The sequence below is a fragment of the Embleya sp. AB8 genome (assembly GCF_049739465.1).
In the GTDB taxonomy this organism is placed as follows: domain Bacteria; phylum Actinomycetota; class Actinomycetes; order Streptomycetales; family Streptomycetaceae; genus Embleya.
This window is the reverse complement of sequence record NZ_JBMHHY010000030.1, coordinates 57672-115342: the sequence shown is the minus strand read 5'-3', so window position 1 is coordinate 115342 and position 57671 is coordinate 57672. Positions and strand designations below refer to the sequence as shown.

At 71.6% G+C, this 57671-nt stretch carries 43 protein-coding genes and 1 pseudogene (1 of these 44 only partly in view); 22 read left to right on the top strand and 22 right to left on the bottom strand.

Going from position 1 to position 57671, the window contains the following annotated elements:
* Positions 1 to 1134, top strand: the 3' portion of a protein-coding gene (locus ABIA38_RS36105) for a protein kinase domain-containing protein (protein WP_424643181.1). Its footprint begins 1131 nt before the window's first position; only the last 1134 of its 2265 coding nucleotides appear in the window; the start codon falls outside the window, past its left edge; it ends in the stop codon at positions 1132 to 1134.
* Between the two features lie 113 nt (positions 1135 to 1247).
* On the top strand, positions 1248 to 3629 hold the full coding sequence (locus ABIA38_RS36100) for a protein kinase domain-containing protein (protein WP_424643180.1): 2382 nt from the start codon (positions 1248 to 1250) through the stop codon (positions 3627 to 3629).
* An 87-nt stretch (positions 3630 to 3716) separates the two neighbouring features.
* Here ABIA38_RS36100 and ABIA38_RS36095 read toward each other — a convergent pair whose 3' ends face one another.
* Together ABIA38_RS36095 and ABIA38_RS36090 are read right to left on the bottom strand one after the other, a co-directional pair.
* Positions 3717 to 5063 (bottom strand): MFS transporter, encoded by a 1347-nt coding sequence (locus ABIA38_RS36095; RefSeq protein ID WP_424643179.1) that lies wholly within the window; start codon positions 5061 to 5063, stop codon positions 3717 to 3719.
* Positions 5060 to 5245: a hypothetical protein gene (locus tag ABIA38_RS36090; protein WP_424643178.1), complete on the bottom strand. Its 186-nt coding sequence runs from the start codon at positions 5243 to 5245 to the stop codon at positions 5060 to 5062. Before ABIA38_RS36090 ends, ABIA38_RS36095 begins: the two co-directional genes overlap by 4 nt.
* 611 nt (positions 5246 to 5856) lie before the next feature.
* Between ABIA38_RS36090 and ABIA38_RS36085 the strand changes: the two genes are divergently transcribed.
* The 6 genes from ABIA38_RS36085 to htpG all read left to right on the top strand — a co-directional run bounded on the left by ABIA38_RS36085 (position 5857) and on the right by htpG (position 19768).
* Entirely contained in the window at positions 5857 to 11904 is a 6048-nt protein-coding gene (locus ABIA38_RS36085; protein WP_424643177.1) for an acyltransferase domain-containing protein, read from the top strand.
* Positions 11901 to 13727, top strand: coding sequence for a non-ribosomal peptide synthetase (locus ABIA38_RS36080; RefSeq protein WP_424643176.1), 1827 nt, complete (start codon positions 11901 to 11903; stop codon positions 13725 to 13727). The genes ABIA38_RS36085 and ABIA38_RS36080 overlap by 4 nt, the downstream gene beginning before the upstream one ends.
* 36 nt (positions 13728 to 13763) lie before the next feature.
* Positions 13764 to 15548: a beta-ketoacyl synthase N-terminal-like domain-containing protein gene (locus ABIA38_RS36075; RefSeq protein WP_424643175.1), complete on the top strand. Its 1785-nt coding sequence runs from the start codon at positions 13764 to 13766 to the stop codon at positions 15546 to 15548.
* Complete coding sequence (locus tag ABIA38_RS36070) at positions 15545 to 16864, top strand: cytochrome P450 (protein ID WP_424643174.1); 1320 nt, start codon at positions 15545 to 15547, stop codon at positions 16862 to 16864. Before ABIA38_RS36075 ends, ABIA38_RS36070 begins: the two co-directional genes overlap by 4 nt.
* Positions 16861 to 17577, top strand: a complete 717-nt coding sequence (locus tag ABIA38_RS36065) for a formyltransferase family protein (protein ID WP_424643173.1) — start codon at positions 16861 to 16863, stop codon at positions 17575 to 17577. The genes ABIA38_RS36070 and ABIA38_RS36065 overlap by 4 nt, the downstream gene beginning before the upstream one ends.
* A 268-nt stretch (positions 17578 to 17845) precedes the next feature.
* Entirely contained in the window at positions 17846 to 19768 is a 1923-nt protein-coding gene (gene htpG, locus ABIA38_RS36060) for a molecular chaperone HtpG (RefSeq protein WP_424643172.1), read from the top strand.
* 113 nt (positions 19769 to 19881) lie between these two features.
* Here the strand turns inward: htpG and ABIA38_RS36055 are convergent, their stop codons facing one another.
* From ABIA38_RS36055 to ABIA38_RS36020, 8 genes and pseudogenes are all read right to left on the bottom strand, one after another.
* Positions 19882 to 20691 (bottom strand): hypothetical protein, encoded by an 810-nt coding sequence (locus ABIA38_RS36055; protein WP_424643171.1) that lies wholly within the window; start codon positions 20689 to 20691, stop codon positions 19882 to 19884.
* A 92-nt stretch (positions 20692 to 20783) separates the two neighbouring features.
* The gene (locus ABIA38_RS36050) at positions 20784 to 21290 is read right to left on the bottom strand and encodes a SigE family RNA polymerase sigma factor (protein ID WP_424643170.1); all 507 of its coding nucleotides are present in this window, start codon (positions 21288 to 21290) and stop codon (positions 20784 to 20786) included.
* Positions 21291 to 21458: 168 nt separating this feature from the next.
* Positions 21459 to 22076 carry a TOPRIM nucleotidyl transferase/hydrolase domain-containing protein gene (locus ABIA38_RS36045; RefSeq protein ID WP_424643169.1) on the bottom strand — a complete coding sequence of 206 codons (618 nt, stop codon included), beginning with the start codon at positions 22074 to 22076 and terminating at the stop codon, positions 21459 to 21461.
* A gap of 41 nt (positions 22077 to 22117) precedes the next feature.
* A complete protein-coding gene (locus tag ABIA38_RS36040; protein WP_424643168.1) occupies positions 22118 to 23101 on the bottom strand; it encodes an NAD-dependent epimerase/dehydratase family protein in 984 nt (327 codons plus the stop codon).
* Positions 23102 to 23244: 143 nt separating this feature from the next.
* Positions 23245 to 24309 (bottom strand): hypothetical protein, encoded by a 1065-nt coding sequence (locus tag ABIA38_RS36035; RefSeq protein WP_424643167.1) that lies wholly within the window; start codon positions 24307 to 24309, stop codon positions 23245 to 23247.
* A gap of 276 nt (positions 24310 to 24585) precedes the next feature.
* A pseudogene (locus ABIA38_RS36030) lies at positions 24586 to 24717 on the bottom strand (capsule biosynthesis protein CapD); the annotation flags it as partial.
* Between the two features lie 81 nt (positions 24718 to 24798).
* Entirely contained in the window at positions 24799 to 25965 is a 1167-nt protein-coding gene (locus tag ABIA38_RS36025; protein WP_424643166.1) for a PLP-dependent cysteine synthase family protein, read from the bottom strand.
* A gap of 270 nt (positions 25966 to 26235) precedes the next feature.
* Positions 26236 to 26931 (bottom strand): nitroreductase, encoded by a 696-nt coding sequence (locus ABIA38_RS36020; RefSeq protein WP_424643165.1) that lies wholly within the window; start codon positions 26929 to 26931, stop codon positions 26236 to 26238.
* Positions 26932 to 27026: 95 nt separating this feature from the next.
* Here ABIA38_RS36020 and ABIA38_RS36015 point away from each other — a divergent pair, with 95 nt between their 5' ends.
* The gene (locus ABIA38_RS36015) at positions 27027 to 27968 is read left to right on the top strand and encodes a sigma-70 family RNA polymerase sigma factor (protein WP_424643164.1); all 942 of its coding nucleotides are present in this window, start codon (positions 27027 to 27029) and stop codon (positions 27966 to 27968) included.
* 81 nt (positions 27969 to 28049) lie between these two features.
* Here ABIA38_RS36015 and ABIA38_RS36010 read toward each other — a convergent pair whose 3' ends face one another.
* The 4 genes from ABIA38_RS36010 to ABIA38_RS35995 form a co-directional block, all read right to left on the bottom strand.
* Positions 28050 to 28484, bottom strand: a complete 435-nt coding sequence (locus tag ABIA38_RS36010) for a hypothetical protein (RefSeq protein WP_424643163.1) — start codon at positions 28482 to 28484, stop codon at positions 28050 to 28052.
* 336 nt (positions 28485 to 28820) lie between these two features.
* Positions 28821 to 30299: a sodium:solute symporter family protein gene (locus ABIA38_RS36005; protein WP_424643162.1), complete on the bottom strand. Its 1479-nt coding sequence runs from the start codon at positions 30297 to 30299 to the stop codon at positions 28821 to 28823.
* Positions 30296 to 30640: a hypothetical protein gene (locus tag ABIA38_RS36000; protein WP_424643161.1), complete on the bottom strand. Its 345-nt coding sequence runs from the start codon at positions 30638 to 30640 to the stop codon at positions 30296 to 30298. Before ABIA38_RS36000 ends, ABIA38_RS36005 begins: the two co-directional genes overlap by 4 nt.
* A gap of 65 nt (positions 30641 to 30705) precedes the next feature.
* Entirely contained in the window at positions 30706 to 32124 is a 1419-nt protein-coding gene (locus ABIA38_RS35995) for an amidase (protein WP_424643160.1), read from the bottom strand.
* Positions 32125 to 32470: 346 nt separating this feature from the next.
* Here ABIA38_RS35995 and ABIA38_RS35990 point away from each other — a divergent pair, with 346 nt between their 5' ends.
* Together ABIA38_RS35990 and ABIA38_RS35985 are read left to right on the top strand one after the other, a co-directional pair.
* A complete protein-coding gene (locus tag ABIA38_RS35990) occupies positions 32471 to 33775 on the top strand; it encodes a CaiB/BaiF CoA transferase family protein (protein WP_424643159.1) in 1305 nt (434 codons plus the stop codon).
* Between the two features lie 11 nt (positions 33776 to 33786).
* The gene (locus ABIA38_RS35985; RefSeq protein WP_424643158.1) at positions 33787 to 35349 is read left to right on the top strand and encodes a carboxyl transferase domain-containing protein; all 1563 of its coding nucleotides are present in this window, start codon (positions 33787 to 33789) and stop codon (positions 35347 to 35349) included.
* Between the two features lie 132 nt (positions 35350 to 35481).
* Here ABIA38_RS35985 and ABIA38_RS35980 read toward each other — a convergent pair whose 3' ends face one another.
* Positions 35482 to 36492 carry an Lrp/AsnC family transcriptional regulator gene (locus tag ABIA38_RS35980; RefSeq protein WP_424643157.1) on the bottom strand — a complete coding sequence of 337 codons (1011 nt, stop codon included), beginning with the start codon at positions 36490 to 36492 and terminating at the stop codon, positions 35482 to 35484.
* 303 nt (positions 36493 to 36795) lie between these two features.
* Between ABIA38_RS35980 and ABIA38_RS35975 the strand changes: the two genes are divergently transcribed.
* Complete coding sequence (locus ABIA38_RS35975) at positions 36796 to 38136, top strand: TolB family protein (RefSeq protein ID WP_424643156.1); 1341 nt, start codon at positions 36796 to 36798, stop codon at positions 38134 to 38136.
* 273 nt (positions 38137 to 38409) lie between these two features.
* Positions 38410 to 38907 carry an SRPBCC family protein gene (locus ABIA38_RS35970; RefSeq protein WP_424643155.1) on the top strand — a complete coding sequence of 166 codons (498 nt, stop codon included), beginning with the start codon at positions 38410 to 38412 and terminating at the stop codon, positions 38905 to 38907.
* A 74-nt stretch (positions 38908 to 38981) separates the two neighbouring features.
* Here ABIA38_RS35970 and mdlC read toward each other — a convergent pair whose 3' ends face one another.
* The 5 genes from mdlC to ABIA38_RS35945 form a co-directional block, all read right to left on the bottom strand.
* On the bottom strand, positions 38982 to 40610 hold the full coding sequence (gene mdlC / locus ABIA38_RS35965; protein WP_424643154.1) for a benzoylformate decarboxylase: 1629 nt from the start codon (positions 40608 to 40610) through the stop codon (positions 38982 to 38984).
* Between the two features lie 64 nt (positions 40611 to 40674).
* Positions 40675 to 41205: a hypothetical protein gene (locus tag ABIA38_RS35960; RefSeq protein ID WP_424643153.1), complete on the bottom strand. Its 531-nt coding sequence runs from the start codon at positions 41203 to 41205 to the stop codon at positions 40675 to 40677.
* Between the two features lie 329 nt (positions 41206 to 41534).
* Positions 41535 to 42074 (bottom strand): GNAT family N-acetyltransferase, encoded by a 540-nt coding sequence (locus tag ABIA38_RS35955; RefSeq protein WP_424643152.1) that lies wholly within the window; start codon positions 42072 to 42074, stop codon positions 41535 to 41537.
* An 82-nt stretch (positions 42075 to 42156) separates the two neighbouring features.
* Positions 42157 to 42951 carry an ABC transporter permease gene (locus ABIA38_RS35950; RefSeq protein ID WP_424643151.1) on the bottom strand — a complete coding sequence of 265 codons (795 nt, stop codon included), beginning with the start codon at positions 42949 to 42951 and terminating at the stop codon, positions 42157 to 42159.
* Complete coding sequence (locus ABIA38_RS35945; protein ID WP_424643150.1) at positions 42948 to 43949, bottom strand: ATP-binding cassette domain-containing protein; 1002 nt, start codon at positions 43947 to 43949, stop codon at positions 42948 to 42950. Before ABIA38_RS35945 ends, ABIA38_RS35950 begins: the two co-directional genes overlap by 4 nt.
* Positions 43950 to 44228: 279 nt before the next feature.
* Here ABIA38_RS35945 and ABIA38_RS35940 point away from each other — a divergent pair, with 279 nt between their 5' ends.
* Entirely contained in the window at positions 44229 to 45008 is a 780-nt protein-coding gene (locus ABIA38_RS35940) for a TetR/AcrR family transcriptional regulator (RefSeq protein ID WP_424643149.1), read from the top strand.
* 106 nt (positions 45009 to 45114) lie between these two features.
* On the opposite strand, the gene ABIA38_RS35935 is transcribed toward ABIA38_RS35940, so the two are convergent.
* On the bottom strand, positions 45115 to 46293 hold the full coding sequence (locus ABIA38_RS35935; protein ID WP_424643148.1) for an agmatine deiminase family protein: 1179 nt from the start codon (positions 46291 to 46293) through the stop codon (positions 45115 to 45117).
* A 388-nt stretch (positions 46294 to 46681) separates the two neighbouring features.
* Here ABIA38_RS35935 and ABIA38_RS35930 point away from each other — a divergent pair, with 388 nt between their 5' ends.
* The 3 genes from ABIA38_RS35930 to ABIA38_RS35920 all read left to right on the top strand — a co-directional run bounded on the left by ABIA38_RS35930 (position 46682) and on the right by ABIA38_RS35920 (position 49597).
* The gene (locus tag ABIA38_RS35930; RefSeq protein WP_424643201.1) at positions 46682 to 47143 is read left to right on the top strand and encodes a hypothetical protein; all 462 of its coding nucleotides are present in this window, start codon (positions 46682 to 46684) and stop codon (positions 47141 to 47143) included.
* Positions 47144 to 47213: 70 nt separating this feature from the next.
* Entirely contained in the window at positions 47214 to 47972 is a 759-nt protein-coding gene (locus tag ABIA38_RS35925; protein WP_424643147.1) for an SDR family NAD(P)-dependent oxidoreductase, read from the top strand.
* Between the two features lie 104 nt (positions 47973 to 48076).
* Positions 48077 to 49597, top strand: coding sequence for an MFS transporter (locus tag ABIA38_RS35920; protein ID WP_424643146.1), 1521 nt, complete (start codon positions 48077 to 48079; stop codon positions 49595 to 49597).
* Positions 49598 to 49974: 377 nt separating this feature from the next.
* Here the strand turns inward: ABIA38_RS35920 and ABIA38_RS35915 are convergent, their stop codons facing one another.
* The gene (locus ABIA38_RS35915) at positions 49975 to 50832 is read right to left on the bottom strand and encodes a MerR family transcriptional regulator (RefSeq protein WP_424643145.1); all 858 of its coding nucleotides are present in this window, start codon (positions 50830 to 50832) and stop codon (positions 49975 to 49977) included.
* Positions 50833 to 51051: 219 nt separating this feature from the next.
* On the opposite strand from ABIA38_RS35915, the gene ABIA38_RS35910 reads away from it, so the two are divergent.
* The 5 genes from ABIA38_RS35910 (at position 51052) to ABIA38_RS35890 (ending at position 57092) form a co-directional block, all read left to right on the top strand.
* Positions 51052 to 53295, top strand: coding sequence for an alpha/beta fold hydrolase (locus ABIA38_RS35910; protein WP_424643144.1), 2244 nt, complete (start codon positions 51052 to 51054; stop codon positions 53293 to 53295).
* A complete protein-coding gene (locus ABIA38_RS35905) occupies positions 53292 to 54527 on the top strand; it encodes an amidohydrolase family protein (RefSeq protein WP_424643143.1) in 1236 nt (411 codons plus the stop codon). The genes ABIA38_RS35910 and ABIA38_RS35905 overlap by 4 nt, the downstream gene beginning before the upstream one ends.
* 134 nt (positions 54528 to 54661) lie before the next feature.
* Entirely contained in the window at positions 54662 to 55201 is a 540-nt protein-coding gene (locus ABIA38_RS35900; protein WP_424643142.1) for a YybH family protein, read from the top strand.
* Positions 55201 to 56193, top strand: coding sequence for an LLM class flavin-dependent oxidoreductase (locus ABIA38_RS35895; protein ID WP_424643141.1), 993 nt, complete (start codon positions 55201 to 55203; stop codon positions 56191 to 56193). Before ABIA38_RS35900 ends, ABIA38_RS35895 begins: the two co-directional genes overlap by 1 nt.
* A complete protein-coding gene (locus ABIA38_RS35890) occupies positions 56190 to 57092 on the top strand; it encodes a DUF1028 domain-containing protein (RefSeq protein WP_424643140.1) in 903 nt (300 codons plus the stop codon). Before ABIA38_RS35895 ends, ABIA38_RS35890 begins: the two co-directional genes overlap by 4 nt.
* Positions 57093 to 57671: the final 579 nt, after the last annotated feature.

Sequence of the window (57671 nt, the reverse complement as noted above, 5' to 3'; positions counted from 1 at the left end):
CCGACGGCCGCCCCGAAGACGCTCCCGACGACGCCCCTCACCGCACCCGACGCCGTCGTCCGCAAGATGCCGAACCTCGACATCAAGTGCCTCGGCCTCGTGCTGAGCGGCGAAGGCCTGGTCAACCTCGGCCTGCTCGAGGCGACCGGCCTGGACCTGGACGGCAAAGTCCGCTGGGCACCGATCCGAATAGCGCCTGCCCCCGTGTTCAAGAACCCGCCCGCCGCCGTCCGCAACGGCATCCTCTACCTCTGCGGGAGCGCCGGATCCCCGATGGTCTCGGGCCTGCACGCCATGGACGTCGCGACGGGAAAACTCCTGTGGAGTGCCGGGTTTCCAGTCGCGGGCTGGAAGGTGGGGACCGTCGCCGGAGTCCTCGGCGACACCGTGTTCGTCTCCGGCATCGCCTCCAGCAAGGACCCGGTCCAAGGTTTCGTCTGGGCTGTCGACGCACGCACGCGCAGCACGCTGTGGCAGGAATCCGGCGAGGATGTGACGGCGGTGCCGTTGGTACCACCCACGACCGAGGCGATGATCCTGGCAGGCGGCACCGGTGGCGGCGGCCTCGCGGACGGCCAGGTGGTCGTGCTCGACCCGGCGACCGGCAGGCGTGGCTGGCGGAAGCCGGTGCCCGGCGGCTCCTTCGCGAGCTGGACGAATGCGACCGGGTGCTTCGCCGGGAGCTCCTACGTATACGGGGGAAGGTCAGTCACCGCGGTCGACCCCGGTGGCAGGGTGCGGTGGACCTTCAACGCCACCCGCAACGGGTACGACATCTTCGACGTACCGGTCGCGAGTCCGGACGGACAAACGGTGTATGTCACCTGCGACGTCGGCCTCTTCGCCCTCGACGCGGGAACCGGCAAACCGAAGTGGGCCACCGCGCCGCAAGGCGGTTCGCTCAAGGAGACCGGCGTGGCCTCGGCCGGGATCCGGATCGCGGACGGCAACGTGTACGTGACGGACAACAGGGCGAACGTGTGGGCCGTGGACGCCGCGACGGGCATCGGCCGGTGGAAGTACAACGACCCGGTGCAGAGCGCCGTCAGCGCCCCGCTCATCGCGGCCGGCGGCGGCCGGTTGTGGAGCGCCAACGGCACCTCGCTGGTCGTCGTCGCCGCGAGCGGGGCGTAACCGCCGACCCATCCCGCGCGACCGGCGCGACCGGCCCGGGCGATCCCGATCGATACCCGAACCCCCTGCCACTGCCCGGGTGTTCACGAACAAGAAGGTGACAGCAGCCGACCATGGAACAGCTCGACGCCTCGGACCCGCGGCGGGTCGGCCCGTACGTCCTGCTCCTCCCGCTCGGTGCGGGCGGCATGGGCAAGGTCTACCTGGGCCGCTCGGCCGCCGGTCGCGCCGTCGCGGTGAAGGTCATCCGCGCCGACTACGCGGCCGACGAGCACTTCCGAAACCGGTTCCGCGCCGAGGTGGCGGCCGCGCGGCGGGTGTCCGGCGCGTTCACCGCGCCGGTCGTGGACGCCGACCCGGACGGCGACCCGCCGTGGATGGCGACGGCGTTCGTCCCGGGCCTGTCGCTGTCCGAAGCCGTGCAACGGCACGGCCCGCTGCCCGAGTCGTCGCTGCGCATGTTGTTGGCCGGGCTGTCCGAGGCGTTGGTCCGCATCCACGCGGCGGGGGTGGTCCACCGCGATCTGAAGCCCGGCAACGTGCTGCTGGCGCCGGACGGCCCCCATGTCATCGACTTCGGCATCGCCCGCGCACTGGACGGCGCCTCCTTCACCCGGGAGGGCAGCACCGTGGGGTCGCCGGGCTACATGTCGCCCGAGCAGTCCCTGGGCCGGCCGGTGAGCGCGGCGAGCGACGTGTTCGCGCTGGGCGCGACGATGTTGTACGCGGCGTCCGGGCAGCGGCCGTTCGGCAGCGGCCCGCCCGCCGCCGTACTCAGGCGCGTCATCGGTGATCAGGCCGACACCTCCCCGTTGCCGGCCGCCATCCGGGATGTGGTCGCGGCCTGTCTGGACAAGGACCCCGCGCGCCGTCCGACGCCGCACGCGCTCATCGACTTCGTCGGCCGGGGAGGCGCCCATCCGCTCACCCGGAGTTGGTTGCCGGAGGCGGTGACACGCGACGTCGACCGCGCGGCGGACGTCCTGACCGGGTTGCCGGCTTCGTCCGGCGCGGCGAGCGGGTCGGGAACCGAGTACTCGGCCGTGGAGACGGTCACCGAATCGGCTGCCTGGACCACGGCCTCCGCTCCCGCACCGCCCGGGGGGTTCGCTGTCGAGAGCCCGCCGGCACCGGTCCGGCAGCAACCCTCCCGCAGGCGGCTGCTGCTCGGCCTCGCCGCGGGCGCGGCGGTGACGGTCTCCGGCGGTGCGGCGGCCATCCTGCTGTCGCAAAACGGCGGTTCGGGCCGGGGAGCGGCCCCGACGCCGGCCGGGGCCGGCTTCGGGTCCGCGTCGCCGCCCGGCGCCCCGGCACCACCTCCGGTCGTCCCGCACCCACCGCTGTCGGCGCCAACCGGCAGGCAGGGTGTCCTGGACGGGCCCGCGGCCGCGACGAAGTGGACGGCCAACGCGAGTAGCCCGATCTCCGACTTGGCCGTGTACGGGGGTTCGGTCATCGCCGCCGGCACGAGTGGCCGGGACGCATTCGACACCGGCGCGGGCCGACCGCGGTGGACGCTGCCCCTGGTCGTGGATTGGACCGGCGGCGGCTCCGCCGCCGGAGACGACCAGACGGTCTACCTCACCGGCGCCGGCCCGGACATCGCCTTCCGGAAGTTCGTGCTGAGCGCTGTCCGGCCCGGCACCGGAACACAGCTGTGGACGCTCCCGATTCCGCGTGCCGAGTGGATTCCCGATGGGGTGTCCGGTGTCGTCGACGGCGTCGCCTTCGTCACCGGCCGGGCATCCGGCGGTGCCGAGGGGCCACTCCCCGGGTTCGTCTGGGCCGTCGACCTCAAGACCCGGGCCGGTGTGTGGGAGGCCGTGGGCAAGGACGTCGCCGGGTTGTTCGTCCCCCCACGCGGCCCGGACCTGCTGCTGCGCGGCGACGGCGCGTGGCGCCGGGACGGGCGGCTCACCACGCTCGACGCGACGCGCCGGGGCGCGCGCGGCTGGAGCAAGACCCCGTCGCCGGTGTCGACAACGAATGACGACCCCCCGAACGACCAACGGTTCCCCGTCTGTTGGGCCGGCGGCGGCTTCGTCTACTGCTCGGACAAGGTCTACCTCGTCGAGCCCGGCAGCGGAAAGCAGGTGTGGGCGTTCCCGGCCGGCGCGGCCGGCGAGAGCTTCACGGACTGCGCCTCGGACGCCGACGGCGGCACGGTCTTCGCCACCACCCGGACCACGCTCTTCTGCCTCGACGCAAAGACGGGCGTATCGCGCTGGCGCAGCTCGATTCCCGGCGGATCCACGAGCCTCCGGCTGCGCCCGAAGGAAAACGTCTGGGTTCGTTACGACTTCGGCAACGTGTATGTCGCGGACACCACCGGAACACTGTGGGCGGTCGACGCGACCTCCGGGACGACCCGGTGGAAACACCCGTTCCCGGTCCGGGGCACCGGAGACGGTATCGAGCCGATCCTGGTGGCCGGCGCGGGCACCGTGCTGATCGGACACGGATTCCGAATCACCGCGATCGACGCGGGCGGGTAGCCGCAGACGAGGCACCCGTGCCGAGCCCGCGTCCGTCGGGTCGCCGACCGCCTCCCCGAGTCGCCCGGGGAGGCGGGTCGTTGCCGGTCAGGTCTGTGGCGTCAGCGCGATGGCCACCGCGCCGAGCACACAGGCGATGGCGGCCGCGAGGTAGGCGAGGTGGTAGCCGTTGAGCCGGTCGCTGCCGTGCGCGGAGACCAGGACCATGGCCGCCACTCCGACACCGGCGCCGACCTGCTGGGCCACGACGTTCACAGCCCCGGCGACCGCGTGTCGTTGCGGCGGAACTCCGGTGAGCGCGGCGGACGTCATCGAGGGGAAGTTCAGTCCCTGGCCGATGCCGCTGACCACCAGGCCGGGCAGCACGTACTGCACATAGCCGCCGTGGTCCGGGGTGCCCAGCCACAGCGCCGCTCCCGCGCCGATCAGGACGAGCCCGACGGTCATCAGCTTGCGCGGCGTGTGCCTGGTCAGCAGGCGTCCGGTGGCGAAGTTGGCGGTGAGGAACACGGCCAGCGACATCGGTACCAGCGCGAGGCCGGACTCGACCGGGGAATAGTCCAGCATCCCCTGCAGATACAGCGGCGCGAAGAACACCATCCCGATCGAGCCGGTGTACTGGAGGAACGCCGCCAGGCTCGCGGACCGTACCGATGCGATCCGAAAGAGGCCGAGCGGAAGCACCGGGTCGACGGTGCGGCGTTCCCACCCGACGAACAGGAGCAGGAAGAGCACCGCCGCGCCCACCGCGCTCCAGGCCAACGCGCCGCTGCTGCTGACGCCGACGATCAGCAGGATCAGGCCGAACGTGCCGAACACCGCGCCGGGCAGGTCCACCCGGCCGCCGTGTCCGACACCGTGCGGCAGTCCGGCGCGGGTCGCGGCCAGCACGGCCAGTCCCACCACCACCGAGAACCACAACACCGATCGCCAGCCGAGGAATTGGGTCAGTACGCCGCCCAGCATCACCCCGCCGCTGAAGCTCGCGGCGCCGACCGCGGCGTACACACCGAGTGCTCGGTTGCGCGCCGGACCGGCCGGAAACACCTCGGTCAGCAGGGCCAGTGCGGCGGGACCCGACAGGGCCGCGCCGACGCCCTGGGCGGCCCGCGCGGCGAGCAGCACCGCGGTGTCCGGCGCCAGTGCCCCGACCGCCGCGGACGCCGTGAACACGGCGATACCGACGGCGAACACCCGCCGTCGGCCGAATACATCGGCCAGGCGCCCGCCCACGAGCAGGAAGCCGGCGAACGTGACGGCGTAGGCGGTCATCACCCACTGGAGCGTGGCGTCGTCCAGGTCGAAACGTTCGCCGACGGACGGCAGTGCGGCATTGAGCACCCCGAGACCGCTCACGTCCAGTCCCAGTGCGCCGGCCAGCACCCCGAGTGCCAGGCCCGGCCGGTGCCGTTGCACCGCCGTGGTATCCGTCATGCGAGGCCGCCGAGGAACTCGCCGCCGTCGCGGGTCCGGCCGACGGTTGGCCGCGGGAGGCGCCGGGCGGGCCGTAATCGGCCGACCGCTTCACCCGCGACCGCTACGGACGTCCCCACGCTGCCGCGCGCGGGGTCGAGCCGGGCGCCGGTCGACTCCGGCCCGCCGTTCGTGATTGTCATGGCAAGCAGCTTGCAGTGCCGCCCACTTGGTGTCCAGCCCTGCCCGACTCGGGTGCCGCCGAAGCGTATTCGGCACCGGATCGCCCACGATCCCCCGGCGCAGCCGCTCCCGACCGCACATGTCGAACAAGAATGCTTTCTGTTGCCCATCACGTCCGAACCACCGCACGACCATCATCCCTGAACAAAGGAATCGGACACTTTATGGATCAAATCTCGCCGGCCTGCGAATCACACTTGTCCCACCATTAACAGAGTGGCAGTCTGTGGTGCCGGTCGGGAAAGTGCCTGGTAATTCGGTCCACCTCGGTTCGCACAATTTCCAGTTCGGACAAAGCGGGTCTCGACGCTCGCCGGCCGCGGCCGGACAAGTGAAGATTTTTGTGTACACGCCCCCGAAGTCGACACATTCGCGAATCAACTCGACCGGTGCCCGGACGCCGTACGGACGCCGTACACCGGCAGGCGAACCGCCGGGCGGTCGTCCCGAACCGCGGCCGCCGGAAATCGACCGACCGGACCGCCGATCGACCTCCGGAGTTTCCGAGCCGGCAATCCGCCGGCCGCCGGGTCGCCCCGGTCACTTCCTTCCGCCCTGCCGAGGAGCCGAAATGCCCCAAGAGCACGGAGCACGAGATTTGCGCGCGGTATCGGAGTTTCTGCTTTCTCGGGTCGTCGAACTGCTCGACGTATCCGAGGGCGAAGTGGATCGCTGGGCGCCGATGCACCGATATGGTCTGGATTCGCTCAAGGCGGCGACGCTTGCCGGCGCATTGTCCGAATTCCTCGGCCGCCGAGTTCCGGTCACCTGGATGTGGCAATACCCGACCATCGACGAACTGTCCCGGGCGCTCGTCGACGGCCCGCGTGCGGCGGAAACGGCCGCGGGCAACGATCGCCGGATGCCCGCGCGCGAGCCCATCGCGATCGTGGGCATCGGCTGCCGGTTCCCCGGCGGACCGGACCCGTCCTCGTTCTGGCAACTACTGGCCGAGGGCCGCGACGCCGTCGGCCCGGTGCCGGCCGCCCGGCGCGAGCTCCTGGGCGACGCGGTGCGGTGGGGCGGGTTCATCGACGGCATCGACCGGTTCGATCCGCTGTTCTTCGGCATCTCCCCCCGCGAAGCCGTCCAGATGGACCCGCAGCAGCGCCTGGTGTTGGAACTGGCCTGGGAGGCACTGGAGGACGCCGGTGTCCCGCCGCTCGGCCTGGTCGGCAGCGACACCGGCGTGTTCATGGCCTCCTGCTGGAGCGACTACGCCGCACTGGCCCACTATCGCGGTCCCGACAGCCAAATCACCCCGCACACCGCCACCGGCATGCACGACGGCATCATCGCCAACCGCGTCTCCTACGTCCTCGGCCTGCAGGGCCCGAGCATGGCCATCGACGCGGCCTGCGCCGGATCGCTGGTGTCGGTGCACCTGGGCTGCCAGTCGATCTGGATGGGCGAGAGCGAATTGGTGCTGGCCGGTGGCGTGAACCTTAGCTTCGTCTCCGACTACTACACCGCCATGGACCGGATGGGCGCGCTCGCCCCGGACGGCCGGTGCAAGACGTTCGACGCCCGGGCCGACGGCTACGTCCGCGGTGAGGGCGCCGGGGTCGTGGTGCTCGCCCCGCTGAGCGTGGCGCTCGAACGCGAGTTGCCGGTCTACTGCCTGCTCAAGGGCACCTCGGCGAACAACGACGGGCTGAGCAACGGCATGACGGCGCCGAATCCCCAGGCGCAGGAGCGCATGTTGCGCGCCGCCTACCGACGGGCCGGCATCGCCCCGGCCCTCGTGGACTACATCGAGTGCCACGGCTCCGCGACGCCGCTCGGCGACCCGATCGAGGTCAATGCCATCGGCGCGGTCCTGGGCGGCGATCGTGGGGTGCCGCTGCGGCTCGGTTCGGTCAAGTCCAACGTCGGGCATCTGGAGGCGGCGGCCGGCATCGTCGGCCTGGTCAAACTCGCGCTGTCGATCCGCAACGGGGTGCTGCCGGCGAGCCTGCACTACGTCACCCCGAACCCGCGGATCCTGTTCGACGAGTACCACCTCACGGTGCAGGATCGATCGACCGCGTGGCCGCGCCGGTCCGACGCCCGCCGGGCGGGGGTGAGTTCGTTCGGTTTCGGCGGCGCGATCTGTCACGTCGTCGTAGAGGAGTTGCCGCGCCCCGAGGGCGCACTCCTGCTGCTGGCCGAGGACTCCCGGGAGGCGCTGGTCGAGCGGGCCTCGGCGCTGCGGGCCGAGCACGACCTGCGGGCGAACTGCGGGCGGGCTCCGGGCGAGGGCGGGTTCCGGCTCGCCGCCGCCGCGCGGGACACGGCCGAGCTCAGGGCGCAGCTGGATGCCTTCGTGGCCGGTTCGACGGCCGCCGGGTTGAGTGTCGGGGAACCGGGTGTCGGGGAGCGGGCCGAACGCAGACCCCGGGTGGCGTTCCTGTTCTCCGGCAACGGTTCGCAGTGGGTGGGCATGGGCCGGCAACTGCTCGCCGGGATGCCGGTGTTCCGCCGGTCGATGATGCGCTCCGATCGGCGGATGCGGGACCTGTTGGGTTTCTCGCTCGTCGACCAACTGTTGGCGCCCGATGGCCGCCTCGACGACATGGACGTCTTTCAGCCGCTGCTGTTCTGCCTGCAGGTCGCCTTGGCCGACGCCTGGCGCTCGCTGGGGGTGGAGCCCGACGTGGTGGTGGGACAGAGTGTCGGCGAGTTCGCCGCCTCCCACATCGCGGGTGCGCTGGACTTCGCGGACGCCTCCCAGCTGGCCGCCGCCCACGGTCGGCTGCTCCAACAACTGGCCGTCGGCCGGGGCGAGGGCATCGTGGTCACCGCCGGTGCGGACGTCGTCAAGCAGTACCTGACCGGCCAACTCACCGTTTCCGGGTACAACGGCCCGAACTCCACCCTGGTCACCGGCACACCACCGGAGATCGACGAACTGGTCCGCCGACTGACCGGTGCGGGCGTCACGAGCCATCGGGTGCGGATGGGCCACGCGCCGCACTCGCCGCTGGTCGACCATGTGCTCGCCCCGCTGCGGGCCGAACTCGCCGACCTCGCGCCGCGGACCACGCGCATCCCGATGATCTCCACGGTCACCGGCGAACTCGTCGACGGTGCGGAACTGGGGCCGAACTACTGGGCGAACAACCTGCGCGGGGAGATCCGGATGGTCGACGCGCTGACCACCCTGCGCGGGCACGACATCGACGCCGTGCTCGAAGTCGGTCCGCATCCCGTGCTGCTCAAGTCCGTGGCGGAGGTGCTGACCGCGACCACGCTGCCGTCGATGCGGCGCGGCACCGACGAGGCCTGGACCCTGCTGGGCACACTCGGCGCGTTGTACGCGGCCGGCCACCCCGTCACGGTCGGCCCGTTTCTCGCGGGCGACCGGGGCCGACACGTCGCGCCGAGCCGGGGCGGCGGCGGCTCGGCCGACGAACGGGTGCATCTGGTACCCGTCACGGCGCCCTCGGCGGCCGCGTTGGCCGACACCTGTCGTGAGCTGTCCAACCATGTCGAACGCGACGCCGGGCTGCGGGTCGGCGACCTCGCCTACACGCTCGCGACCAGGCGTACCCATCACAACCACCGGATGGTGTTGTTCGCCCGCAACCGTCGGGAAGTCCTGGACGGACTCGCCCGGTTCGCCGCCGGTGGGCCGCACCCCGAGGTCGTCGCAGGCACGGTGGTCGGCAACGGCGACCGGCGGGTGGCGCTGGTGTTCTCCGGTGGCGGCACGCACTGGGTCGGCATGGGCCGCGAACTCATGCGCGTGCACGCCGGTTTCCGTACCCGGATGCAGGCGTGCGACGCCGCCGTGCGCGCGGCCGGCGGCTGCTCGGTGCTCGACCGCCTCGCCGCCCCGGCCGAGCAGGCCGGGTTCGAGGAAATGGACGTCCAGCAACCGGTGTTGTTCGCCCTCCAGGTCTCGCTGGCGCAGGTCTGGCTCGACCTGGGCATCCGACCGACCGCCGTGGTGGGGCACAGCCTGGGCGAGGTCGCCGCCGCGTGCGTGGCGGGCGCATTGTCGTTGGCCGACGCCGCCCGCGTCGTGGTCGCCCGGTCGCATCTGCTCGAACGGGTCGCGGCCCCCGGCGCGATGATCTCGGTCGACCTGCCGGAGCGGGAACTGCTGCCGTGGCTCGCCCCGTACGCCGGGGACCTGGCCGTCGCCGTGGTGAACAGTCCCACCAGTGCGGCGGTCTCCGGCTCGCCCGACGCCGTCCGCGCCCTCGAGGCCGACCTGCGCCGGGCCGGGATCGCGACCAGGAACATCCGGGTCGAACGGCCGGTGCACAGCCCCGGCATGGATCCGCTGCTCCGGCCGCTGCGCGAACTCGTCGCCGGCATCACCCCGTCGACCGGCACCATCGACTTCCACTCCACGGCGCTGGCCGACACGGTGAACCCGGTGCTCGACGTCGACTACTGGGTGCACAACCTACGCAATCAGGTCCGGTTCGCCGCGACGATCGGTGCGCTGGTCGACGACGGTGTCACCACCTTCGTCGAGATCGGCCCGCACGAGACGTTGCGCGGCGCGGTCGAGGAGATCGCGCTGACCCGGGGTGCCCGGGTGCACGCGATCAACTCCCTGCGACGCGCCGAGAGCGACCTGCGCTGCCTGCTGGGGGCCGCCGCGTCGTTGTATGTCCGGGGCCTGCCGTTGGCGTTCGAGTCGTTGTTCGCCGACGACGTCGAGGTGGTGGCGACCCCGCTCGTGCAGTGGCAGAAGGAGCGTTACTGGCTGGACACCGCGCCGCGCGTCGACGCCGCGCCCGCGCCGGCGGTCGAAATCGCGGCCGAGTCGACGGTCCCGATCGTGGCGGACCGGTCGGCGCGGGAGGTCGTCCTCGGTGAGATCTCCGACGTGTTGGGGGTGCCGGAGCACCGGTTCGAGGCGGGCGCGAGCCTGCGCGACTTCGGTCTCGACTCGATGTTGGCGATCCGTCTGGTCAACCGGGTGCAGTCGTTGTTCGGGCAGCGGGTGTCGCCGGTGGTGTTCCTCGACGACCGGACCATCGCCGAACTGGTCGACCACCTCGCCGAGGTCGTCGGCGGGCCGGCCACGACCGCGGCGGTCCAGCCGGCAGCGCCCGCGGCCACGGGGCCGGCCCGGACGGCGCAGGCGCCGCCGAGGGCGGTGACCGAACCGGCATCGGCGCCCGACGCCGCGCCGGCCCGAGCGTTCCTCGACGACCTGTCCGACCTGGACGCCGAGGAACTGGTGGAGGAACTGATCGCGCGCGGGTTGTTGGCCCCCACCGACACACCACCACTCGACCGGCTGCGCGCCGACGATCTGGGTTTCGAACCGGCACCGGCCTCGCACGGCCAGGCCTCGCTGTGGTTCATGCAGCAGATCGCACCGGACGCCGTGCCCTACAACTTCATGGTGGCCGCCCGGATCCGGAGCGCCGTCGACGAACGGGCGCTGGAGCGCGCCGTGTCGGCCGTGGTGGCCCGGCATCCCGCGCTGCGCACGATCTTCGTCGAGGCGGGCGGCAGCCCGTATCAGGTCGTCCTCGACGACCCGGTGTACGAGTTCCTGGTCGTGGACGGCACGCGCCTGGACGACGAACAGGCCCGCGAGGAACTCGCCGAGTACGGGCACCTGCCGCTGGACCTGGACCACGGGCCGCTGGTCCGCGTGGTGCTGATCAGGCGTGGGCCGGCGGACCACCACCTGCTGATCCTCGTGCACCACATCGCCTCGGACGCGGCGTCGGCCGACGTGATGATCCGCGAGCTCCAGGAGTTCTACGCCGGTGCCGACCCCGCCGCGCGCGAACCGGCGGCCCCCTACACGGAGTTCGTCGAGTGGGAGCGGCAGTGGCTGGCCGGCCCGGCGGCTGCCGCGGCCCTGGGCTGGTGGTCGCGGCAGCTGGCCGACCCGCCCGCCCACCTGGACCTGTCCACCATGGAGCGACCTCCCGGGGTCAGCTACGAGGGTCGCGATCTCACGTTCCGGTGGAGCGTCGAAGAGACCCGCCGACTGCGGGAGTTCGCGGTGCGCGAGGGGGTGTCGATCAGCACCGTCGTGCTGGCCGGCTTCTTCGCCACGCTCAACCGGGTGGCCGGCGTCGAGGACTCCGTACTGGCCACCGCCGTCGCCCAACGCGGCCGGCCCGGCTGGGAGTCCGCCGTCGGCTACTACCTGAACACCGTGCTGGTCCGGGCGAAGCCGGCCGGGCGGCGCGCTTTCCGAGAGTTGCTGCGCGAGGTCCACACCTTCTCGCTCGGCCTGATCGAGCACCTGAACTACCCGCTCGACCTACTGGCGTCCGCCCTGAAACCGCCCAGGGCCGAGGGCCGTTCGCCGTGGTTCGACGTCGTGCTGAACTGGCTGTCCGCGGACGCGTTTCCCCGCTCGGTCAAGCTCTTCCACGGCATCGGCGACACCATCGCGCCCGACGGCGCGCTGCCGCTGGAGCCGCTTCCGGTGCGCAGGCACCTTGCCAAGTTCGACCTGGAGATCTCGATGGCCGAGATCGGCGGCGAAGTGGTCGGCCACATCCAGTACAAACCCGGCTACCTGGAGAGGCAGACCGTGACGGCACTGCTCACCCGCTACCGCACCGTGCTCTTCGACGCGATCGCCCACCCCGACCGGGCACTCGAGGACATCTCGCCGAGTGACCGGGCGAAGGAGACAAACCGGTGACCGAGACCCTGCACGCCGAGTTCCTCGAACAGGCGGCGAAGAACCCCGACGCGCCCGCGGTCTACTCCGACGCCGGCGTGCTGACCTACCGCGAGTTGGGCGAGCAGTCGTACGCTCTGGCCGAACGACTCGTCGCCGACGGAGCCGGCCCCGGCGTCCCGATCGGCGTCTGCGTCGAACGTACGCCGAACCTGCTCGTCGGCATCCTCGCCGTGCTGCGCACCGGCTCGTGCTACGTGCCGCTGGACCCGAGATATCCGGCCGGGCGGCTGGACTTCATGGTCCGGGACAGCGGGACCCGCCTGCTGCTGACCACGCCCGCGTCCCGGGCCAACTGTCCGGCCGGTCCCACCGTGGTCGTGCTGGGCGAGCGGGTGACGACCGAGCCCGGCGAGCGGCCCGTGCCGACGGTGCCCGGCGACACCGCGTACGTGATCTACACCTCGGGATCCACCGGCCGGCCCAAGGGCGTGGCCGTCCGACACGGCGGCTGCATCGCGATGTTGGCGGACATGGACCGGATCTTCGCCGACTGCGACCTGAGCGGCGTTTCCGCGGCCGGCTCGGTCTGCTTCGACATGTCCGTGATGGAGATCTTCGCCGCGCTGTGCCGGGGCGGCGCCGTCGTGCTCGTGGAAAGCGCCGTGCACCTGCCGGAGAGCCGATACGCCGACCGGATCACCCACCTCAACATCATCCCGTCGGCGATGAACGGCCTGCTCGACGCCGGCGCCCTGCCGGCGAACCTGCGCACGATCGTGTTCGGCGGCGAACCCCTGCGGCGCAAGCTGGTGGACCGGGCGTATCGGGAAACCGGCGCCGACCGTGTCTTCAACGCCTACGGCCCCACCGAGGGAACCGTCTTCTGCGCGGTCAAGCCGGTCCCGCGCGACGAGACCGGTGAGCCCTCGATCGGCACGCCGTCGCCCGGCGCCCGGGTGTACGTGCTCGACGAGAACCTGAAGCCGCTGCCGGCCGGGCTGCCCGGTGAGCTCTACCTCGGCGGCGTCGGCCTCGCCCACGGCTACGTCGACCGGCCACGCACCACCGCCGAACGTTTCGTGCCGGACCCGTTCCTGGCGGGCGAACGCATGTACCGCACCGGTGACATCGTCACCCGGACCGACCACGGCGAGCTGGCCTTCGTCGGCCGCACCGACCACCAGGTCAAGCTGCGCGGCCACCGGATCGAGCTGGAGGAGGTCGAGGCCCGGCTGACCGGCTGCCCCGAGGTCCGGGAAGCCGCCGCCGCCGTCCGCGGCAACAGACTCGTCGGCTACATCGTGCCCGAGGGCGAATCGGGGGACGGGGTCCGGTCCGACGCCGGACTCCGGAGCACCATCACCGGCAGGCTCGCCGCCGACCTGCCCGAGTACCTGGTGCCCGCGACGATCGTGGTCCTGAGCGCGCTCCCGGTGACGCCGGGCGGAAAGCTCGACCGCGCCGCGCTGCCCGAGCCGCCGGCCGCCGCCGGCGGCGGACCCGTGACGGCCGCCGGCACCCCGACCGAGGTGGCGCTGTCCGAGATCTGGGGGCAACTGCTCGACCTGGAACCGGCGAGCATCGACATCCGGGCCGCCTTCTACGACCTCGGCGGCGACTCGCTGCTGCTGATCCGGCTGGCCCGGCTGATGACCCGGCGATTCGACCGCCGCGTGCGGGTGCCCGACCTGTTCAGCTTCCGCGACATCCACTCCCTCGGCCGCTGGCTCGACGACGCCGGCGGCGCCGGCTCGGACTCCGAGGCGGTCCAGTCCGCGCGCCGCCGCGCCACCGCCCGCCGCGCCGCACTGCGCGGGCGCGCCGGCTCCCCCGGCAACTGAGCCGGCACCGACTCCACTTCGAGGCAGGAGCCCTCCATGTCCGACCATCCCGAGCAGGACTACGACCCGGGTGACGTGGCCGTCATCGGCATCTCGTGCCGGGCGCCCGGCGCCCGCACCAAGGAACAGTTCTGGGACAACCTCGTACACGGCAGAGAGTCCGTGACGTTCCTGGCCAAGGACGAGATCGAGGTCGACGAGACGCTGATCCACAGCCCGTTCTACGTACGGGCCTGCGGCATGCTCGACGGTTTCGACGAGTTCGATCCGTCGGTGTTCGGCATCGGCGACCGGATGGCGACCGCGATGACCCCGGAGAACCGGCTGTTCCTGGAGAGCGCGTGGGAGGCGCTCGAGGACGGCGGCTACGACCCGGACCGGATCACCGGCGAGGTGGGCGTCTACGGCGCCAACAACCCGCAGACCGCCGCGCTCTACAGTTCCCCGCCGGACCGGGTCTCGGTCGGCCCCGAGGCGATCGAGCGCAGCCTGGCCTGGTCGCCGGACACCATGACGTCCAACGCGCTGTACTACCTGGGGCTGACCGGCGAGGCCGTCACCCTGGCCGCGGTCTGCGCCGGCTTCCACTACTCGGTGCACCTGGCCTGCCAGTCGTTGCTGCTCGGCCAGACCGACATGGCGATCGCCGGTGGCGCGATGGTCCGCCTGCCGCACCCTCGTGGTCATCTGTGGGAGGAGGGCCGCGTCCTGTCCCGGGACGGCCACTGCCGCCCGTTCGACGCCAACGGCACCGGCACGGCGCTCTCCAGCGGCGTGGTCACGATGTTGCTCAAGCCGCTTGCCCGGGCCGTCGCCGACCGCGACCACATCTACGCCGTGATCAAGGGTTCGGCCATCAACAACAACGGGGTCAGCGCGATGGCCTACGGTCTGGCCCACCCCGAGCGGCTGAGCGCGTGCATCGCCAACGCCATGCAGGTCGGCGGCGTCACCGCGGACACCGTGTCGATGTACGAGGCCAACGGTCTCGGGCTGCCGATGACCGACGAGCTCGAGGTGCACGCGGTGGGCATGGCGTTCGGCAAGCGGACCGGCACCTGCTCGATCGGCGGGGTCAAGGGCAACGTCGGCCACGGCGGCGTGGTGGCCGGCGGCTTCGGCGCGGTCAAGGCCGCGCTGGCCCTCTACCACCGCAAGCTGGCACCGACGATCAACCTCACCGAGGTCAACCGGGACCTCGACTTCCCCGCCACCCCGTTCGTACCGCAACTGGAACCGGCGGACTGGGCACCGGAGTCCGGCATCCGCCGGGCGGGCGTCACCGCGATCGCCGGCGGTGGCTACAACGCGCACCTGGTCCTGGAGGAGCCGCCGCCCGGCGCCCGGCGAGCCCCCGAGGTCGTCGGCAAGCCGCGACTGGCCACCCTGTCCGCGCTGGACGACGCGGCGCTCGGTCGCCGGCGCGCACAGCTGCGGGAGCGATTGCTGGCCGACCCCGAACTGCGCCTGGACGACCTGTGCTTCAGCCTCAACCTGGGCCGCAGGGTGATGCCTCGCCGGTGGGCGGCCGTGGTGCACAGTCGTGCCGAACTGATCGACGCGCTCTGCGCCGACTCCCCCGGCGGCCCGGCCGGCACGACCGCCACCGCACCGCGGGCGGACGCGGGTTCCTTCCGCCGCACCGAGCGCGGGATCGTGCCGTCCGGATCGGACGGATCGGCACTGTCGGAGCTGGCCGGCGCGTGGGTGAACGGCGAGCGGGTGGACTTCGACTTCCTGCACCGCGGGGAGGCCGGCCACCGGGTTCCGCTGCCCACCTACCCGTTCCGGCCGCGTCGGTTCTGGCGTACGGACTGGTGACCGTGCACACGCCGACACCGGACACCGTGGACCTGGGCGACCCGGACACGTTCGCGAACCACGACCTCGGCGGGCTCTGGCGCACCCTGCGCGACACCGCCCCGGTGCACTGGAACCCTCCGGTCGACGGCCGCCGGGGGTTTTGGGTGCTCTCCCGCCACGCCGACATCATGGCCGCCTACCGGGACGACGTGCACCTCACCTCCGAGCGCGGCAACGTGCTCGTCACGCTGCTGTCCGGCGGGGACGCCGCGGCCGGCCGGATGTTGGCCGTCACCGACGGGCACCGGCACCACGAGTTGCGCAAGATCCTGCAACGGGTGCTCTCGCCCTCGGTGTTGCGCGAGGTCGCGGCGACGGTACGGGTGGACACCCGGCGGCTGATCCGCGAGGCGATCGAGACCGGCGGCTGCGACTTCGCCGAGCGGATCGCCGGCCGGGTCCCGATGACCACCGTCGCCAACCTGCTCGGCGTACCCGAACAGGACTGGGACCACCTGCTCGCGCAGACCAGGACCGCGCTGTCGACCGAGGACGAGGACGTCGACGAGGTCGACTCCGAGATGGCCCGCAACGAGATCCTGATGTACTTCATGGACATGGTCGAGGAGCGGCGCGAGGCGCCGCGCGACGACGTGATCGGCAGGCTGGTCGACAGCTCCATCGACGGTATGCCGCTGTCCGACGAGGACGTCGTGCTCAACTGCTACAGCCTGATCATCGGCGGCAACGAGACCAGCCGGCTGACGATGATCGACAGCGTCCACACCCTCGCCGCCCACCCCGAGCAGTGGCGGCGGCTCAAGCACGGCGAGGTCTCGATCGACACCGCCGTGGACGAGGTGCTGCGCTGGGCGTCACCCACGATGCACTTCGGGCGCAGTGTGGTCCGCGAGCACGAACTGCACGGCGTACGGCTGCGGCCGGGCGAGATCGTCACGCTCTGGCACGCCTCCGGCAACCGGGACGAACGTGTCTTCGATCGGCCCGAGGTGTTCGACCTCGGCCGCACCCCCAACCGACACCTGGCCTTCGGCTACGGCCCGCACTTTTGCGTCGGCGCCTACCTGGCCAGGGTGGAGATCGCCGAACTGCTGATGGCCTTGCGGGACTTCACCACCGGATTCGAGCAGACCGACGAGTCACCGCGGATCCGGTCCAACTTCCTGACCGGATTCGCCGCCCTGCCGGTGCGGTTCCGGCCCGATCACCGCGGATCGACCCGATCACCGCGGACCGAAAGGGGCCGACCGTCGAGCGACACCCCCTGCGCCGACGGCGGACCCCCGACCAGCGACCGCCGGGAGCGCGCGTGAACATCTACCTTTCCGGACAGGGGGCATTCGCGGTTCAGGTCGCGGACGCCCTCCTGGACGACGGGCACCGGATCGCGGGGGTGGCCGCCCCCCGGCTGCGCCGGGGCCACTCCGACGAGTGCAACGCGTTGTCCTGGGACCGCCTGCGCTCCTGGGCCTACCCCAGGAGCATCCCGTGGACGGACTCGGCCGAACTGCGCGCGACGCACGTCCCGGACGGCGTCGATGTCATCGTCGCCGCGCACTCGCACGCCTTCGTCGGCCGCCGCACCCGGGCCAGGGCCGCCATCGCCGCCATCGGCTACCACCCCAGCCTGCTGCCGTTGCACCGCGGCCGGGACGCGGTGCGCTGGACGATTCGCGACCGCGACAAGGTGACGGGCGGCAGCGTCTACCACCTCACCGAGCGCACCGACGGCGGCCCGATCGCCGCCCAGGAGCACCTGTTCGTGCCGCCGGGTTCGACCGCGCGGAGCCTGTGGCGCGAGCACCTGGCCCCGCTCGGTGTGCGGTTGTTGTCCAGGGTGGTCGCCGACCTCGCCGAGGGCAGCCGGATCGAGGTCCCGCAGGACGAGCGGCTGGCGACCTGGGAGCCCGCGATGGGCGCACCACCGCTGTTCAAACCCGAACTCATCGCGTTGCCCGGCACGGCGTCCGTCGACGGCAGCAAATGGGCACTGCACACGCGCCGGCGGCCGACCGGGACGGTGTAGTCGACCGGGACCAGAACGCCGCGGTGCGGCCCCGGGCCATCCGAGCACGGCCCACCTCGCGGTGCGGGTGACGTAACGGGTTGGTGGGCAACACCGGGAGGCGCCCGGACGCGCTATCGTGTCGCCGCTGTGACGACACGGCTACGGCGTCGCCGGGGAGACGACTCGAGTGGGATACCAGGAGCCGTGGCCCCGGGCGCCGACGTGGCCGGTCGGGGCGCGCACCGGATCCGTCCACGACGTTTTCCTCCCGAAAGGAGACCCCAGGGTGGGTAGCAGTGTCGAAACGCTGGAATTCCAGGCCGAGACACGTCAGTTGCTCCAGTTGGTGATCCACTCGATCTACTCGAACAAGGACATCTTCCTGCGTGAGCTGATCTCGAACGCCTCCGACGCGCTGGACAAGTTGCGGCTGGAGTCGCTGATCGACTCCGACCTCGAGGTCGATACCTCCGACCTGCACATCGCCTTGGCGGTGGACCAGGACGCCCGTACGCTGACCGTGCGCGACAACGGGATCGGCATGAGTCGCGACGACATCGTCGAGTTGATCGGCACGATCGCCAAGTCCGGCACCGCCGCGCTGCTCGAGAAGATGAAGCAGACCAAGGACGCCGGCGCGGCGCAGAGCCTGATCGGGCAGTTCGGCGTCGGCTTCTACTCGGCGTTCATGGTCGCCGACAAGGTCACCCTGCGCACCCGGCGGGCCGGCACCGACTCGGGCACCCTGTGGGAGTCCGACGGCGAGGGCACCTACGACATCCGGTCCGTCGACGGGCTGGATGTGGGTACTTCGGTGACCCTGCACCTCAAGACCGTCGACGGCGAGGACGGGGCGGCCGACTACCTGGCCGAGTGGCAGATCCGCCGGATCGTGAAGCAGTACTCGGACTTCATCCGCTGGCCGATCCGGATGGCCACCGTGCGTTCCGACGCCGACGGCGTCACCACGCACGGAGTCGACACGCTCAACTCGATGAAGGCGTTGTGGGCCCGGCCGCGCAGCGAGGTGACCGAGGCCGAGTACCACGAGTTCTACAAGCAGATCAGCCACGACCGCCTCGAGCTGGCCGAGACCATCCACATGCGCGCCGAGGGCAACTTCGAGTACGAGGCGCTGCTGTTCATCCCGTCGCAGGCACCGTTCGACCTGTTCTCCCGCGATACCAAACGCGGTGTGCAGCTGTACGTCAAGCGCGTGTTCATCATGGACGACTGCGACGCGCTGATGCCGAACTACCTGCGCTTCGTCAAGGGTGTCGTGGACGCCCACGACCTGTCGTTGAACATCTCCCGCGAGATTCTGCAGCAGGACCGGCAGATCCGCGGCGTACGCCGGCGCCTGATCAAGAAGGTCCTCGGCGCGGTCAAGGACATGCAGGCCAACGACGCCGAGCGCTACGCGAAGTTCTGGGCCCAGTTCGGCCGGGCGCTCAAGGAGGGCCTGCTCGAGGACACCGACAACACCGAGGCCCTGCTGGAGTTGGTGTCGGCCGCCTCCACGCACGACCCGGACCAAACCACCACCCTGCGCGAATACGTCGAGCGCATGAAGGACGGCCAGGACACGATCTACTACCTGACCGGCGAAACCCGCGCGATGGTGGAGAACTCCCCGCACATGGAGGCCTTCATCGCCAAGGGGTACGAGGTCCTGATCCTCACCGACCCGGTCGACGAGGTCTGGGTCGACCAGGTCCCGGCCTTCGACGGCCGGCGCCTACAGTCCATCGCCAAGGGCCAGGTCGACCTCGACGCGCCCGCCGACGAGGACGGCGAGGGGGCGGGCGGGTCCGCGAAGGCCGAGCACGAGCAGGACTTCGCCACCCTGTTGCCGTGGTTGTCGACGATCCTGTCCGAGCAGGTGAAGCAGGTCCGGTTGTCGTCGCGGCTGACCACGTCGGCGGCGTGCATCGTCGGCGACGCCCACGACATGACCCCGACCCTGGAGAAGATGTACCGGGCGATGGGCGAACAGATGCCGCCGGTCAAGCGGATCCTGGAACTCAACCCGACGCATCCGCTGATCACCGCGTTGCGCTCGGCGCACGAGCGCAACCCCGACGACCCCGCGTCGGCGGAGATCGTCGAGTTGGTCTACGGCGGTGCGCTGCTCGCCGAGGGCGGCGACCTGCCCGACCCGGCCCGCTTCACCCGGCTGCTCACCGACCACCTGGCCCGCGGCCTGTGACCGATGCGGTGCCGCCGGTCACGCCGACCACGCGGGCATCGCCGTAGGCACCACACCCTCTCGTCCGCCGCGTACCGCGGCGGACGAGAGGGGCCGAACGTCCACGGTTCGCTTCAACGCTGGCTTCGGATCAAGGCTTTGAGCCCGCCGACGACTTCGCGGTCGGCGGCGAGCGTGAAGAGCTGGTCCGCGGTGAGCGGGCGGGCGCGATTCGGGCCCTGGTCGGGGATGTCCTCGGAGACGAGGTACCGCGACTTCCCGTCGGGGGTCAGGATGCTGATCCAGACGAACGTGATGCCGCTTTTCGGCTCGGTGAAGCGCGCGGCGACGGCCATGCCGCCGTCGGGCAGTGGGCGCCGGTCGCAGATGTCGTCGGGGACGTCCGGACCGCCGGGCAGGCCGGGGGGAAGACCGCACAGGCCGCGTTCTCCGGGGTTGCCGTAGAACGAACGTACCGCTTGATCGGTGGCTGCCAACCGCAGCGTGCGACCGTCCCGCAGGGTCAGCACGTACCAGGGGCCGTAGTCGCCCGGATCCTTCGCAACGGATGCGACCGTGTCGGGGAGCCGGCGGCCGAGGATCTCCCGCAGCCGTTCCTGGGCGGCGTCCGCCACCTTCCCGCGCTCGACGTCCGCCGCGATCTCGGCGGCCTCGGCCGAGGTCGGCACGAATGTCGCGGGGCCCGCCGCCGCGGGTACCGAGGTCCGCTCGGCGGGCCCCGACGACCACACCGGAAGCAAGGCGGTCCAGGCGGCGAGGCCGGCCACGGCCAGCGCCCCGACGCCGCCGGCCAGGCGGCGGCGCCGGCGGACCGTGTGTCCCCGCCGGCGGGCCGAGTCGCGGAAGTCGGGCAGCGTGGGTTCGTCCCTCAGGTCGGGCAGCGCCCGGCTGAATACGTCGTGCAGTTCGGCTTCGGTGATCATGGGTCCGTCATCTCCTCGCGTCGTCACATCGGTCCCTGTTCGAGTCGGGTTCACATCCGCGGCACGCGGTCGGTCGAGGTCGCGTGCCCGCGTCACGGACGCGGCAGTTCGGCGAGTTCGTCGCCGAGGAGGGTCCGCAACTGGACGAGACCACGCGCGGTCCCCGAGCGCACCGCGCTCGCGGACCGGCCGAGCAGCGCGGCGGTCTGCTCGATGCTCAGGTCCTCCCAGAAGCGCAATACCAGGACCGCCCGATAGCCCGGCGACACCCGCGAAAGAGCGGCCATCAGCGCGACCCGCACATCCGGATCCCCCTCCCGGGCGGCGGGCGCGTCCGGCAGGTCCCCGACCGGTGCCTCGCCGTTCGACTTCCTGCGCGTGGTGTCGATGTACGCCCGGACCAGCACCTTGCGGGCGTACTCGGCCCGCGCGGCGGGCTCGCGGATGCGTTTCCAGCGAAGGTAGACGCTGGTCAGCGTCGTCTGCACCAGATCCTCGGCGCCGTGCCAGTCACCGCACAGCAGATACGCGGTCCTGCGTAGGGCCGCTCCGCGCGCGATGACGAACGCGTCGAAGTCGGTCTCTTCGTTCTTTCTCATCCCCTGCTCCGACCCTCCTGTGCGACCCGCCGGTGTCACACAAGAGGACGCGGTCACCCCCGACAAACGCTGCGTCCAAGCCGCGCCGTGTCGCGGGACGTTCGACCGCGTCGCCGGCGGCACGGTGCGCACGATGACCGCGGCCCTGGGTCGGGTCGGCGGAAGTCGTCACAGATTCGCGAGCAGTTTGTCGAGGGGAGCGGGCACCCGGTCGGGGTCGAGGGCCTCGACCAGGAGGCGGCCGTAGCGAATCTTGCGGCCCTTCCTCGTGCCGAGGAAGCGCCGCATTCGTTGTGGCGCGGAGCGATCCTGCTGTGCGGGTTGGCCCACGAACGTCTGCCAGGCCCGCAGGTCGCCCTCGACCCGGACGACCTCCTCGACCCGGTCCACGCCGAGCGCCCGGACGAGTTCGTCCTCCAGGTCCGCCACACACACGAAGAAGCCTCGGCGCGACACCCCCGCCCGTTCGAGAGCACGATCGTAGAAACGTTGTTCGCCCTCGTCGCACAGTCCGGCCAGCCGCAGATCCAACCCCGGCGGCCCCAGGAGAGCGGCGTAGCGACCCACGCTCATCGCCCCTCCCATGGGTACGACGCACACCCCCTCGGCGGCCAGGTCCCGCCCCTGCCGAACGGCCAGCGTTTCGACGGCCGCGAGATCACTCGGCCCCTCCACCAACACCGCGGTCCGCACGCGCAGTCGCCCGGCCGACTCGCTCGCCGGCCCACCGGAGCCACCCGCGGCCCAATCGGTGACCGCTTCCCGGAACGCGCGCATGTCGACCATGGGGTGATTCTGCTCCGAAGCAGGCGGGCACGGTACGGTGTTCACTGTTCGGCGTGCTGGCCCCGGGCGAAGATGGTGGGGGCGCCGGGCAGTTCCGGTGACGGACCGAGCGCCTGCGCCAGCGCCGACACACCGTCGTACAGGGACATCGCGGGACGGTATCCGAGCGCCTCGATCTTCGCGATGTCCGCGACGAGGCGGTACGTGTCGTCCTCGATGTCCGCGATCACGTCGACGGCGGGCTGCCGTCCCGTGGCCTCGCCGATCACCTCGACGAGCCGGCGCATCGAGGTCTCGGTACCGGAACCGATGTTGTACGCCTCCCCCAACCGCCCCTTGTCGGCGAGTGTCAGCAGCCCCGCGACGAGGTCGGAGACGTGCACGAAATCGCGGGTCTTACGATCGATGTCGCCGACGATCTGGATCGGCTCGCCATTGAGGTGCCAGCGCAGGAACCGGCCGACCTCGACCATCGCCTCCCGCGGATTCTCGCCCGGCCCGTAGACACAGAACGGCCGACCCACCACCACCGGCAGACCACACGCGTGATGCAGGGCCAGGGAGGAGACCTCACCACTGAGCTTGGACGCGCCGTACGGGACGAAGGGCCGATTCGGATGTTCCTCGTCCATGGGGAACCGGCGCGGCGTGCCGTACGTGGACGCCGACGACACGTAGACCACCCGCCCCACCCCGGCGGCCAGCATCGCCTCGGCGAAGGAGAACGTACCGAGCGCATTGATCTCGAAGTCCAGGCGCGGCTCGGTGACCGACAACGTCCCGTTGGCGTTGGCCGCGATGTGGAAGGCGAGGTCCGCCCCGGCAGCCAGTTCGGCGACCTTCTCCGTGTCGCGAATGTCCGCCGAGATCAGCGTGACCCCCGGCGGCGGGTCCTTCGAGAGCGACGTGCGGCCGGTGTCGACGATCCTCACCTGCTTTCCGAGGGCAAGGAGCGCGTTCGTCATATGCGTCCCGATAAAACCGAGACCACCGGAAACGAGGACTGTGTCATAGGTATCAAGCACAGGAAGTAACGATATTTACCATTTATGCAACCCGCACGATTTGGGACCTCGGGTGGGGCCGCGCGGGTGAGCCGGCGCGGCACGACCGGGCAGCCACTGCCAGGCCGCGCCCGGGCGGACCCGGGCGCGGCCTGCGAGGTCGGTCAGCGGCAGGTCCAGACGGTCGGCCGCTCGAAGCCGACGGGATAGTTCCAGCTCCCGCCGGCGATCGTGCCGTCGTCACTGGCGACGACGATCTCGAACTGCCAGTCGGCGGCCCAGTTCAACGTGGCACCGAGCGTGGTCAGCTGCCACACGCCGACGGACCTCCACGGGGCGACATCAACACGCCCGACGATCCGGCCGTCACGATTGATGCCTCGGACATCGATGCTCTGCGGCACGGCTTGCGGCCTGCCGTCGCGATCCCACAACAGGCTTTGCGTACCACTCATCTGGCCGAAGGGGATGTTGGCGACGACTCGCCCGTTCGATATTCCGCGCATGGTGGCGGTCTTGACACCGGCGGGCAGGGGCAGTGCGCGCGCTGTGCCGTCCTGCCACAGATAGGGGGCCGGTCCGGTCTCGGTGTTCACCGTGAAGAGCACGGTGCCGTCCTGGTCGAGGCCTTCGACAATAGGCGAGGGGCCCGGCAGATCGGTCAGTTCCAGCACTGTTCCGGGCTGGTCGGCAGGCCAGAGCACCGGATGGAAGTACAGGATCTTGTCGGCGCCGACGACCCCGACGTTCCCGACGATATCCCCTTTGTTGTTGATGCCTTTCGGGTTCGAATAGACGGCACCGGGCAGTTCGGGCAGGCGCTCGATCCTGCCGTTGCGCGACCGGACGGCGTTGAATCCGTCGTCGGTCCGCCGGGCGATTCCGACGATCGTCCCGGAGTCGTTCACGCCGGCGACTTCGACCACCTTCTTGTACCCGGGATCGTCCAGGTAGCCGTAGTCGGTGGGCTTTCCGTTCTTCCACGCCACGGCGTGGGTGTCCTTGTTCCGGTAATCCGTGCTGTACCCAACCGTGCCCGCGTACCCACCACTTCCGTCGGCCGCCACCACCTCACCGAACAGCCCACCTGCGGGCAGCGGCAGGAAGGCCGGTGTCCAAGTACAGGCCGTCGGTGCGGCGGTGGCGGCAGTGGGCGCCACGGCGCTGATCATCGCCGCCATCAGTCCGGCCGAAAGCAGGACACGAGCGACACCAGTCTTACGTTTCATGGTTCTCCCCGGTTTGTGTGTGCCGTGAGGGGAGTTCCGAACAGCAGTCGCCTCGCCCAGGAAACGCCGCGCAGCGACGTGTCCGTCCCGGCTCCTCGTCGGCCCTCGGCCGCAACGATGCCCCGCAGTAGGGCAGTTACGGAACAGGTCGCGGGTCAACCGGCTCGGGGTCGCGCTGCCGTGGAGGTTCCGCGCGCGGCGGTTGCTTGGCATCGATGTCGTGTCGTGTCGTGTGTCGTGTACCGCCGGCGGGACACGAAAAAGACCTCATGGATCCGCCGCGATGGCCTCCACCTGCTGTCGGGCCGTCACCCGCTCCGGACCGGTCAGGGCATACGTCCGGCCCCGGTGATCAGGCTCCGTGAGCGCCACCCGCGCCACCGAAGCGATGTCCCCGTCGTCGATCGATCAACCGGAGGAAACGCTGGAAGCTCAAGGCGACTTCAGGTCAAGGAGACCCGTGACCCGTTCCCGCATGCGCTACCCGGTCTACATGTTCCACAGAGCGGCAGCGGGGCGTGGTGTGGGTTCGTAGGACACGGGCGGGTTCCAGTCGCCGGTGGCGAAGAAGTCCCGAATGGTCGGCATCCAGGGTTCGTAGTCGATTCCCTTGGTGGCCAGCCACCCGTCGTCGTAGTACTCCTTCTCGTACCGCTTGCCCGGGTCGCACATGAGCGTGGCGACCGATCCGCTTTGGTCGTTGCGGTGCATGTCGAGGAGGATCAGGATCGCCCCGAACACGCCGGTTCCGGTCGAGGGCCCGGCGTGGATGTTCCAATCGGCCTCGGAGAGCACGCGCATGGTCGCCACGGACGCCGCGTCGTGGACCCGGATCATGCGGTTGACCAGCGGCGGCACGAACGACACCTCGACCCGCGGCCGGCCGATCCCCTCGATGATCGAGCCCTGTTCCGTCCAGTCGGGGCGACGGAACCGCCAGCCGTCGAAGAACGCGGAGTGGTCCGGATCCGTCACACACACCCGCAGGTTCTTGCCGGCGTAGCGGGCGTGCCGGCCCACCGAGGTGGCCGTGCCGCCGGTGCCCGCGCCCATCGCGAACCAGGTCAGATCCGGGACCTCCGCGAACAACTCGGGCGCGAGGCCCTTCTCGGCACGCCAGTCGTAGGCCTGTTCCGCGTAGGTGAACTGGTCCATGAAGTGCGCGTCGAGCTCGGCCGCCAGGCACTTCGCCTCCGCGACGATGTCGTGCGAGGTCTTGTGCACCTGGCCGCCGTAGTCGGTGATCAGTGCCAGTTTCTCGGGCGCGGTCGCCGCCGGGACGACCGCGTGGAACGGGATCTTGAGCTCGCGGCAGTACCAGGCCTCGGAGATGGCCGTCGAACCGCTGGACGCCTCGACCACGGGCTGCCCCTTGGCCAGCCGTCCGCTCGCGATGGCGTGGGTGAACAACGCGGCGGCCAGACGGTGCTTGTGGCTGCCGGAGGGCTGCTCGGCCTCCCGCTTGAGGTGCAGCCGCAGGCCGACGAGGCGGGACGGCAGCGGGATCTCCTGCAACACCGTCGACGGGGGCGCGAGGTCCCCGCCCAGGCGCCGGAGGCACTCGTTCACCCAGGCACGATCCTCGGGGTAGACGTCCGACACGTCGTCCTGCTCCACGATGCCTTGGCGCGTCAGCGTACGTCCGGTCTCGATCATCGGTGGCCTCCACAGTGCTGCCTTCGGCCACCGACGGGCGTGCGGCGACACCGACCATGATGTGCGGCGGGTCGCCCGATGCGGTGCTGCCCGGCGGACCGACGGACACAATTCACCGACACGGCCCAACCGCAGGGCCGACATCCGGAACGGGCGGCGGACACTCGTGTAAACCGGCAAATGGCAATCCCTGCTTCCGAGTTCAGCACCCGATCCCGAACCCCGGCTACGCATCGCCGTGGGCAAAGCGGGGACGGGGTCGGCGGTGGCTCACCCGCCGGTGCCGAGCGAAGCGGGCTCGGTGTCGTCGAGGAAGGTGACCGTTTCGGTCGCCGGCGCGCGGTCGATGACCGCGTGCGGGGTGGCGGGGTCCTCGTAGCCGATCGACAGGCCGCAGAACAGGATCAGGTCGTCGGGAGGAGACACGATCTCCGCGACGGTCTTCCGGTACACCGACCACGCCATCTGCGGGCAACTGTGCAGCCCTTCGGCGCGGAGCAGCAACATGACGGTCTGCAGGTACATGCCGGTGTCGGCCCACTGGGCCGGTCCCATGCCGCGCTCCAGGTAGCAGAACAGTGCCGCGGGTGCCCCGAAGCACCGCCAGTTGGCGGCGACCTCGTGCGCGCGGGCCCGGGTGTCCTGGCGGGGTATCCCGAGTGCGGCGTAGCGCTGTTCCGCGGCGGCGTTGCGGCGGTCGCGGTACGGGGGCGGCAGGTCGGGCGGGTACATGTCGTACTCGCGCTCGTCGCCGGGGTCGTTCGCGGCCACGCGCTCGCCGGCGCGCTTCTTCAGTTCGGCCAGCTTCGCGCCGGTCAGCACGTAGCTGTTCCACGGCTGCAGGTTCGCCCCGGACGGCGTCCGGGCCGCAGCCGCCAACACCCGTACGAGCGCGTCCTTGGGGACCGGCCGGTCGGTGAAGCCGCGAACCGCCCGTCGGGTGGCGGTTGCCTCGTACACGTCCAAGAGCGATCTCCTCCTATGCTGGCCTTCGGCCTGTGCTCATCCGTTGGTCGGTCGTCTCTACCGGCTTGACGGATGGTTCCAGGGAAAGGTGACCGGTGGACGGGCAGTACAGGCAGGACGGGCGGAACCGGCAGGACGGGCTGGCGGAACTCTTCGAGACACATCGCGACCGCCTGCGGGCGGTGGCGTATCGGATGTTGGGCTCGTCGGGCGACGCCGAGGATGCGGTACAGGAAGCCTGGTTGCGGCTGGCTCGTGTCGACGCCGAGGACGTGGACAACCTGGGCGGGTGGCTCACGACGGTCGTCTCCCGCGTGTGCCTCGACATGTTGCGGTCGCGCCGCTCACGACGCGAGGACCTCACCGATCGGGTTCCCGACGACAGCCCCTCGTCGGCGGCCGGCAGCGATCCGGAACACGAGGCGTTGCTGGCCGACGAGGTCGGGCGGGCGATGCTCGTCGTATTGGACCGGCTGGCGCCCGCCGAGCGGGTCGCGTTCGTGCTGCACGACGGGTTCGCGATGCCGTTCGAGCGGATCGCGCCGATCGTGGGGCGTTCACCGATGACGGCCAAGAAGCTGGCCAGTCGGGCCCGAGGGAAGGTGCGCGGCGCGCCCGCCGTCGACCACGCGGAACTCGCCGCGCAGCGCCGTGTGGTCGAAGCCTTTCTCGCCGCCGCACGGGCGGGCGACGTCGACGCGCTGCTCGCCGTCCTGGCCCCCGACGTACTGCGCCGGGGCGACCGGGTCGCGCTGCCCGCAGGCCGGGCGAGCGAGGTCCGCGGTGCACACGCCGTCGCCGAGGAGATCGCCGCGTTCGGCCGCAACGCGCGGTTCGCGGAGCCGGCGCTCGTCGATGGTGCCGTCGGTGTCGTGGTCGTGCCCGGCTCGCGGTTGTCGCTCGTCATCGCCGTGCTGGTCGACGGGGACCGGATCGCCGCGTACGAACTCATCGCCGATCCCGTCCGCCTACGACAGTTGGAACTGCGCGTCCTGGCCGCGGATCAGCCCGCCGCGCCCGCTCCGTCCGACGGCTGATCACACCGGCCCCGGTCGGCGATTCGCCGACCGCCCCCGCCGGTTGCCTTCCCGGGCACCGGCGCGGGCGGTCGGTGCCGCTCAGTCCCGGCGGGCGCCCCGGCTGATTCGGCCGACGACGGCCGCGGCCCACTGCGGGTGGTCCGCCGGCCAGGTGCCCAGGTGTTCCCGGACGGTGTCCTCGACACAGGTGTGCACTACGGCGCCGGCCGGCATGTCGCGCGTGGCGCCGTGGAATTCGGGACGGTCCAGCTTGACCGACACCACCGCGGTCAGGCCCGCTGCGATCCGGTCGACGTCGAGATCGGGGTCCGCCGACGACAGCAGCCCCTGCTCTCGCGCGTACGCGTTGATCGCAGCCACCATCCCGTCGCGGAAGCCGGCCACGTGCGTGCCGCCGTCGGGGGTGGCCCGGCTGTTGGCAAAGCCCCGAAGATGTCGGCATCGGGCCGGAAGCCGATGGTGGTCCCGCTTCCGGTCACGGTTCCTGCGGCAAAAGCACCAGGTCAGAGCCACTTTGCCGAGGGCGCGGGCAGGCCGGTGAGCGCCTGCCGGGAGATGGCCGCCCCGAGGGACGGGAACCACCTCCGGAGTGCGTCCGGGGGCCCGCCGGGGCCGCGCACGACCCCGTTCCCGACGGCCCCCGGCCCTCCGATTTCACCCCTCATCCGGGGCCGGGAGCAAGGAAGTTCGGCGGGTCGGTCGGTACGGACGGGCCGGCCCGACCTGTCCATCGCCAGGCGATTCCCGGGCCGCCGAGCCGAGTTCGACCGGCGCAACAAGCCGCCGGCCCGAACCGGGTCGACCCGCCCGCCTCCGCCCGCCTCGGCTCGCCCCTCCTCGCCCCGGCCCTCAAACCCCCGCCGAGGCCGGCGTCGCCACCCCCGTCGCCCCGTCCCGAGCCGAGGCCGCCGACGCAGTCGACCCCCGGGCCCCCGCGCGTCCGCGCAGCACCAGGTGTGCTCCGAGTGTGACCGCCAGGTTGGGGCCCAGTGCGATCAGTCCCGCGTCCCAACTGCCCACGTCCACATGGGCGAAGGTCAGCCATGTGAGCACGCCGATGCCCGTCACGATGCCGAGCAGGGCCGGGGTCGCGCCCAGGGGGTTGCGGCGGCGCAGTGCCATCACGGTGGCGGGGGCCAGTTGGGACAGGCCGCCGTAGGTGAGCAGCAGCAGGTTGGCGAGCAGCCCGGGTCGGCCCAGGGCCAGGATCAGCGCGAGACCGGACGCGATCACCACACACGCGTGGTTGACCCGCAGTCGGTTGCGTTCGGTGCGCGCCGGCAGCAGGTTGTGCGAGACCAGCGTCGAGATGCCCATCACGATCGCCGCCGAGGGCACCATCGCCGCACCCGCCGCGGCGACCGCCACGACGCCGACGAGCCAGGCGGGCATGGTGTGTCCGGCCATGGTGAGCAGCACGCTGTTGCTCGTGGTGTTCGGGGCGAGTTCGAGCACGGCCGCGAAGCCGACGATCACCGGGATGGCCAGCGCCACCTGGTACAGCGGCAGCCAGATGTAGTTCTGCCGCAGGGCGCGGGCGCTGCGGGCCGAGAGCACCGGCGGCCACAGGTGCGGCATCGTGTTCAGACCCGCGCCGATCGCGCTGATCAGCAGCGCGGTGGTGTACCAGGTCTTGTCGTAGCCGCCGCCGATCGTCAGCAGCGAGGCGTTGTGGTCGCGCACGGTGTCGAAGATGTGGTCGAAGCCGCCGGTCACCGACATCGGGACGGCGATCAGGAGGGCGACCAGGGCGAGCACCATGAGTACATCCTTGGCGTATGCGACGCGCGCGATGCCGCGGATCCCGGACCACAGTACGAAGCCGGCGGTGAGTACGGTCGCGAGCACCATGCTCAGGTGTCCGCCCGCCTTGCTCCCGGTAGCCAGTTGCACGATCAGTCCCAGGCCGGTGATCTGCAGTTGCAGATACGGCAGCAGGAACACCGCGCCGACCACCGCGACGACCTTGCCGAGCAACGGACTGCCGAAGCGGTCGGCGAAGAAGTCGGCCTGGGTCAGGTAGCCGCGGTCGCGGCCCAGTCGCCAGGTGCGCGGTCCGATGAAGTACATGGTGACCAGGCTGATCGCGAGATAGCCCAGCGCGTACGTGGCGGCCACGCCGCCGCCGAACGCGAGGCCGGCCAGGCCCAGGAAACTGAAGGTGGTGAAGGATTCGCCGGCCTGGAGAAACCACGAGGTCATCGGCGAGAAGCGGCGGTCGCCGACCGTCCACTCGCCGAGCTTGCCCTTGGCCGGGCGGCGTCCGCCGACCCCGATCGCGGCCAGCGCCACGATGCCGAACACGGTGATGACCATGGTGCTGTTCACGACGTGACCTCCGGTTCCGCTGTCCGTCTCGGGGCGGTTGCGGCGGCGGCCTCGGTGTCCGCCCCGTCCGCGCTGCCGTCCCCCGTGTTGTTCTCGGTGTTGTCCTGGCTGTTGGCTTGGCTGTTGGCCTGGCTGTTGTCTTCGTCGTCGTCTTCCGGGTGGTCCGCGAAGCGCTCGATCAGGTACAGGGCGACGGTGCAGCCGATCGTCCACACCAGGGCCCAGACCAGCACCGAGGGCAGCCCGAGCCACAGGTGCGGGCCGTTGACGAACGGCAGGAACGGGGTGGCGAAGAAGGCGAGCACGGGCAGCGCGGCCCAGGTCGCGTGGCGTTTTCTCATCGTGGCTCCCAGGGGGAAGGGCCGCAGCGAACGGTGGGGCGGGTACGACGGGCCGAGGGCCGGGTTCAGCCCGAGCGCGGCCGGCGGCGGCCGTACCGGGTCGCCGTCTCGAACGCCGCGCCGACCTGAAGGACGGTCAGGTCGGCCCGGGGCGCGGCGACGATCTGCAGGCCCACCGGGAGCCCCTCGGGCGTGAAGCCGGCCGGCACGGACAGCGCCGGCGCGCCGAGGAGTGTGACGAAGTACGCCGAGCGCATCCAGTCGAGGTAGGTGTGCTGCGCGACGCCCGCGACGGTGCGCGGGTATTCCAGGTCGGCGTCGAACGCGGCGACCTGGCTCACCGGCGCGAGCAGGACGTCGTAGCGGTCGAAGAAGTCGATGCCGGCGCGGTACAGCCGGCTGTGCGCGACGGTGGCGCGCGCGAGGTCGTCGGAGCGCAGCCGGCGGCCCTCCTCGATGTTCCACACCAGGCTCGGCTTGAGCGCGGCGCGCGACGAGGTGAGCACGTCGCCGAGCCCGAGGTTGAACTCGTGGGCGCGCAGCGTGCGGAAGGTGTCGTCGGCGGTGCGGAAGTCGGGGCTGTCCGGCTCGACACGGCAACCCAGGTCGGTGAAGACCGCGATCGCGCGTTCCAGGACGGCGAGTACCTCCGGTTCGACCGGCACCGTGCCGCCGAGGTCGGGCGCCCAGGCCACCCGCAGCCCGGCGAGGTCGCGCTCCAGCGGGATTGCGAACGCCGAGCCGGGCGTCTCCAGGGCGATCGGGTCGCGCCGGTCGGGTCCGGCCATCGCCGACAGGAGCAGCGCGGTGTCCGCGACGGTGCGGGCCATCGGGCCCACCACCGACAGGGTTTCCCAGCTGTTCCCGGAGGGGGCGAGCGGGATCCGGCCGGGGGTGGGGCGCAGGCCGACCACGTTGCAGAAGGACGCCGGGTTGCGCAGCGAGCCGCCCATGTCGCTGCCGTCGGCGATCGGCTGCAGACCGGCCGCGAGCGCCGCCGCGGCGCCGCCGCTGCTGCCGCCCGCCGAGCGGGTGGGGTCGTAGGGGTTGCGCGTGGTGCCGAAGACCGGGTTGAAGGTGTGCGAACCGGCGGCGAATTCGGGGACGTTGGTCTTGCCGATCCGGATCGCCCCGGCCGCCTGGATGCGCGCCACGAGCGGATCGTCGTGGTCCGGGATGTCGTCGGCGTGCAGCGGGGAGCCGTGTGTGGTGCGCATGCCCCGGGTGTGGTGGGTGTCCTTGAACGCGATCGGCAGGCCGTGCAGCGGGCCGGGGGTGCCGCCGCGGGCGAGCAGCGTGTCGGCGGCGTCGGCGGCGGCGAGCGCGCCCTCGGGGTCGAGCGTGACGATCGCGTTGATCGTGGGGTTGACCTCGGCGATGCGGTCCAGGTGGGCCCGGACCACCTCGCGGCTGGAGAGTTCGCGGCGCCGGATGCGGGTGGCGAGGTCGGTGGCGTCGAGGTGGGTGATGCCGTCGTCGGTCATGGGTGTCCTGGTGCGGGTGCCGGGTGGGAGGGGGTGTTGGGGTGGGACGGGGTGCTGGGGTGAGGCGCGGTGCGGGGGGGTGGGACGGGGCGCCGCGGAGTCGGTCGCCGCGGTGCGGCCGGCCCAGTCTGCGGAGCGATGACGAATTCAGTCAAGGGTTTCGCACTCGTGAACTTTTCGGCCGAAGCTCGCCGACCGGATTTCACCGGCACGTCAGATTCCGAACCATCAGGCAACCCACAACACACAGCTGGACGAATTCAGCCGCATGGACTTATCTTCTGAATGTTTCAGCCAGCAGCATCCACATCCCACCCACATCCAGACCCAGATCTCAAGGGGTGTCATGTCCGACGTCACCCGACACGGCCGCGGTCCGCTCGACGGCTGCCTCGTGCTCGACCTCTCCCGCGCCCTCGCCGGACCGCACGCCGCGATGATGCTCGGCGACCTCGGCGCCCGGGTGATCAAGGTCGAGGTCCCCGGCCGCGGCGACGACACCCGGGCCTGGGGCCCGCCGTTCGTCGGCCCCGAGGACGCCCGCGAGTCCACGTACTTCCTGGCCTGCAATCGCAACAAGGAATCGGTGACGGCCGACCTCAAGAGTGCCGAGGGTCGCGACCTGGTCACCCGGCTGGCCCGCCGGGCGGACGTGCTGATCGAGAACTTCCGTCCCGGCGTCCTCGATCGCCTCGGCTTCCCCGTCGAGCGCCTGCGCGAACTCAACCCCGGCCTGGTGGTGTTGTCGATCAGCGGGTTCGGCCACGACGGACCCGAGGGCGGCCGGGCCGGCTACGACCAGATAGCGCAGGGCGAGGCCGGCCTGATGAGCCTCACCGGCGCCCCCGGCGAGCCCACGAAGGTCGGCACCCCGATCGCCGACCTCCTCGCCGGCATCTTCGGCGTCTCCGGGGTGCTCGCCGCGCTGCTGGAGCGGCGGAGCACCGGACGGGGGCAGGTCGTGCGGACCTCGCTGTTGTCCTCGATGATCGGCGTGCACAGCTTCCAGGGCACCCGCTGGACGGTGGCCGGCGACGTCCCCGAGGCGACCGGGAACCAACATCCCTCGATCGCCCCGTACGGGTTGTTCCGCTGCGCCGACGGCGACATCCAACTCGCGGCCGGCAGCCAGGCACTGTGGCGGGCCGTCGCCGGCGTGACCGGGCTCGATCCGGACGACCCGCGCTATGCCACCAACGCCGACCGGGTCGGCCGACGCGCCGAGTTGGCCGCCGAGTTGGAGGCGGCCTTCGCCCAGGCGGGCGCGGCGCACTGGCTCGCGCGGCTCGACGCGGCGGGCGTACCGGCGGGCCGGGTCCGCGGCATCGACGAGGTGTACGCGTGGGAACAGACCCGGCAGCAGGGCCTGATCGTCGACGTCGACCACCCCACGCTCGGCACGATCAGCCTGCCCGGCCTGCCCTGGCGCTTCGACGGCGGCGGTCGGCACGAACACGTCGCGCCGCCGACGCTGGGCCAGCACGACGCGAGCGTACGGGCGTGGCTGGACGCGGAGGACGCCCGCGACGTGGGCGCCGGCGGGGCCGGGTCGGCGGGCCGAGTGCCCCTCGGCGCAGCCGGGTTCGGCGCCACCCACGGCCCGGCCGGCGGATCGGACCGGCTGCCGACCGACGCCGAGGCCCGCCGATGACGGTCGCACCCGTGACGCGGATCCAGCCGCACACCCGCCCGACCGCGCTCGATTTTGCGACCGCGGTGCTCGACCCCGACAGCTTCCGCTCGTGGGACGTCCCACCCGAACCGCGCCCCGCCCCGGGCCCGTACGCCGACGCGCTGGCCGAGGCCGGCGCCCGCAGCGGGGCGGACGAGTCGATCCGCACCGGCGAGGGCACCATCGCCGGGCACCGGGTGGCCGTGGTCCTGGGCGAGTTCGGTTTCCTGGCCGGGTCGATCGGTACGGCCGCCGCGAACCGACTGGTCGCGGCGATCCGCCGGGCCACCGTCGAGCGCCTCCCGCTGTTCGCGTCGCCCGCCTCGGGCGGTACGCGGATGCAGGAGGGCACCCCCGCGTTCGTGCGGATGCTCGACATCACCTCGGCGATCGTCGCGCACAAGGCCGCGGGGCTCCCGTACCTGGTCCACCTGCGCCACCCCACCACCGGCGGCGTACTCGCGTCGTGGGGCTCGCTCGGACACGTCACGACGGCCGAACCCGGCGCGCTGATCGGCTTTTTGGGGCCGCGCGTATACGAGGCGCTGTACGGCTCGCCGTTCCCCGAGCAGGTGCAGCGCGCCGAGAATCTGTACCACCGCGGTGTGCTCGACGCGGTCCTCACCACCGCCGAACTGCGGCACTTCCTCGCCGACACACTCGACGTGGTGTGCGCCGAACCGCCGGGGGCGGTGGGCATCCCGGCAGGCACCGCAGTGGGCGCCTCGGCGGGCACCCCGGCGAGCCCCTCGCCCGAATCACCCCCGCCTCCGCCTCCGCATTCGCATTCGCGTGCCCATCCGCGTGCCCATCCGCCGGAAACCGCCCCGCAGGACGTCTGGCGATCCGTCGGGATCACGCGCGAGGCGCATCGCATCGGCCTGGCCGATCTGTTGCGGGTCGCCGACCCGCTGATCCCCCTCTCGGGTACCGGGGCGGGTGAGCGCGACGACACGATGCGCATCGTGCTGGCCCGGATCGGCGGTACGGCCTGTGTCCTGATCGGCCACGACCGCGAACGCGCGGCGGCCTGCGGCCCGTTGCGCCCCGGCGGTCTGCGCACCGCGCGGCGCGGGATGCGGCTGGCCGCCGAACTCGGGCTGCCCCTGCTCGCCGTGGTCGACACCGCCGGGGCGGCGCTGAGTCCGGCCGCCGAGGAGGGCGCGTTGGCGGGTGAGATCGCACGCTGCGTGGCCGACCTGGGGTCGTTGACCGTACCGACGGTGAGCCTGCTGCTGGGTCAGGGCGCCGGCGGCGCGGCCCTGGCCCTGCTGCCGGCCGCACGCCGAATCGCCGCCGAGCATGCGTGGTTGTCCCCGCTGCCGCCCGAGGGCGCGTCGGCGATCGTCCACCGCACCACCCGGCGGGCCCCGGAGCTGGCCCGCGATCAGCACATCGGCGCGGCGGACCTGCTGGCGGCCGGCATCGTGCACCGCATCGTCGCGGAGCCGGCGCCCGACCCGGGCCAGGACCCGACCGGACCGCCGGATCACCTGGTCGGCCGGCTCGTCGCCGCGATCACCGAGGAGTTCACGCACGGCCGAGGGCGCTGAGCCCGACCGAGACGCCGAGTCCGACCGAGACATGGAGTCCGCCCGCGACAGCGCGCCGGCCCGAGACAGCGAGTCCGCCCGAGCCGGCGCGCCGGCCCGAGACACCACGTCCGAACGAGGCGTCGTCGACCCTCAGCCCTCCTCACCACCACCCGCCAACTCGCGCAGCCGCGCGGTGGGGGTCGCGCTGCGCATGAGCGCCTCGACCACAAGATGCGACTGCACGGCCTCCACCCGCCGCACCCACGGCGACGTGGTCAAGAACTCGTGCAACGCCCGCTTCGACGGCTGTACGACGTCGACGAGGATCTGGTACTCCCCCATCACCACCGCCGCGTAGCGCACCAGCGGCGAGTCGAGGAGCAACCGGCCCACCTCCTCGACGTCGTCCGGCCTGGTCCGGATCCACAACATGGCCTCGACCGGCAGTCCGAGCAGGGCGGGCTCCGTGGAGGCACGAATGCTCACCACCCCCGACCGGGTCAGCGCCTCGACCCGGCGGCGCGCGGTGGCCTCGGACACGCCTGCGAGGGCGGCGAGTTCCTCGTGTGTACTGCGCCCGTCCCGAGCCAGCGCGCGCAGGATGCGCCACTCCTCCGGTGCCCGCTCGACGTCCGAGCTCTCGCCCGCGGCCCGCTCGGCGGTCTCGGCGGGAGTGGGGAAGCGCGCGAGGGCGCCCACCTCGTCGGCGGTCAGCAGGCCCGGCTGCCACTCGTGCACCGTACGGAAGTACCGCAGCACCGGCGTGACCTGTTGCGAGACCACGCCCGGCAGCGCCGGCAGTTCCTCGAGCATCAGGCGGGCCAGCCGATCCGGCGGACACTGCACCTCGGCCACGCAGTCCACCGAGCCGGCGAGGACGTAGGTGAACACCGTGCCGCTCCCGGCCGCCGCCGCGATCGCCGCCTCGCGGACCTGCCCGGGCCGACAGTTCAGCCGGACGATCACCGTGTCGCCGTGCGCGATCAGCCCCGTCACGGTGACCAGGCGCGTCTCCAGGAGCCGGAGCCCACGACGCGCCACGGTGCGCTCGGGCTCGCCGAGCGCGGTCGCGATCCGGCGCCAGGACGCGCGCCCGTCGATCTGGAGGGCGGCGATGATACGGCGGTCAAGGGCGTCCACGCCCACGTCGACTGTGCTCACCGAACCCACGCTACCGACCGACGACACCCGCCCGGGACCACCCCACACCACGCTGCCCGGCCCGCGTCGAGTCGACGGCTCGGCGTCGCGTTCGCGAACGCCGCCCGAGTCGCCCGCCGCCGACCCGGCCGAGTCGCGTCGCGGTCGCCGGCCCGGCCTCCGCCGCGGTTGGCGTCGGGATACGCCGCGGGACGGCAACAGGCTTGGCAACGGAGGGAGTTCGTCCGCGTTGACCGGTGTGCGCGGACGGAGTTAGCTGTCGCCGTCCGGCACGGATCGTCACTCGGAGCAAGGAGTTGCAACATGCGTCCGATCAGATACGTCATCGTCCTGGCCACCACCTTGGGCACCTGCGCGGCATTGGTCCCGACCGCCTCGGCGGCCGGCGAACCCGGACGTCACAAATCCAACATCAGGTGCGTACGCCCCGGCGACAACGGCCACACCATCAAGGACTTCGCGTTCGACGCCCAACTCAGCGCGAACGGCCGCTACCTGGCCTACCGAACCACCCCGATCATGGGCCCGGACAACCCGGACCCGAAACCCGACGCGATCTTCATCAAGGATCTGCAAAGCGGAGCGACCCGCCAGGCCACGGTGCGCCCCGACGGCACCCCCGAAACCAACCCCCTGGATTTTACCTACGCCTTCAGCCAGGACGGCCGCTACCTCGCCTTCGCCACGGGGCTTCCGAACTCCCCCGACCCGGACGTCATCGAAACGCAGATCCAGGTATACGACCGCGAGACGGGCCGCACCGAACTGCTGCTCGACCACCGCCCCGGCAGCGCCGAACGCGACCCGTCGATCAGCGCCGACGGCCGCTACGTGGCCTTCACCTCCACGCGCAACGACCTTGCCCCGGGCGCCGACCCGGCCCGCCCGCCGAGGCAACAGACCTACGTCTACGTACGCGACCGCCGCACGGGCAGCATCGAACGCGCCGGGGTCGACTCCACCGGCAGGCAGATGTCGGAGCCGACCTCGCTCCCGACGATCAGCGCGGACGGCGGACGCGTCGGCTTCCAGCTCGCCCACATCGAGAAGCCCCCCACTCTCGCCCGGCCGCCGCAACCGGTCATCCACCAGAACTTCTACGTCCACGACCGGCGCACCGGGCGCACCGACCCGGCCGCGATCGACCTCCAGGGCCTCCCGGTGGACGTGGACGGGGCGAGCGCGGTGCTCAGCCCCGACGGCCGCTATGCGTTCTTCGCCTCCTCCGACGACGGCATCGTGGTCAAGCCCGAGCACACGAACGGATCCCAGATCTACGAGCGGGACTTGACCACCGGAGCCACCCGACGAGTCAGCGTCGCCCCCGACGGATCCGCCGGCGACGGAACCTCGGTCGAACCCGGCATCAGCGCCAACGACCAGCGGCTGGTCTTCCTTTCGCAGGCCCCCAACCTCGTCCCGGGCAAGACCACGTACGACTACATACCCCTCGCCCGCGACCTGCGCACGGGTCACACCGAACGCATCGCCGTCGCGGACGACGGCACTCCGGCCGACGGCAACGCCGACCACCCGACGACCGATGCGACCGGCCACACCGTGGTCTTCGGCAGCGACGCGACCAACCTCATCCCCAACCAACCCCAGGGATCCTGCGACCTCTACCTCCGCCGGCTGAACTGACCACCGGGTAGCGCCGGTTCCCCGCCACGGCCGGAGACCGAACGCGGCCGGCCCCGGCCCGAGGCCCTCGCCACCGGGGCCGCACCGCACACCACCCGGCGGGCCGGGGCCAGTGGAGCCGGCGATGTTCCACCCGCCGAAGGCGATCAACTCGGCCGACGGCCGCCGAGGGGACCGTTTACCCAACCAATCATCCGGGCACCCGCGCCGGGGAGCTGCGCCGGACCGCCGGTCGCTCCGTATCCGCGAACTCCCCTCCACCAAAGGACCGTCATGCACCACCTCGAGCACGCCGTCACGATCAACGCCCCGATCGCCGACGTCTGGCAGATCCTGCTGGATGTGGAGGGCTGGGTCCGGCTCTTCCCGCTGACCAGCGCGGCGCGGATCACCGAGAGTTCCCCGACCCACCAGATCGTCGCGATCACGGGCGACATCGGCGGCCAAAGCCAGTCGTGGGTCTCGCGGCGCGACATCGACGAGGCGCGCCGTGTCATCGGCTACCACCAGGTGGAGACGGCGCCGCTGATGGGTCGGATGGGCGGGGAGTGGCGGGCGGTGTCCACGTCGGCCACCACGACGGAGCTGACCATCACCCACGACTTCGAACCGGCGGACTCCGCGGGCGGGCTCGTCGCCGATGTCCCCGGTGGCCGGGATCTCGACGGCTTGCTGAACCGCGCGCTGGACCACCTGGGTTCCGCGCATCTCGTCGCGATCAAGGCCGAGGCCGAGCGGGTCTTCGCCGGGGTCGGATCGCGTACGTCCTGAAGGTGGGGCACTCGATCACCGCGTCGGGGCGGCTCCGGTCGTCCCGGCGTGCCGCCTCGGCCCAAAGCCGGGGGCTACAAGGGGCCCGTGTCACGCCGGGCTTGGACGTGCACGTCGACCAGGGTGGGGCCGGGGGCGGTGAGGGCGGCCTTGAGGGTGTCGGCCAGATGCGACGGGTCGTCGGCGCGGCCGGCGGTGACGCCGAGGCCGGTGGCGACGGCTCCGATGTCGAGGGCGGGCAGGTCGAGGGCGGATTGGATCGTCGGGGGGAAGGTGTCGATGCCGTAGAGGGTGGTGAACTGCTTCATCGCGCCGTACTCGTGGTTGTCGAGGACGACGACGGTGACGGGCACTCGGTGGCGGGCGGCGGTCCACAGGGCCTGCACGGAGTACATGAGGGAGCCGTCCCCGATCAGGCACAGGGTGCGCTGGGCGGGGTCGGCCATCGCGGCGCCGACGGCGGCGGGCAGGGCCCAGCCCAGGCCGCCGCTGAAGGTGTTGTGGAACTGGCCCGCCTCCATCGGGAAGTGGGCGCGGATCTCCTGCCGATACGAGGGCACCTCCTCGAACACCGGGGTGGTGAGCGGCACCAGGTCGCGCAGCAGGTGCAGGACGGCGGACGCCTCGAGCGGCGCGGTGAGCGGTGCGGGCCGGGGGCGCGGGGGCGCGCTGGGCAGCCGGCGGTGTGCGGGCCGGTCCGGCAACCGGTCGAGGAGCGCGCGAATGCCGGTACGGGCGGAGCAGATCAGACTCTCCCCGACCGGGGCGGAGAACGCGTGCACGGGGTTGTCCGTCATGTGCAGGCACTGTGCGCCGTCGGGCAGGAACGGGCCCTCGGTATGGACGTGGTACGTGAAGACCTGGGCGCCGATGACGAGGATGACGTCGTGGCCGTCGAGCTGCCTGGTCACCTCCCGGCGGGTGGCGGTCAGGAATCCGTGGAAGAGCGGGTGTCGTTCGGGGAAGCCGGCCCGGGACGTCCACGGGGCACCGTAGACCGCGGCGCCGAGGCGTTCGGCCAGCAGTACGGCGTCGGGTGCGGCGGCGTCGGCGTCCACCGCGGGGCCGATCACCAGGGCCGGGCGGGTGGCGCCGGCGAGGATGCGGGTGAAGCGGGTGATCGTCGCGGGGTCGGCACCAAGGGCCGGCACCACCGTGTGCGCCGGGACCGGCGCGGCCGGCTGTGCCCAGTCGTCTTCGGGGACGGACACGAACGTGGGCCCGCACGGGGGCGTGCGGGCGGTCAGCAGGGCGCGGGCGATGGCACCGGGCACGTCGGCGGCGCGCGCCGGCTGGAGGGCCCACTTCACGTACGGGCGGGGGAACTGGTCGGGTTCGAGCGCGGACAGGAACGGCTCGGTGGGCAACATGGCCCGCGTCTGCTGTCCGGCCAGCAGGACCAGCGGACTCTGATTGCGCCACGCGGCGATCAGACCGGACGTCGCATTGGCCACGCCGGCCGCCGAGTGCACGATGGCGACCCCCGCCCGGCGGGTGCGCTGTGCGAGGCCGTCCGCCATCGCCACCGCGCTGCCTTCGTGCAGGGCCAGGACGTATTCCAGGTCGTCGGGCCAGTACAGATACATCCGCATCTCGGTGGAGCCCGGGTTGCCGAACACCCGCGTGACCCCGAAGTCGCGCAACACGCCGAAGACGGCCTCGGCCACCGTCGGCCCACTCGAACGAACACTCGCGGAAGCCATCGAAAACCCTCCCTCGCTGCCGACTCGAAGTCCTCCCGGGACGGTGCACACCAGCAAACTTCCGCTACCCGCCGACCTGTTGCAGGCCCCAGTAGTGCGCCTCGATGGGCGCCTGCCGCACCAAGATCCGCCCGGTGACATCGGGCGCGTCCACGATCTTGCCCCACGAGCCGGACTGGTCGTGCGGGGTGTGCTCGATGTCGGCGTACACGACGCCGCCGGGGCTGTCGGCGCCGTAGGACACCGTCCAGTCGGCGTATTTGTCGTCGGCACAGTTGTCGTTGACCACCAGACGACGGACGTCATTGACCTTCAGACACCGGCGCGGACCGGAGCCCGCCTTGGCGATCTCCATCGTTCCGTTGGGTCGCCGGTGCACCTGCCAGTCGGGCGAGGTGGAGGCGGTGTCCGCGCACGCGCCCAGTGCCACCGAACCGGGACTCGCCACCGGCTTGGGCCAGATCAGGCATTTGCCGTCCGTGAGCGCCGGGAACCGATAGATACCGTCGCCGAGCGGGGCGGCCTGGGCGGGCGGGGCGAGTGTCGCCACGGCCGCGACGGCGGCGGCAACGACGGCGACCAGGCGTGCACGCATGGATCGAACTCCTCGAGGCGATCGGGGACGAGCCGATCACGCAACGGACACGCGGCCGGCCCGCCGGCCGCCCGCGTCGACGGCCACCACAATCCTGGAACGCCGATCCGCCACCCCGCAGCAGCACACCCGACCATCACCCGAACGGCCCAGTCAAATCAGGCATTTCGACGAACCGGCCACGGATGCCGAAGTATTCGGGCCCGGACAGGCGGCGCAGGCGTTCGGCGATCACCGGGCACACCTGCCGTCACACGCTCAGCGATCCGAAGGCCGGCCCGCGTGGGCACGTCGTGGTCAGCGGTTCGCGGCCGAGCCCGTCACTCCCCTCACGTGCCCGTGACATGCGCCCAGATGAGGCAGTCGTGCCACCGATCGTGCGCCGGGTCGTCGGCGACCCATGCGCGGCAGTGGTCGGGCAGTCGTTCCTCCAGTCGATAACCCGCCTTGTGCGCGAGTCCTTGCGACGCGAGGTTGTCCGGATCGGTTTCGAGCCAGAGCCGCGACATGCCCGCGTTCCCGTGCACCCAGTCGGTGAGTACCCGCACCGCTCGCAACGCGACTCCGCGTCGGCGGTGCTCGGGCCGTACCCAGTAGGCGAGTTCGACGCTCCCGTGATCGTCCGACATCAGCCCGAGCGCCGCGACGAGCCGTCCGTCCTCGACGACCCCGTGGGAAATCTGCCGATCCTTCAACCAGTTCCAGGAGTCGAGCGCCGTTCGTGCCTCACCCAACGAATACGGCCCCACCGGCCGAGGTCCCCACAGTGCCGGGCCCGTCTCGCCGCCGGTCGCCTCGACCACCAAGGGGGCGTCCCGGGTGGTCAGCGTGCGCAATCGCGAACCGTCCAGATCCAAGTCCACAGTCATGTCCACTCACGCGATTATGCCTGCACGGGGGCCGGCCCGGCCGCTCGCCGAGGCGCGGGCGGCCGGGTCGCGGTCGGTGGGGCTACCGGCCGAGGTCGCGGTAGCGCCGGACGGACAGCGGGGCGAAGAGCACGATCAGGGCGAGGGGCCAGGCGAAGGCCATCGGGATCGTGTGGTCGGTGACCCAGGAGGTGCCGGCCCAGCCGGGGTTGCCGAACAGTTCGCGGCCGGCGCCCGCGCTCGCGGACAACGGGTTCCACTCGGCGATCGTGCCGAGCCAACCCGGCATCGTATCGGGCGAGACGAACACGTTGGACAAAAAGCCCAGCGGCCAGACCAGGATCTGCAGGACCGCGACCGACTCGGGCCCCTTGGCGCGCAGGGCCAGGTAGATGCCGAGCCACAACACCGCCAGTCGCAGCAGCAGCAACATCGCGACGGCGAGCATCGCCCGCGCGGGCCCCTCGTGCCACCGCCAGCCCACCGCGAGCCCGCAGCAGATCAGCACCGACAGCCCGACGGCGGCGTGCAGCATGTCGGCGAGCACCCGGCCGCCGAGCACGGCCGAGTGCGCCATCGGCATCGACCGGAATCGGTCGGTGACCCCGCGCGCCGCGTCGCCGGCGACCGCGGTGAAGGTGGATTCGATCCCGAAGACCATCGTCATCGCGAACATGCCCGGCATCAGGAACTCGCGGTAGTCACCGCCGCCCGGCACATCCAGGCCACCGCCGAACAGATAGCCGAACATCAGCACCATCAACACCGGGAACAGCAGCCCGACCAGCACCGGCGCGGGCTGCCTGGCCCAGTGCGCGAAGGTACGGCGGGTCAGCGTCCAGGTGTCCGGCAGGGCCCGGCGCAGCGCGGTACTCATGCCGCCACCTCCGTCGCATCGCCCGCGCCGGCCCGGCCCGCGCGGTCGGCCGGTTCGTCGTCGCGGCGCACTCCGGTGATGGCCAGGAAGACCTCGTCGAGGGTGGGTCGGCGCAGCGCGATGTCCTCGGCCTCGATCCCGGCGTCGTGCAGGGCCCGTACCGTCGCGGTGATCGCGCCCACCCGGTCGGTGACCGCGACGCCGACGCGGCGTTCGTCGTGGCGGATCTCCGGGTCGCCGTTGCCGACGTGGGCCAGGATCACCGCCGCGGCGGCCAGGTCGAGCGGTTCGCGGACCACCACGTCGATCCGGTCGCCGCCGAGTCGGGACTTGAGCTCGGTGGGCGTGCCGCGGGCGATCACCCGGCCGTGGTCGACCACCGAGATCGTGTCCGCGAGCCGGTCCGCCTCGTCCAGGTATTGCGTGGTGAGCAGCACGGTCGTACCGCCCGCCACCAGTTCGCGCACCGCGTCCCACACCTCGGTGCGGCCTCGCGGGTCGAGTCCGGTGGTCGGCTCGTCCAGGAACAGCACCTCGGGTGCCTGGATCAGCGACGCGGCCAGATCGAGCCGGCGGCGCATGCCGCCCGAGTAGCCGGTCACCGCCCGTTCGGCGACGTCGGTCAGGGCGAACCGGGCCAACAACTCGCCCGCCCGGAGCCGGGCTTCGCGGGCGCCCAGACGATACAGCCGGCCGAACATCTCCAGGTTCTGCCGCCCGCCGAGCACCTCGTCGAGTGCGGCGTACTGGCCGAGCAGCCCGATCCGGGTACGCACCCGCGCCGCGTCCCGGACCACGTCGAATCCGGCCACCTCGGCCCGCCCGCCGTCCGGTCCGAGCAGCGTGGTCAGGATTCGTACCGCCGTGGTCTTGCCCGCCCCGTTGGGCCCGAGCAGTCCGTGCACCGTCCCGGCCGGGACCTCCAGATCGAATCCGTCCAGCGCCCGTACGGCGCCGTGCACCTTGGTCACGCCTTCGGCGGAGATCGCCAGTGGCATGTACACCCCTTCGTGTATCGCGTATCGCTGGTCGCGTCCGTGCGGCTCTCGTGGCTCTCGTGGCTCTCATGACGTGCCTGGCACGTATGGATCTTGTCGAAGCGCGTGGAATCCGTTCGCAAGCCCACTCTGTACGACGTACGGAGTTACTCCGTACGCCGCACCGTACGACATACGGAGTTGCTTGACAAGCGTTCCCCGGCATGCCCACGGCGCTTGTCGATCAACTCCGGATGACCTACCGTACGCACTACGGAGTTTTCGGGAGAAGGTACGCACGTGGCACGAGAGAAGAGTGGGCGCGCGGATCCCGCGCGGACCCTCGCGTTGTTGTGGCGCACCGGCGAAGGGCCCACCCGCGGCCCCAAGCAGGGGCTCACCGTGGATCGGATCGTGCAGGCGGCGGTCGAGATCGCGGATGCCGACGGGCTCGGCGCGCTGTCCATGCGCGCGGTCGCCGAGCGGCTCGGGGTGGGCACCATGTCGCTGTACACCTACGTGCCGGGCAAGGCCGAACTGCTGCACGTCATGTTCGACGCCGTGTTGGGCGAGTCCGCGCTCCCCGACCCGGCCGGGCTCGACTGGCGTGCGGCCCTGGAGCGGCACGCACGCGCCGACCACGCGCTGGCCAAGCGGCATCCGTGGGTGGTGCAACTGTGGGGCCCGGGCCTGCTGTTGATGGGCCCGCGGCTCACCGCCCGGGCCGACGCGGCGCTGCGCACCGTCGCCGACGTCGGGTTGACCGAGGCCGAGATGGCACACGTGGTCGGGCTCGTCGACGCGTACGTCCGGGGCATCACGCAGGTCGCCGTCGACGCCGACCGGGACGCGGTGAGCAGCGGCGTGGGCTACGAGGACTGGTGGGCGGAGAGCACCCCGTACCTGGAACGGCTCATCCAACCCGCCCGCTTCCCCACCCTCACCCGGGTCTGGGCCTCCGGCACCTACGAGGAAGCCCCGGACGCGGGCTTCGAGTTCGGCCTGCGCCTGGTCCTGGACGGCATCGAGACCCTGATCCACTCACGGCAACCGGCAGCGGGCCCGGCACCGCAGGGGTAGCGAACAGCGCTGTCCCGCGAAACCGGCTGGGACACCGGAAGTTCGTCCGGTGCGGGCAGGGGACGGCCGTCGGATCGGTGGTCGCCGCCGCCCTGCCCGAAGCCGGTTACCGGGCCGGCTTGCCGGGCTGGTCGTGCGTGGCGCAGTGAATGCCGCCGCCCCCGGAGGCGATGGTGTCGATCTGGACGGGGACGATCTTGCGGCCGGGAAAGTGGTCGCGCAGGATCTGCTGCGCGCCGTCGTCGGCGCGCGCGTCGCCGAAGCGTGGCAGGAACACCGCCTTGTTCGCGACGTAGAAGTTGGCGTACGTCGACACGAAGTCCTTGCCGCCGACGCCGGTCAGCTTGGCGGGGTCGGGCGTGGGGAGTTCGACGATCTCGATGGGCTTGCCGCGCGCGTCGGTCGCGTCCTTGAGCACGGTCTTGGCCTGGGCGGCCGACCGCGTCCACACGTCGCGCTCGCCCGGTACCGCCTCGTCCAGCAGTACGACGCCGGGCGCGACGAACCGGGCCAGCGAGTCGACGTGCGCGTCGGTGATGTCCTCGCCGCGTACGCCGTCGAACCAGATCACCTTGGTCACGCCGAGGACCCGCTTGAGTTCGTCCTCGATCTGCTGCCGGGTCTTGCCGGGGTTGCGGTTGGGATTGACCACCGAGCTCTCGGTCACCATCAAGGTGCCCTGGCCGTCGGTCTCGAAGGAGCCGCCCTCGGCGACGATCCAGGTCTCGTCGCGGGGGATGTCGTACTTCGTGAGCACCTCACGGGCGACCTTGGCATCGTTGCCGTGCTGCTGCTTGTTGCCCCAGCCGCTGAAGTTGAAGTCGACGCCGGCGAGCTTCCCGGATTGCTCCACGAACACGGGTACGGTGTCGCGCGCCCACAGGTCGTCCACCGCGATCGGGACCACCTCGACATCGCTTCCGCACGCCTGTCGGGCGGCGTCCGCCTGCCCCGGACGGGCGAGCAGGACGACCGGTTCGTACGCGGCGACGGCCCGCGCCACCCGGGCGATGTCCTGCCTGACGGCGGAAAGGTCGCTGCCCCAGATGCCGGTGGACGCCGGCCAGGACATGAACGTACGGGCGTGGCTCTCCCATTCGGCGCCCAACCGACGCCCCGCCGCCGGGCTCGCCCCGGGCTCGGCCGGCCCGGCCGACCCGGCCGACCCGGATTCCGGCGTTCCCGCGCCGTTCGAGTCGGAGCAGGCGGTCATCCCGAGGGCAAGTGCGCCGGCCCCGGCCAGGGTGCGCAGCATGCTTCGACGGGACAGGGAGAAATCTGACACGGAATACTCCGGGAGCTGGATTGCGAAATACGACCGGGCACTGGATCCGGCTTCATTCGACCCGCGGAATCACGGTAGTCGAGCGTGTTCACGGGTTGGCGAAATGCCCCGATTGTCGGGCGCGTCGCCGCGCGGCAACCGAATCAATCACTGGGCTCCATCCACGCAGGGAGGCGCGCCTCGTGGCTGGCTGTGCGGCTCGGTCACGTCCACACTGTGGCATTGACTGAAACTTCAGTCAACTCTAGGAGCGTGTCGAGCGCCCGACTCGGACCGGGCCGTTCCCGCGACAGCGCAGGTCACGACACGGCCACGCACCACCCGCCACCCGCCACCCGCCACCCGCCACCGGCAGGGAGGCGGCACGCTCCTAAAATGACGCGATGTCATCGACCGACACTGGAACCTGGTCGCCGTCAACCACGCCGCCCGGTTGGTGTTCGGGTACGGCGAGATCGACCACAGTTGTCTCGTCAGTTTCTTCACCAGTGCCCACTTCCGATCGACGATCCGCGGCTGGAACGAGGCGGCGAGGGCGATCGTCGGTCGGTTCCGCGCGGACGCGGCGCGCTATCCGGACGATCCGGAGTTCGGTCGGCTGGCCGCCGACCTGTGCGCGGCGAGTCCCGCCTTCGCCGACGTGTGGGCGGAGTTGCCGGTCGGCAGTACGGGCCAGGGAATCAAGGCCCTGGTGCATCCCGCGGTCGGCGAGCTGGTTTTCGAGTACTCCACGTTGTCGCTGTCGGATCTGCCGGACCACCGGCTGCTCCTGTACACACCCGCGCCGGAGACCGACACCGACATCCGGTTGGCCACCCTGCTCGCCGCGCCGGAAGCGGTCGGGCTCTGAAGGTGGTGGTGGCAGACCCAGGTTCGACCGACACTGCCGCGCACGCCGGAGCCGGTCGAGGATTTCCGGCATGGAACGATTCACGAACAAGACGGTCCTGATCACCGGCGGTACCAGTGGCATGGGGTTCGCCGCGGCGCGCAGGTTCCTCGACGAAGGCGCCCATGTGGTGATCACCGGGCGGGACCGGGAGCGGTTGGACGCGGCCGTCGACCGCCTGGGTGTCGCCGCCGGCCGCATTCTGGCGATCCGGGCCGACGTGGCCTCCCCTGCCGATCTCGAGCTGCTGGTACGCGAGATCGAGACCTGGCGCGGCGGCCTGGACGCGGTCTTCGCCAACGCGGGCATCGGAATCTTCAAGCCGAGCGCCGAGTCGACCGAGGACGACTTCGACCGCACCGTCGATGTCAACTTCAAGGGTGTCTTCTTCACCGTCCACAAGGCAGTGCCACTGCTGCGCGACGGCGGAGCCATCGTGCTCAACGCGTCCTGGACCCTGCACCGCGGCCTGTCGGTGGCCTCCGTCTACTCCGCCACCAAGGCGGCGGTGCACAACCTTGCCCGGACGTTGGGCGCCGATCTCGCGGGGAGCGGGATCAGGGTCAACTCGGTGAGTCCCGGCTACATCGACACGGAAATGTTTCGGGACGCCAATCCCGAGCCCGACGCGGGAGCCCGCATCGCCGCGCAGGTACCGCTCGGCTGCCTCGGCCATCCCGACGAGGTCGCGGCGGCCGTGGCCTTCCTGGCGTCCGACGATGCCTCGTACATCACCGGGCAGGACCTCGTCGTGGACGGCGGTCTCCTCGGTTGCGTACCGACGGCATGAGGAAACGACACGGCGCACCGGATCCCGTCCCGACCAGCCGCCCGCGTGGCCCGAGGCCGAGGCCGAGGCCGAGGCTCGCGGCGGCGGCAATTCTCCTGGCCCTGTTGATCCTTCCGACCTCGGTGACCGGGTCGGGCGTGCTGCTCCCGCACATCGCACGCGATACGAACGCGTCCTTGGCCGCGCTGCAGTGGGTGGTACACGGCTACAACCTCACGTTCGCGAGCTTCATGCTCGCCGGTGGAGCCCTGGCCGACCTGATCGGGCGGCGCCGGATGTTCGCGGTGGGCGCGGCGCTGTTCGCCGCGGCTTCCCTGGCGAGCACGCTGGTGGGCGACATCGTCGTACTCGACGTGCTGCGCGGGGTGGCCGGCATGGGCGCGGCGGCCCTGCTGACCAGTGGCAGTTCCATCCTGGCCGCGACCTTCGAAGGCCCGGCGCGCACCCGCGTGTTCGCCGCGGTCGGGGTCGTGACCGGTGCCGGACTGGCGCTGGGCGCGATGGCGGCCGGCGCGTTGGCCGATGCCCTGGGTTGGCGTGCGTTCTTCGGGCTCCACGCGCTACTGATGCTGATGGTCCTGCTCGCGGTTCCGTTCCTGAGCGAGTCGCGCGGCGGGGCGGCCCGAGTGGACTGGGCGGGCACCGGGATCCTCGTCGGCGGTCTGTTCCTGCTCATGCTCGGCGTGGTCGAAGGGCCACAGTGGGGTTGGGGCAGTGCCCGCGTACTGGGCCTGCTCGCGGGATCGGTGGTGTCGATGGCGGTGTTCGTCGTCGTCGAGCAGCGCACGCGACACCCGATGCTCGACCTGAGGTTGTTGCGCAACGCCAGGTTCATGGCGCTGTGCCTGATTCCCGTGGTGGTCACCCTCTCGTTCGTGATCCTGTTGCCGCTGCTGCCGAACTACCTTCTGGTCTCGAGCGGTTCCTCCGGCCGGGCGGCCGGCATCACGATGTTGTGGATGACCCTCCCGATCCTGGTCACTCCGCTCCTGGCGGGCCGACTGGTCCGGTGGGGGCTGTCCGCGCGCACCGTGTTCGGACTCAGCCTGGTGTGCCTGACGACCGGCGTCGCCTGGCTCGCCGCCGTCGTACAGCCGGGTGTGGGCACGGCGACCTTGGCCGGTCCGCTGATCCTCCTGGGTGCCGGCGTCGGGCTCAACTTCGGCCTGGTCGACGGTGCGGTGTTGACCGTGGTCGCGCCGGAGGCCACCGGAACGGCGGCGGGATTTCTCAATACGATTCGGCTGGGCAGCGAGGCCATCGCGATCGCCGCCGCCGGCGCGGCGCTGGTCGACGTGACCGGTGATCGACTCGACGGCGGCCTGGGCGGGTTCCCCGCGTACCGGGGGTCGGCGGGCGAACTCGCCAACAGCGTGAACGCCGGCGACCTCACCGGTCCGCTGTCCGACCTGCCACCCACGATCCAACCGGCATTCACCGACTTCGTCACCCACGGACTCACCGACGCCTGGCAGACGGTCCTGTGGGCAAGCGCCGCCCTGTGCGCGGCCCTGTCGTTGGCAATCCACATCATGCTCGCCGAGCCACCTGGTAAGAGGTCCTCGGAGACCGAACCCCCTGCGACGGCGAACAACGAACCGATCACGGACCGCGTCGCCTCGTAACGCAAGCATTACCACCGCCCACCCACACCGCCCGCGCCCACGCCCCGCACGTAACGCCTCGATGGACGTCTTCGCGGCAGGTACCGATCCGCCGGCGACGCCTTCCCGGTCCAGGCCCCGAGGGTGGAGCCGCAGGCAACTCGCCCGGAACGAAGCCGTGTTCGCGCGCGCATCCCCGCGCGGCGCCGACGGCGGGCGGTGGGTTCGGCTCGTCCGCGTCGCTTCGCGTCGCGTCGCGTCGCGCGACAGCACAAGCGCCCGGCCGGAGCCGAGGAATCGCGCCGGGCGCCTCGGGGTGTTCGGCGGCCGTCGGCGTCCCGACCGCACACCCCGGCGCCGGGCGACGCCGCCCGCTCCGGCGCCCGGCCGCGCGTCGGCTACCCCCTCGCCGACGCGTCCCCCAAGTCATTGCCGGGCCGGGCTCGTTCGACGATTCGGGCGGCCACCGGAGCGGCCCACGCCTCGGCGCTGACCGATTCGACCCACAGCGCCCTGGCCGGGGTGTCGCCGGGGTTGTCCCAGGCGAAACTCGTGTGCGGGGGCAGGATGATGGCGTCGCCCTCGGCGATGAGCGTCTCGATGGTCTCGTCCGTGACGAAGCGCATTCGGCCGGCGAGGACGAACGCGAAGGATTCGCCGGGACGCGTGTAGGGTCCGCCGCTTCCCTCGCCCGCCGGCACGGTCAGCAGTGCGGGTTCGAGTTGGTGGCCGGGCAGGACCAGTTCCTCCCAGCTGACCCCGCCGAGGAATTGGCCCCTGGCACGTTCGTCGCTGCGCACGACCGTGGTGCTGCGCGCGTGGAAGATCGCCAACGCACTCATGGGCAGCAGCAGCGCGTCGGCGATGCGGGCCAGGATCTGCGTGGATATCCCGGATTCACCGCGCTCGACCGAGGACAAAAACGAGGGTGAGACGTCGGCGCGGGCGGCGAGTTCCTTGATCGTCAGCCCGCGGTCCTTGCGCGCCCGCCGCAGGTTCTCGGCCTTGGCGCGCTGCGCGGCGCCGCCCGCGACCGGCGTGCCGGCGAGCGAACTGCGGATGGCGGCGGGGTTCCACTGTCGGCGGCGCCGCAGGTCGGTGATCTGCCGGGCCCGCGCGATGTGTTCGTCGGTGTAGCGGCGCTGACCGCCGGGCGTGCGGTCGGGTACGAGCAGGCCCTGGCTCTCCCATACGCGCAGGGTCTGGGCGCTGACCCCCACCTCTGCCGCAACCTTGCCGATCGACCAGTGCCCCATCGGCTCAGTATATGGGCCCGCACTGCCCGTGAACGCTGCCCCGGCTCCACCTCAGCGCTGCCGTGAGCGCCGCCGTAAACGCTGCCGTGAGCGCCGCCCCGAACACGGTCGGGACACGGTCGTGAACGCGCGGTGAAGGCTGGACAAACTTACAGGCCCTTTGTAAGTTCACCCGTATGTGCCGCAGCGCACATCTTCGACTCCCGGCAGGAGACCTCCGTGATCCACGAAGTCCAGCCTCCGATTGCCCCGCCCCGGCCCGCCGTGAAGCTCGCCCGGCCGAGCGGTGTCGAGACCCGTTCCATCGACTGGGTTCCGCCGCGCGAGCGGCACGGCAAGGCCTGGCATCAGGCACCGTTCTGGTTCACCGGGCAGTTCGTGGTGACCACGATGGCGCTGGGCTTCATCGGCCCCGCGCAGGGCATGTCGGTGCCCTGGTCGATCGCGGCCGCCACCCTCGGGGTGCTGTTCGGCACGTTCTTCATGGCCTTCCACGCCAATCAGGGCCCCACCATGGGCCTGCCGCAGATGATCCAGTCCCGCGCCCAGTTCGGCGTCCGGGGCGCGATGGTCCCGATGCTCGCCGTGGTGTTCGTCTACCTGGGCCTGAGTGTGTTCGGCGTGCTGCTGGTCACGCAGGCGCTGGCCCTGGTCGTACCGGGCCCCGCCGCCGCGTGGGGCCTGCTCGCGGTCGCCGCCTCGACGGCCCTGGCCGTGGTCGGCTACGAACTGCTGCACAAGGTGATGCGGTGGCTGCCGTACCTGGCCATCCCGCTGTTCGCCGTGTTGACCGTGCTGGCCCTGACCGACCTGCATCCGAAACCGGCCGCACACCCGGTGACGGCGAGCGCGTTCCTGGCCCAATTCACCGCGACCGCCGGGTACATGCTCGGCTACGCGGTCTACGTCTCGGACTACTCGCGTTACCTGCCCGCCGACACCCCCGCGCGCAAGGTCATCGGCTGGACCTACCTGGGCGCCGCAGCCTCCGCCGTGTGGCTGACCGCACTCGGCGCGCTGATCGCCGGTTCCATGGACGTCGTCGATCCCCTGCTCGCCCTGCGCGACGTCGGCAACGGCTGGTTCTCCGGCTTCGGCACGTTCGCCGTCCTGACCACCACCGTGCCGGTGGCCATCGCCCTGATGAGTGTCAACTTCTACGGCTCGATGCTCTCCGGGCTGAGCATGGTCGGCGCCTTCCGCCCGGTCCGCGCGACCGTGCCCGTACGGGTGGCGGGCATCGTCGCCGGAGCGGGTGTCGTGTACCTGGTCGCGCAGTTCATGCCCGACTCGTTCGTCACCAACTTCAACGACTTCGTGACGATTCTGCTCTACCTGCTGGTGCCGTGGACCGCGGTGAACCTGTGCGACTACTACTGGGTGCGCCGCGGGCACTACGCGATCGCCGAGATCTTCCGCCCGGACGGCGTCTACGGGCGCTGGGGAGCGCGCGGTCTGACCTCGTACGGCCTCGGGGTCCTGGCCATGGTCCCGTTCGTGTCCACCGGCTTCTACACCGGACCGCTCGTCGCCGAACTCGACGGCGCGGACATCTCCTTCGCGGTCGGCCTGGTGGTCTCCGGCGGCGCGTACCTGCTGCTGACCCGGTCCTTCGACCCGCGCCGCGAACAGGCCGCGCTCGAGGCCGATCCGCGACTGCTCGCCGAAGGCGCCGCCGGGTTCGCACGCGAGGTGATCGAGACCGATCGGGGGGCGCTGGCCGTGCTGCTCCGGCGCGCCGAACCGGGCGGCGACGCGGCGCCGCTGTTGCTGGTACACCCGGCCAACCTGCGCGCCTCCTGCTGGCGGGCGACGGCCGAGCAACTGCCCGCCGACCGCACGTGGTTGGCCGTGGACCTGCGCGGCCACGGCGAGTCCCCTCGCGCCGACACCTACTCGATCGCGGCCTGGGCCGAGGACTGCGCGGACGTGCTGCGCGCGTTCGGCGCCCCGGCCGCACACGTGGTCGGAGCCTCGGTGGGCGCCGCGGTCGCCGTCGAACTGGCCGACCGGCACCCCGCGCTCGTCGCCTCCCTGGTCACCGTCGGCGGCGCTTTCGAGCCCGCCGGGGAGGACGCGTACGGCGAACTGGCCCAGGCCATCGACGTACTCGACCCGGGCGAGGCGCTCCGCCGGCACACCGTCGAGGACGCGCTCGCCACGCCCCACGTCGCGCCGGAGGTGATCGCCGACCTCAGCGCCAACGACGCCGCCACCGTGACCGCGATCTGGCTGGCCGCCAACGCGACCGACACCCGCCGGGCGGCCCCGCACCTGCGGCTGCCGATCCTGGCGGTGGTCGGCGAACACGACCGCACCTGCCCGCCCGCGGAGTCCACCCGATTCGCCCGGGCGACCGGCGGCCGGCTGGAACTCCTGCCCGGCGTGGGCCACCTGCCGATGTACGAGGCGCCCGCCGTACTGGCCGCGCTGCTCGCCGCACACCTCCTGGAGAACGGATGAGGACCATCTACCGGGGAGCCGCCGTCCACGACGGCACCGGCGCCCCACCCGTGACCGGCGACCTGGTGGTACAGGACGGCCGCATCGTGCCCCCGACCGAGGCCCGCCCCGGCACGGACCGGGTGGTCGACGTGACCGGGCGCAGCATCATCCCGGGCCTGATCGACTGCCACACGCACGTCAACCTCCCGCACCTGGACACCGCGCGGCTGCTCAACACCCCGCTGTCCTACCGGCTGTTCACCGCTGGCCGTACCCTGTCCGGCCTGCTGGACCGGGGCATCACCGGGGTCCGCGACGCGGGCGGCGCGGACGTCGGCATCGCCCGTGCCGTGGCCGACGGCCTGGTGCGCGGGCCGCGGATCCAGACCGCGATCGCGATGATCTCGCCGACCGGCGGGCACGCGGACCCCTGGCAACTCTCGGGACAGAGTCCGCGCGCCGCGTTCCCCGTCTACCCCGGCATGCCGGACGCGGTCGCCGACGGCCCCGAGGGCATGCGCCGGGTCGTCCGCGAACTGGTCCGCGCCGGCGCCGGCGTGCTCAAGGTCGCCGTCTCCGGCGGGATCAGCTCGCCCCTGGACGACCCGATGCACTGCCAGGTACGCGAGGAGGAACTCGCCGTCCTGGTCGCCGAGGCGGCGGCGGCCGGGCTCGCGGTGATGGCACACGCCCACGGTCCGGCGGCGATCGCCGCCGCGGTGCCGGCCGGTGTCCGCTCCATCGAACACGGTGTCTTCCTCGACGCCGAAAGCGCCGAACTGATGCGCGAACACGGCACCTTCCTGGTGCCCACCCTCACCGCGCCCACGGCCTACCTCACGATGCTGGAACAGGGCAGCTCGGTCGACCCGACCGCGCTGCGCCAGGCCCGCGCGGCGGTGGCCGCGCACACCGCGAGCTTTCGCCGGGCGCTGAACGCGGGCGTGCGCATCGCGATGGGTTCGGACAGCGGCTTCTCACCCCAGGGCGACAACCTCCGCGAACTGGAGGCCATGGCCCAAGCCGGCCTCGACCGCGCCGCCTGCCTGCGCGCCGCGACCGCCGACGCCGCCGAACTCCTCGGCGTAGCAGGCGAGACCGGCACCCTGCGGCCCGGCCTGCGGGCCGACTTCTGCGTCGTCGACGGCGACCCGCTGGACTTCACCGGACTCTCCGACCGCATCCACGCCGTGTACCTCGACGGCGAACTGTCCGGCGGCCCGCTGTACCACGCCACGCATCCCGACTGAGCCACCGCGCGACGGAACCGGAACCGACGGCAGCACCCGAACCACGACGGCACTCAAACCTACGGCGGAAACCGAACCTACGGCGGAAACCGACCCAAAGCGCGAAATGCATGAAAGGCACGAAAGGCGAACCCATGACCGACACCCTCGAACCGCGCCGGCACGCCCCCGGCGCGGACATCGACGAGATCCTTCGACTGAACCGGGAATGGTGGGAGGCCAACGTCGGCTTCGACATCCCCCGCATGGTGGAGGTCTTTCCCGGCCCCGACGACGAGTACCTGATGTTCAACTTCAACGGCCACCCCTACTTCGGCATGACGGAGAAGGTCGCGCTGTGGGAGTGGTACCGCACCCGCATCGACCAGAGCGGCGGCCTCCAGGTCCGGGTGATGCGCCTGGAGGTGCGCGGCGACACCGCCTGGCTCGCCTGCGAGGCGACCTTGGCGGCCGAGCAACTCGACGGCGGGGAATGGACGGTGGACTCCGTCGACGCAACCCTGATCCGGGCCACCGAGATCTACCATCGTGAGGACGGTGTCTGGCGCATGTGGCACACGCACATCAGCCCGCTGCCCGACCCCGACGAGGTCCGGCCCGGCTTCGCCGACACCCACCGATCCCGCGGCCTGGGCTGGACCCCCTGGCCGGCGCTGCCCGAGCGGGAGGCGTGATGACCACCCCCGCCATCGCACTGCTGCTGGGCAGTTCCCAACCTCCCGGCGAGATCCTGGCCGCGGCGACCGCCGCCGAACGGGGCGGCTTCGACGAACTGTGGGTCGGCGAGGACTACTTCTTCTCCGGCGCCTTCTCCATCGCCGGCAGCCTGCTGGCCGCGACCCGGCTGCCGGTCGGGATCGGCATCGTCCCCTCGGTCACCCGCCACCCCGCCGTCACCGCGATGGAGATCGCCACCCTGGCCGGCATGTACCCCGGCCGGATCCGCGCCGGGGTCGGCACCGGCGTCCCCGACTGGCTCGACGCGATGAACCTGCGCCCGCGCTCGCCACTGGGGTCACTGCGTGACACCCTGCGCGCGCTGCGCACCCTCCTCGAAGGCGGGACCCTGACCGGTACGTTCGCCGGCTTCACCGCCGAGGGCATCGTGCTGGAACACCCCCCGACCGTGCTCCCCGAACTGTACGGCGGCGTCTCCGGCCCCAAGGCCCTGCGCATGACCGGCGCCGAGGCCGACGGCGCCATCCTGTCCGCCCTGGCCGGCCCCCCGTACGTCGAGTGGGCCCGTCGGCAACTCGCCGAAGGCGGCGGCGACCAGCCCCGGCGCGTCGTCGCCTACACGCTGTGCGCGGTGGACCGGGACCGCGACCACGCCCGCGAGCGCCTGCGCGAACTCGTCGGCCTCTACCTGCTCACCGGCCCCCGCAACCCGCTCACCGAGGTCCAGGGCATCGCCGACGCCGCCGAGGAACTCGCCGCGCTCGGCCTGGAGAAGGCCATCCCGAAAATCCCGGACTCGTGGATCGACCGACTCACCGTCACCGGCACCCCGCAGGACTGCGCCGACCGCATCACCGCCCTCCACCGCGCGGGAGCGGACTGCGTCGCCCTCGCCCTCCCGCCAGACCAGCCCACCGACGCCCAGGTCGAACGCATCGCCCGGGACGTGCTCCCCCTGCTCGACCGCCCTGCCCGGGGCGCCTCGTGACGTACTCCATCGTCGCCAGGGACGACCGCACCGGGGACCTCGGCGTCGCCGCCCAATCGCACTTCTTCTCCGTCGGACCACTGGCCACGTGGGTACGCGCGGGTGTGGGCGCGGTCGCCACCCAGGCGTTCGTCGACCCCGGGTACGGCCCGCGCGGCCTGGATCTCCTCGCGGCAGGCCACCCGCCCGAGTCCGCCCTCACCCGCCTCACCGAGGCCGACGACGGGCGGGCCCAGCGCCAAGTCGCCCTGGTGGACGCCTCGGGCCGCACCGCCGTGCACACCGGCACCGCGTGCTACGCCCATGCCGAGCACGCCCGGGGCCCGGGCGTGTGCGCCCAGGGCAACATGCTCACCGATCCGACGATCCCCGCGGCCATGGTCGACGCGTACCTCGCCACGGACGGCGATCTTGCCACCCGCCTGCTGGCCGGCCTCGACGCGGCGCAACGACTCGGCGGCGACGCGCGCGGGCGGCAGTCCGCCGCGCTGAAGGTCATCGCCGGACCCGACCGGCCGGCCGGCGACGGCGTGCTCGTCGACCTACGGGTCGACGACGCGGCCGACCCGCTGGCCGAGTTGCGCCGACACCTCCACCTCCAACGCGCCTACCACCGGATAGGCGTCATCTTCACCCCCGGCATGGTCACCGGCGACCGGACGCCCGACGACAACGAAGTGCGCGCGGCCCTGACCGCGCTCGAACAGGCCGCCGACCTCCTCCCCGACAGCGCCGAGCCCCTCATGTGGACGGCGATCATCCTCAACCGCGCCGGCCGTACCGCCGAAGCCGCCACCGCAACGGCCCGAGCCCTCGCCGCCAACCCGGAGCTGGCCGCCTTCCTCACCCGCCTCCACGACCAGGGCATCCTGCCGCTCACCCCCGCCGACACACCCTGAGCCGGCTGCCTGCGTACACAACCGAACCGGGGCCCTTCGTCCCGGGCGACGCGAGCACCTGCCTCGGTCCGGGCGGGTGCTCGCGTCGCACTCGGCGAGGTGGGCGGCAGAGTGCGCGGCGGCGCGACGCTCGTGCGGGGGCGGCGGCCCGGTCGCGCTCCATGTTCGCGAAACGGCTCCCGAACCGGCCCCCGAACGGGACCCCGAAACGATGGAGGAAACATGCCCGTGCCGTGCCTCCTGCGCTACTGCTCCACCGCCGCGCTGATCGTCACGATCGGCGCTCCCGGTCCCGGTCCCGGTCCCGGACCTGACCACGACCACGACCACGAAACCGGCGACCGATACGAGGACTCCAACGTCGATCGGCCCGCCGCACCACAGCCTGCCCGTCCGCCCGTCGCCAACCGTCGGCGGCCGGTTCCCCGGGATCAGGGATAACTCTACCGACAACACCCCATCGGACGTGGCGTGTGCCGGGATCCCACGCATCCAGGGCATCCCAACCCCCGCTGCCACAGAGCAAGTTCAACACAACCAACCGAGTCAAGCCCTCCGCCCTCCGCGCCCCCTCCTCCT

What these genes read in the sequence shown, in the direction of transcription:
- ABIA38_RS36100 (WP_424643180.1), top strand. Translation starts at nt 1,248, where the DNA reads ATGGAACAGCTCGACGCCTCGGACCCGCGGCGGGTCGGCCCGTACGTC.
- ABIA38_RS36095 (WP_424643179.1), bottom strand. Translation starts at nt 5,063, where the DNA reads ATGACGGATACCACGGCGGTGCAACGGCACCGGCCGGGCCTGGCACTC.
- ABIA38_RS36090 (WP_424643178.1), bottom strand. Translation starts at nt 5,245, where the DNA reads ATGACAATCACGAACGGCGGGCCGGAGTCGACCGGCGCCCGGCTCGAC.
- ABIA38_RS36085 (WP_424643177.1), top strand. Translation starts at nt 5,857, where the DNA reads ATGCCCCAAGAGCACGGAGCACGAGATTTGCGCGCGGTATCGGAGTTT.
- ABIA38_RS36075 (WP_424643175.1), top strand. Translation starts at nt 13,764, where the DNA reads ATGTCCGACCATCCCGAGCAGGACTACGACCCGGGTGACGTGGCCGTC.
- ABIA38_RS36055 (WP_424643171.1), bottom strand. Translation starts at nt 20,691, where the DNA reads ATGATCACCGAAGCCGAACTGCACGACGTATTCAGCCGGGCGCTGCCC.
- ABIA38_RS36050 (WP_424643170.1), bottom strand. Translation starts at nt 21,290, where the DNA reads ATGAGAAAGAACGAAGAGACCGACTTCGACGCGTTCGTCATCGCGCGC.
- ABIA38_RS36045 (WP_424643169.1), bottom strand. Translation starts at nt 22,076, where the DNA reads ATGGTCGACATGCGCGCGTTCCGGGAAGCGGTCACCGATTGGGCCGCG.
- ABIA38_RS36035 (WP_424643167.1), bottom strand. Translation starts at nt 24,309, where the DNA reads ATGAAACGTAAGACTGGTGTCGCTCGTGTCCTGCTTTCGGCCGGACTG.
- ABIA38_RS36025 (WP_424643166.1), bottom strand. Translation starts at nt 25,965, where the DNA reads ATGATCGAGACCGGACGTACGCTGACGCGCCAAGGCATCGTGGAGCAG.
- ABIA38_RS36000 (WP_424643161.1), bottom strand. Translation starts at nt 30,640, where the DNA reads ATGAGAAAACGCCACGCGACCTGGGCCGCGCTGCCCGTGCTCGCCTTC.
- ABIA38_RS35995 (WP_424643160.1), bottom strand. Translation starts at nt 32,124, where the DNA reads ATGACCGACGACGGCATCACCCACCTCGACGCCACCGACCTCGCCACC.
- ABIA38_RS35990 (WP_424643159.1), top strand. Translation starts at nt 32,471, where the DNA reads ATGTCCGACGTCACCCGACACGGCCGCGGTCCGCTCGACGGCTGCCTC.
- ABIA38_RS35975 (WP_424643156.1), top strand. Translation starts at nt 36,796, where the DNA reads ATGCGTCCGATCAGATACGTCATCGTCCTGGCCACCACCTTGGGCACC.
- ABIA38_RS35970 (WP_424643155.1), top strand. Translation starts at nt 38,410, where the DNA reads ATGCACCACCTCGAGCACGCCGTCACGATCAACGCCCCGATCGCCGAC.
- mdlC (WP_424643154.1), bottom strand. Translation starts at nt 40,610, where the DNA reads ATGGCTTCCGCGAGTGTTCGTTCGAGTGGGCCGACGGTGGCCGAGGCC.
- ABIA38_RS35960 (WP_424643153.1), bottom strand. Translation starts at nt 41,205, where the DNA reads ATGCGTGCACGCCTGGTCGCCGTCGTTGCCGCCGCCGTCGCGGCCGTG.
- ABIA38_RS35955 (WP_424643152.1), bottom strand. Translation starts at nt 42,074, where the DNA reads ATGACTGTGGACTTGGATCTGGACGGTTCGCGATTGCGCACGCTGACC.
- ABIA38_RS35950 (WP_424643151.1), bottom strand. Translation starts at nt 42,951, where the DNA reads ATGAGTACCGCGCTGCGCCGGGCCCTGCCGGACACCTGGACGCTGACC.
- ABIA38_RS35945 (WP_424643150.1), bottom strand. Translation starts at nt 43,949, where the DNA reads ATGCCACTGGCGATCTCCGCCGAAGGCGTGACCAAGGTGCACGGCGCC.
- ABIA38_RS35925 (WP_424643147.1), top strand. Translation starts at nt 47,214, where the DNA reads ATGGAACGATTCACGAACAAGACGGTCCTGATCACCGGCGGTACCAGT.
- ABIA38_RS35915 (WP_424643145.1), bottom strand. Translation starts at nt 50,832, where the DNA reads ATGGGGCACTGGTCGATCGGCAAGGTTGCGGCAGAGGTGGGGGTCAGC.
- ABIA38_RS35905 (WP_424643143.1), top strand. Translation starts at nt 53,292, where the DNA reads ATGAGGACCATCTACCGGGGAGCCGCCGTCCACGACGGCACCGGCGCC.
- ABIA38_RS35900 (WP_424643142.1), top strand. Translation starts at nt 54,662, where the DNA reads ATGACCGACACCCTCGAACCGCGCCGGCACGCCCCCGGCGCGGACATC.
- ABIA38_RS35895 (WP_424643141.1), top strand. Translation starts at nt 55,201, where the DNA reads ATGACCACCCCCGCCATCGCACTGCTGCTGGGCAGTTCCCAACCTCCC.